Below are 55,922 nucleotides of genomic sequence, written 5' to 3' on the forward strand. Positions count from 1 at the left end.
AAACCAGAGGACAAACGCTGCATCGAGGTCGCCAAGGAGGACTGCGAGTTGGTCAGGTTCCTCTGGGCCGTCAGCGAGTTCACATTGGTGTTGATGGTTGCTGTCATTTTGCTAACTCCTTAATAAGCTCACAAGTTCCGGCGACATGCCGATCTCAAAAAGCTGGCATGGCTGCCAACCCGTTTTGACCGGTGCGCCACCGTGACGCTTGCCGGACGACGAACCCACCTAAGAGCCCGTTGGGTTTGTTTTCGGGAGATGCCGTGAAAACTTTAATTTGATCTTCGCCACCAGGCTGACCACTTGATGCATGCAGCCCATCGGCGATCAACACCGATATTTCCCGGCAATTCGCAAAATTAAGGGTTAACCCTTATTAAGTTTTGCCGTACCCAGCAAAAATGGCTGTGATTTCGGCCGCTTATTGTTTTTTTGTCTCCAGCAGGCCTCTCCACAATTTGCCCATCGTTACTGATTGCCTGCAACACATGAATTTGCAATCGGCGGCGACGCCGGTTTCAAGTTTTCACTAGGAGTCTCGCAATGGCCTCAACTATCAATACCAATATCCAGTCGCTGAATGCCCAGCGCAATCTGGCGACGTCGCAAGGATCCTTGAGCACATCCATGCAACGCCTCTCCAGTGGCCTGCGCATCAACAGCGCCAAGGATGATGCAGCAGGGCTGGCCATTGCCGAACGAATGACCTCTCAGGTGCGTGGACTCAACCAAGCAGCACGCAATGCCAATGACGGCATTTCGTTGGCCCAAGTGGCCGAAGGTGCTTTGGGCAGTGCCTCTTCCACGCTGCAGCGGATTCGCGAACTCGCGGTGCAATCGGCCAACGCCACCAACAGCGCCTCGGATCGCGCGGCGCTCAATGCTGAAGTGAGCCAGCTGACCTCCGAACTGGATCGCATTGCCAAAACCGCCCAGTTCAACGGACAGAATATTCTGGACGGCAGTTTCACCTCGGCCACGTTCCAGGTCGGCGCCAACGCCAACCAGACGATCATTGCCACCACCGGTAATTTCAGCACCACCAAGTACGGGAACTTCCGCATCGGCGCGGAGGTCGCCTCCACTGCAGCAGGTCCCGGTGACCTGGTCATCGGCTCTACCGCAGGAGCCAACCTTACGACCGTCACGGGGACTACCGGCTCCGGTGCGGCAAGCCTGATCGTGTCCGATACCCTGGTTGTCAATGGTTCCTCCGGAAGCGCTAACGTTTCCGTCGCCACCGGTGACAGCGCAGCAACGGTGGCATCGAAGATCAATGCTCAGTCGGGAACGACGGGGGTGACAGCGACCGCACGAACGTCGACAGACCTGGTACCGACCGCAGGACAAAGCTACACGCTGTCGATCACGTCCAACAACACGACCCCAGTCAGTATTGCTTTCACCGTAGGTTCACCGATCAACAACGACACGCTATCCGCTGCGGTGACTGCATTCAATGACAAGTCGGCCACCACGGGGATCACCGCGAAAATCAATTCCGGGGGCACCGGAATCACGCTGACCAATGAGAGTGGCGCCGATATCAAGGTCTTCAACACAGCGGCTTCCGGTGGCTCGATCACGATGGGATTAGGGTCCAGTACCGTGAGTGCAGCTGCCGGTGACTCACTCTATGTTTCTGGCGCATTGACATTGGACTCCGACAAATCTTTCAGTGTTGACGCTCCCAATGGGGCTTCGGGAACTGGGGCATCCTATTTCCTGGCGACAGCAGCGACCAGTCAAATGCAGGCCGTCGCCAATCTCGATGTGTCCACTTTCGACGCAGCATCGCGCTCATTGAGCATCGTGGACTCGGCGATCCAGGTGATCGCGGGGCAACGAGCCAAATTCGGCGCCTTGCAGTCGCGCTTCGAAAACACCATCGCCAGCCTGAACACGATGTCCGAGAATCTCAGCGCTTCCCGTTCACGCATTCAGGATGCGGACTTTGCGATGGAAACGGCCAATTTGGCCCGGACGCAGATCTTGCAGCAGGCAGGTACGGCGATGGTGGCGCAAGCAAACCAGTTGCCCCAGGGGGTTTTGACCCTGTTGCGCCAATGAGGCATGACGTCAATCTGCCATGGATGCATTAACCATAGAAAACGAAACCGACGCATTCAAAACGCTGTGGCATGCAAAAGCGTGGCCAGAGCTGGAGCGTCTGTGCCGGGACACAATACTCAGCGACCCCCGGAACATCAAGGCGCATCGATTTCTTGGATTTTCGATTCATCAGCAAGACCGTACCAATGAAGCTCTTCAGACATATGCCAAGTCAGCTTCGTTGATTCCTGATGACCCAGAGCTATTGGTGAACTACTGCAAGCTATTGCTTGCCCAGGGTCGCTCCGACGAAGCGCTCCCCCACGCTGAAAGAGCAACGCAGCTTTGCGCGGACAACTCGCTTCTATGGAGCACTTTAGCTGCCACGTGCTATGAAACAAGCCACCACAAGCGGGGCTATGCCGCAGCAGACAAAGCACTAGAGTTGGCGCGCACGCCAGAAGAGCGCTTCTTGGCCTTCAATCAACGAGCCATCCATGGCCGCGAATTGGGGTATATCAAGCAGGCGGTAGAAGACTCAATTCGGGGCATCGAGATTGCCCCTGACAACGTTGTCAACCACACCAATCGGATGCTGTTTATGTTGGCAGATCCGGACACCACGGCACACGACATTCGTCAAGCGGCCGAAGCTTTCTCCGTCGCCATCGAAGCGCCATTGCGAGCCAAATGGGCGTCATTTGCCGATCGCAATCGCGACCCATGGCGCAGACTCAAGGTGGGCTTCCTCTCACCTGACCTGCGGATGCATTCTGTCATGGTCTTCGCGGAGGGCCTGTTTGCCAATCTGGACCGGCGTCAGTTCGAACTGTTCGGGTTTTATCTACACCCAAAGCAAGACTACGTCACGGAACGCGTCAAAAAACACCTTGACCATTTCATCGATGTTCATCATCTTTCCAGTGAAAGTCGTTGGCGGTGTATACAGAATCACGAGATCGACATCCTGATTGACTTGGCGGGCCATACTGCGCACCACGGCTTGGTGAGCATGGCGCACAAGGCGGCCCCCATCCAGGCGTCCTTTATCGGCTTCCCCGGAACCACAGGTCTGCAGTCCGTGGACTACTTCATTTCCGACCAGGTTACCGACCCGGACAATGCGCAAGCTGATTACGTTGAAACGCTGTTGCGCATGCCCATGCGGCCCTGCACCTATCGCCCCCTGAGCAGAAATCCGCTGTGGCGCTACCAGCCGGCGTACCAGGTACAACCAGCACCCGCCCTGCGCAATGGATATGTCACCTTTGGATCGTGCAACAACCTGGGCAAGGTCACGGATCAGGTCTTGAGGACATGGGGCGCCATACTGAACACGGTGCCAGGCTCCAAATTTCTGATCGAAGGCAAGGGGTTCGAACTGCCCGAATTCACACAACGATACATCGAGCGCTGCAGGACGCTGGGCATTGCGGAGGACCGCCTGATTCTGGTCCCCCGCGAATACAAGAACCAATACCTGACCTACCACGACGTAGACATTGCCTTGGACACCTTCCCGATGACGGGCGGTGCAACCTCGCTCGATGTCGTCTGGATGGGCCTCCCTGTGGTATCCATGCTGGGACGCAGCCACATGGGCCGCATTACGGCTGGCGTGCTGCAATGCCTGAACCGCACCGAGTGGCTCGCTCAGGACGAGGCGTCGTATGTAGCCATTGCGAGTTCACTTGCCAGTGACATCAGGGCTCTCAATGAGTTGCGCCTCGGACTGAGGGACGCGGTTGAGCAGTCCTCGCTCCTGCGCGATGAACTGGTCTGCCCCATGTTCGGCGTTGCGCTTCGCTCCATGTGGCACCGTTGGGTATCCGCCATGGAGGCCCCCAATGACCACGCAACCCAGGATTCCCTGTGCGAACATTGGGCTCAGAACCCACCAGAATCACTGATGGATCGCGGCACGGAAACCGTTGGCATCGCCCCGGGTATTCGCGTGACGAAGACGCAGGCCCGAAGCCAGCTGCTGGAGATGCTTGAACTCGCAAAACGCTCGCCCCCCCCGGTCGCAGGACAACCGTTGACCGGCGCATGGAAGGCTGCAACGGAATTTGCGGAGCACCTCCTGTGCGCACACCCACATGACCCGATTGCATTGACAGTGCTCAGTGAAATTGAAGAGCACTGCGGCAACTTGGCTTTCGCCGTGACCTACATGCAATTCGCAACCAAAGCCTTGATGCAAGGCCATCAGCCGGCATAACCACGTGCTACCACTGAGTGAGTGGAGCCCATCAGCACAAGGGGCATTCGCGCCCCTGACCCGGTCAGTCGATGCGCCGCAGGAACCCCGATGGTGCCACGGTGACCATGAGCTTGGATTGCATAGTGAAATCAATCTCAAACTCGGGATGGTCTTGGAGCCACTGCTGCACCGCCGTCATCGGGTTGTCGCCTACATCCCATGGTCGGTCAGGAAAGAAGTGCGGTGGCATGTCTTCGACAAACGTGTCAAAGACGACGCAATAGCTGCCAACGGAAACCAGTGAAGCATAGGCCTGGAGTTCCTGAAGAACATGTGCATGGGTATGCATCGAGTCCAGAAACACCATGACTTTCGCACCGGATGGGACTAGTGCCCGCACCTGGTCAATGGTGGAGGCGTCTACCGACGATCCCTGAAGCAGGTGGATCCGGCTGGCCATGGGATGCGCCTCAATGGCCTCTCGGTTGTGCTTGCGAATGTCGATGTCTACACCGATCACACGCCGCGACGAGGCGGCAGGATCCAGGGTGCGCTTTTCAGCAATGGCATCAGCCATGTCGAGCAAGGCCAGCAAGGATGCAGAAAGGACCAGAGAACCACCGTGAGCGATCCCGGTTTCAATGATCACATCCGGACGCACGCGCCAAACCAACTCCTGAACGGCGACCATGTCCTGCGGATACTGGATGATCGGGCGCCCCATCCAGTCGAAGTTGTAGACATACTTGCGCTCCATCGACGCCTGCAACCAATGGCGAGACAGCGCTGCAAATGAATCATCCTCCCGGTAGCTTTGAAGGCGATGTTCCCGCTCTTGCTCGAATTCAACGTTTCGCATGGTCATATCTCCTCAATCAGGTAGGGCCAGGGGCACGACGCTTGGTACAGATGGTGATGGAACGGCTGGCAAAGCATTTTTCGAAAGCCCGCAGCCCTTTGTCCTTGGTCCCGTTGCCAGAGTCGCCAAGTCCCCCGAAGGGCACAGAAATATCATCCATCCCCCAGCCATTGATATACACGTTTCCCGCGTACACCCCACGCTGGAATGCCAATGCATCGCCAAGGTGGTCTGTATAGATGCCCGCAGCCAGCGCATACCGACTGTCGTTCGCCAGCGCGATGGCATCGTCCAGATGATCAACGGTAAAGACGGACAGTACGGGGCCAAACACTTCTTGTTGTGCCAAAGCTCCATGGGGCGCGACGTTCCCCAGCACCGTGGGCAAGTAGTAGGCACCTCCCGGAACGACATCTGCAGGCGATCCACCGACCCACAATTCGGCACCCTCGTCGGTGGCAGTACGTACCAGAGCATCGATGCGCTCCACATCAAAGTGGCTGCATAGGGCGCCGTGCTGTGGTCGGCCCACTCGCGGATCACATGGAACGTGAGTGCCGGAAATCCCCACAATGATCTGACGAACTTGGTCCAGCAATGGACGGGCGACGATCAACCTCGACGGTGCATTACAGGTTTGACCCGCGTTGCCGAACACCCTCCCACAGACCTCCTCTACAGCCTCTTGAAGATTGCTGCAACCATGCCAGATGAGCGCCGGGCTCTTGCCGCCACACTCAACACTGACAGGCTTGATGCGATGACGTGAAGCCGAATTGCAGACCGTCCGCCCCGTTCGACTGGAACCGGTGAAAAACACGGCACTGACGTCCGGGTGTTCCACGAGATACTGCCCAACCGTTTCGCCCGAACCAACCACAACGTTCAGCACATGGGCGGGCAGCCCCGCTTGCGCGGCAAGCTGCGCAAACCGCAGGGCACTGTAGCTACTCTGCTCTGCAGGTTTCAATACCACGCAGTTCCCCGCGGCCAATGCGGGTGCCAGCTTCCAGGCGATGTTTTCCAGTGGATAGTTCCAGGGTGTAATCGCTGCAACGACGCCCAAAGGGGTTTTTTCAACCCATCCGATCCGTTCCCCATTGGCGGGGACATACTCGCCTTGGACCTTATCAATCCATTCGGCGAACCAGCGGAAACATTCGGCCGCCTTGACAGCATCCTGCTGCACCAGCCGCGCGTAGGGTTTGCCCATGCTCAGACAATCCATAACGCAAAGCTCGGTCGCATGGGCCTCGAGCAACACCGCCATCTGCAGTAGCACTTGCTTGCGTGAAGCAGGGGACAGGTGTGCCCAGTCACCGCGGTGAAATGCACTGCGCGCCTGACTCACGGCGTCATCCACCAGGGCCATATCTCCCTCGAACAGCGCAGGCAAGATGCGCCCATCCACGGGGCTACGCCGAAGCGGCATCGTTTGCTGTGTTCCGCAATCGACCCAGGCATTTCCCACCCAGGAAGTCTGGGGCCAGACCAATTGCTCGGCAATGGCCTCGAACTGTGCGACATCGTCGAACGAATCTATCGCCTGAGATTCCTCTTTGCGAGCCAAGGTCTGGTTCCTCATACGTTGATCATGGCTCGCAGACTGGGCTTATCGAGCTTGCCGTTGTACAGTCGCGGAAGTTCGGCGAGTACGATCACTTTGTCAGCCTGCTCCACACTCTGCAACTCCGCCGCCAGGTAGAGCTGCAATGCGCTGCGCGCCGCCGCTGTGTCGTCCCACAGGCTTACAAATAACGCCATCCGCTCACCCGCCAAGCCAGCGTCATACCCTACCACAGCGGACTCCCGTACCCCCGCGCATTGGCTGACGACGGATTCAACATATTGCGGTGAAATGTTATACCCCCCACGGATGATCAGATCCTTGATGCGCCCAATGATGCGAATCCGTCCAAATTCGGATTCGGCCAGATCACCCGTCGGGAAAGGCTGCGCAACGGAAGCGGCCAGAGACCCGGCCTCAAGGTATCCCATCATCGAAAATGGCGACCCGACCATCAGCTCGCTACCTTCGTTGTCATCTCGAGCGGCCAGACCAATGGTGTACGCCTCGGCAGGCACCGAGAAATCATTCATAGCACGAGCATCTTCTTCTGTCTGAAGACTCACCGGCCCCCCGACTTCCGTGATCCCGTAGCAATCCCGTAGCGGAGCCTGGAACTTCGCAAGGAACTGCTCACGCAATCCCTTTGGTATGGGCGCCGAAGTGCATTGCACCTGCTGGATTTGCAGCGGAAACTGCTTCAGCACATCTGCGTTGCGAGTGAGGAAGACCATGCTGGAAGCCATGGTAGGAACCAAACTGAGTGTGTTGGCGCTGCGCCGCAAGGCCGACAGTGCCAACGTAGCTCCCCCCATGGCCTGAAAAGGCTCCCCCTCGATGACCGTGCCACCACATGACAACACAGCTAGACAGGCATTCAAAATCCCTGCCATATACACCCAGGGCAACACATGGTAGAGCCGCGTGTGTGTTCCGAACTGGGACAGGTTTCCGAAAGCTACGGCACTGGCCAGATAGTGTTGCAGCGAGTGTTGTATCGCCTTTGGCTGGCCGGTGGAGCCGGAACTGAGTGCGATCAAGAACCCCCCAAGGTGTTCTGCCACGTCACGGTTCGATGGCTCGTGCACCACAGCGTCATTGAGCAAACTGAGCTTCGGCCGCACCAGGTCGCTGGCAGCTTGGATGTAGCGCGACGGAGCCGTTGAACTGATAGGACACACGCGCCATCCGCCGTGCATCGCACCAAACAGATGAAGCAAGGCCTGCCGGGCCCCGCGATACTGGACAAGCACTGCATCCCCTGGGACCAATCCATGGCGTGCGCGCAAGTCATTCGCGAATTGCTGAGCGTTTGCCCAGAGTTGTCCATAGGTCCACTGCTCGCCGTCGAGAAATTCGATGGCAGAGCGCTCTGCATGCTTGGCGATCACCGCCTCCCACAACACCAGCGATGCAACCACCGTCTACTCCTGCGAGGTCACCACGCTGCCGCCTCGCGCAGCCACTATGGCCGCCAGCCCACGCAATGTACGGAATGCGGGGTCGACGAAATCCGCATCCTCGAACGTCACAGCATACCTAGCCTCACAAAAAGCGATCAGCTCAACCAGCCCAAACGAATCGAGGTATCCGCTCCGATAAAGGTCTTCATCGTCCGCTGGTACAGCCAGTGCTCCGCGTAATTGCAACCAATCCGCAACATCTTTGACAACCGTCATGTCAGCGCCCCTCGGCCAATACGTTCAGATAAACAAATCGAAGTCATCGGTCGGCAAGACCTTCACGCCATCAGCGATCATGGATTCGAGGAACAGGTTTGAATCATGCCGAATGCAATGCATTTTGCAATCGTGCGATGGGTTCAGCTGATTCATTACGTCCTTACGCTGCTGTCCGTTCCAGATGGACTGGAAATCGGTTTCAGTAACATCGCCAATGCGCTTGTCGTCTCGCCCGCGGAAGTACGGGCAGACATAGACCCCCGACGGTGTAACGAGCGTACGTAGCTGCGCCACTGCGCAACGTGAATAGGATTTCTTTTCTATATCACTCACGCCAGCGAAATAGTCTTTCATCTTGGTAGCCATCAGGACCTTGAATTGATCGCTCTCCAACGACTTTGCTTGCAGTGACAACGCCTGAGCCCGACTCGACAGGCTGGGATTCATCAACACAAGAAAGTGGTGTTCGTCGTACATGGGCTTGATTTCGAAATAATCGCACCCGATCTCCTTGGCCAACTCCGCGGCCTGATAGATCTCATCAATATTGTTGTATGGCTGCGCGGGTGCACGCCCATTGAAGGCAGGCTGAAGGGGGATGACCACACGCCCCTGCGTTGATTGACGATCAAAATGCCCCTCTGCATACAGCATGAATGAATAGCCCAGTTTTCCGGTCTTCACTTTCGCCAGGGCACGCATGTTGTCCACAACATCATCGAACAGTGATTTGCCAGAGGCCGAAGGTCGGATTTTCTGGAATGTCTCTGCGGTGCCTGCATCCATGGACACACGGATCCAGTCAAATTTGGTGGGTAGAACATCCATGAACTTGTGCATGAGCGTACCGTTGGTAGTCAAGCCCAACTTCACGCCGTGTTCATGCAGGTAGTTGATCACCCAGCGAATTTCAGGGTGAGCAAGAGGTTCTCCTCCTCCAATCAGCACTACGGCCTTGACCCCTGCAGATACCATTTCACGGGTTAGTTCGCGGATTCGGTCGCGAGTGAAATAGCCTTGATTCAAGAGATCGCGGCTAATGCAGTCCGGGCAGGCCAGATTGCAGGCGGTGGTCGGATCGAACTCCACGACAAAGGGAGCCGGAGAAGACTTGCTCCAATCGGTCGCCCGAACGCGCTCGAGAACCGAGCGCTGCGTCAACTTGTCTTGCAGGGCAAGAGTCTTCCCTACTTTGGGAACGATGGGGGAGTCTGTTGGGGAAAGAAGTGGCGATGCCGACATAAGGTTCTCCTTCGTGAATCAGGGTGTAACGAGCGCGCAATAGCGCATGCTGTCCATGTCAATGGGTTTGGCGCTCTGGGAATGAACCTGAACTGCACCGTCAGGCAGGTTCTTGGTGACAAGGGCTGTGGCGCCCACATAGACTCGCTGTCCCAACTGGACATGCTGGGTCACGGTGGCACGCAAACCAAAAAAACAGCGTGCACCGGACTGCACGCACCCCGCAAACACTGCAGCGGAGCCAATCCAGTTGTAGTCGCCAATGATGCAATCATGACCGATAACTGCTCCGCTGCTGATGAAACTGCCCTGTCCTACACGGGTCCCTGAATGAATGGACACGCCGTCCAGGATCAGGGTATTGCTCTCGATGACAGTATCTTGTGCTACCCAGGCACGCGGCGACACGAAGCTTGCGGGACGGTACCCCAGCGCCCACAGGTCTTCACTGCGCCTGACGCGCATGCCATTCATTTCTCGGTAGGAAGCGGCTACGAGCACGCCGCAGGTCAGCGGCGGGACCCGCTCTTGAATTTCACTCAGGGGATACACCGGCCTGCCGCACAGCATTGAGCCAGGGACAAACACTTCGTCGGCAACCACAAACCCAAGGACGTCGGCATGCGGCATGATGGCAGTGGCTGCTACGCGCGCTTGGCCACTGGTTCCGTAAATGAGGAAGGGTTGAGCGTGACTCACTGCCCCCCCCTCCGGTCCGCCAGGGATCGGACCACAGCAACGACCCGTTCGATCTCATCCTCTCGCATATCAACAAAACTGGGAAGATTGACGGACAGCTGCTGGATCTTCCAGGCATGCGATTCAAAGTTCGCAGCTCCGCCAAACAATCCGAGATGGCTCAGCGGCCAAAAGAATGGCCGTGCATCAATGTTTGCGGCGCGAAAGGCATCAAATATCTGCCCGTGCTTCAGTCCCAGGGCAGCATCGAACACGACATTAGGCATCCATGCGCCATGTCGCACCAATGGAGGTTCCGGATTCAGGCGAACAGTTTCCAGCCCCGCCAGCAGTTCGCGGTACCGCGCGAGTATGGCTCGTTTCTTCTGCAAGATGAATTCAATTCGCTCAAGCTGAGCGCAACCCATGGCCGCCTGCAGATCGCTCATGCGGTATTTCAGGCCAATGCGCTCAGGCCAAAACTGCCTGCTGTCCCCGATGGCGCGGCCATGGTTATTGATCTGACGAACCGTAGCGTGCAGGTCCGCATCATTGCTGACCCACATGCCCCCCTCTCCTGTCGTGATGGTCTTGGAGCCGTGAAAGGAAAAAATACCAAAGGCGCCCATGGACCCAACCATTTGCCCATTCCAAGTCGTACCCAATGCCTCGGCGGCATCCTCGATCAACGCGACCTTGGCCTTCTGGCACAGCATGCGCAATGCATCCATGTCACAGGCGTTCCCATACAGATGGGTCGCAATGACTGCACGGGTGCGGGGGCTCAGGGCGTTGCGAACTTGCTCAACATCCAGACACCAGGTATCAGGATCTATATCGACGAACACCGGCACGGCCCCAACGTAGGTGATGGGTGCAACAGTTGCAATCCAATTTGTATCTGCCAGGATGACTTCATCGCCCGCCGTCAAACCCAACGCCAACAGCCCCAAATGCAGTGCGCCCGTGCCACTGGACGTCGCCACTGCGTACTTCACTCCGATGTAACGCGCAAAATCCGCTTCGAAACGGTGGATCCATTGATAGCAGGACTCGCCCCAGGCATCCCGGGCCGCCTCGGCCACATACCGCAGCTCGAGATCAGTGATTGAGGGTTTGCTCAGTACAACCCGCGCACCATGCGCCTCTACGACAGAGGAGTCGGCCGCCATAGTGCTCATGGCAACACCTCGCCCACCTTGACTGTGGTAATCAGCTTTCCACCCCAATCCTCGACGTATGCAAGTTGTTCCCTCAGCTCTGTTTCCAGATTCCATGGCAGGAGTAGCACCCAATCAGGACGGTCCGCGCGCAAATGGTCTTCGTTGACGATGGGAATACGGCTACCCGGCAAGTATTTGCCTTGTTTTGCCGGGTTGCGATCCACCACGTAAGGAAGCAGATCAGGACGCACGCCAGCAAAATTCAGCAAAGTGTTGCCCTTCGCGGCTGCACCGTAGGCGCCCACGCGTTGTCCTGCACTGCGTGCCTGCAGCAGAAAGGTCAGCAATTGGCATTTGAGCTCAATCGCCCTGGCCTGGAAGTCCGCGTAGAAGGCCTGGGAATCGATGCCTGCGGCACGCTCCTGCGCAATAAGCGATGGCACAGCCGACGCGACCGGGCGCCTGCCTGCATCGCTGCGTTGCGTGTGCAAGCGCAAGCTCCCACCATGGGTCGTGAGTTGCTCGACATCAAACACTTGCAATCCATTGCGAAGAAATATCTGCTCAAGGCAATGCAATGAGAGATAAGAGTAGTGTTCATGGTAGACCGTATCAAACTGGGACTCCTGAACCATGCGCAACAGATGCGGAAATTCGAACGTCGCGACACCATCTGGTTTGAGCAATAGTGCAAACCCTCGCAGGAAATCGTTGATATCGGGAACGTGTGCCAGCACGTTGTTGGCAACCATGAGATCGGCCGTCAAGCCGTTCAGGGCCAGCGAGGTGGCCAACTCGACACCAAAGAACGACTCGTAGATGGAAAGACCACGGCTCCTGGCCGCTTCTGCCGTACTGTGGGTGGGTTCGATTCCGTAGCACGGTATCCCCCGTTCCTGAACGTACTGAAGCAGGTAGCCATCATTGGCAGCCACTTCCACGACGCGACTGCAAGCATCCAGCGCGTAACGCTCCACCATTGCATCGACATAGCCTTTGGCATGCGCAAGCCAGGACGATGAATACGAGCTGAAATAGGCATAGTCCGGACTGAAGAGATCTTCCCTGCTGGCATAGTCTTCGGTCTGGACCAGCCAGCAGGACTCACATACCAGCAGGCGCAGTGGGTGCCACATCTCGGAACTGCGCAGATTCGATTCATCCAAGTAGGCGTTGGATGCAGGCGCGGTTCCAAGATCAAGGAAGCTGCGCGTCAATTCATGACCACAATGTCGGCACTTCATAGTTCGACTCCGGAAAAATCCGGCCCTATCATTTCGAACGACTGATCTCGCTCAGACTGGCTGTGCAGAGGCAACGGCCAGGAGATTGACAATGCCGGGTCAGCGACATGCAAGCCTCCCTCTGCGCTACGGGAATACGGTCGCGAATGTACGTAGAGCAATTCCGCGTCATTCGTCAGCGCCTGAAAGCCATGGGCGAACCCTTCTGGAACCAGCAGCGCAAATCCTCCTGCGTGCAATGTGCAGCCATGCCATTTCAAAAAGGTATTCGATCCCTTTCGTACGTCCACGACCACATCCCAAACCGCCCCACGCAAGCAAGTGATCAACTTCATTTCCTGGTGGGGTGGGTACTGAAAATGCAACCCGCGGACGGTTCCCGCAGTGCGCGTGAAGCTCCGATTGACTTGGGCGATAGGCATGCGCCATCCGGCACTGCGCAATTCATCGGCACAGTACAGGCGCTCAAACCACCCACGCTCGTCTTCCCTCGGTATACGAACCACCTCGTACAGACCGGACAGGGGCAAGGGTGAAAGCCGCAAAGTCACGCTGCGGCTCCCCAGGCGTCAATATCGGCATCGCACAGGACGCGGGCACTGGTTGGCTGTCTGTAATAGGCCCGATACCATGAAATGCTGCGGCGCACACCCTCGTGTGTACCCCAGTGCGGCTGGTACCCCAGCGCTCGCTGCGCTTTGGAAGCGTCCAGCAGCAAGGTTCCGGCCTCATGGAAGCGCTGATCGGCCCGCACCTCGATCCGCGCACGACCACCCCATGCCAACGCCGCGATTTCCAGCAATTCGCCAACGGTGTTGCAGTCTCGACCCAACGGGCCAAAGTTCCATGCCTGCGCCTGGTCAGGAGAATTCCACAGTGACTGAGCCAGGCACAAGTACCCCCCCAGCGGCTCCAGCACATGCTGCCAAGGCCGCAATGCGCTGGGATTGCGAACCTCAACCGGCTGTCCTGCATGCCATGCGCGCACGGCATCGGGCAACAAACGGTCCTCAGCCCAGTCCCCCCCACCGATTACGTTCCCTGCGCGCGCAGTGGCAGTAGCGATACCAGCTTGCTGCAAAAAGCTCTGGCGGTACGAGGCCACTGCGATTTCACATGCAGCCTTGCTCGCACTATAAGGATCGTACCCCCCCAGGTGGTCCGTTTCCCCATAGGGGTGAGCCCCCTCCTCATTGCGATACACCTTGTCAGTCGTCACGATCACCGCCACTTTGGTGGCATCGCAATGGCGAAGCGCTTCCAGCACATGGACAGTGCCCATGACGTTTACATCAAAGGTTTCTACCGGGGCCCGATAACTCGGTCGCACCAGGGCCTGGGCCGCGAGATGCAATACGATTTCAGGGTTAGCCCGCGCGACCGCCGGCCCTACCTGCGCGCGGTTGCGAATATCAATTCGAAAGTCGTGCGCCAGTCGATCCGACAAGGCGAGCAAGTCATACAGCGCCGGAGTACTGGATGGATCCAAGGCCAATCCGCTGACCTGAGCGCCCAGACGAAGCAGCCAGTGGCACAACCATGCACCCTTGAACCCCGTGTGCCCTGTGACGAGGACTCGCTTGCCGCTCCAGAACTCGGACCTCGGAGACGTCATGACCATACTTTCCAGGGCGCACGCCCGCTAGCCCAAAGAGACTCCAGGTTGTTCTTGTCACGCAACGTGTCCATAGGTTGCCAGAATCCAAGATGGGGGTATGCCATCAATTGCCCTTCAGATGCGAGTCCGGTCAAGGGCTCGCCCTCCCAACTATCCTCATCGCCGTTCAGTCGCTCCAAACATCGGGGCGACAGGACGAAGAACCCCCCATTGATAAAGCCGCCATCCCCTCGCGGCTTTTCGGTAAACCCGCGCACCGATTCACCCTGAAGATCCAAGGCGCCGTAGCGACCTGGGGGTTGAACCGCTGTCACAGTGGCCATGCGCCCGTGCGCTTGATGGAACCGGATCGACGCAGCGACATCGACGTCTGCGACACCATCACCGTACGTGAAACAGAATGCCTCCTCTTCCTTGACGTACTCCGCCACGCGACGCAGCCGCCCTCCGGTCATGGTGTGCTCACCCGTATCCACCAACGTGACGCGCCAAGGCTCCGCATGGCGATGATGCACTTCCATGCGGTTGTTGGTCATGTCGAACGTCACGTCAGACATATGGAGGAAGTAGTTCGCAAAGTACTCCTTGATGACATAACCGCGGTAGCCGCAACACACCACGAAATCATGGACGCCATGGGCGCTGTAGATTTTCATGATGTGCCAAAGAATGGGCTTCCCGCCGATCTCGATCATCGGCTTTGGTTTGAGTTGGGTCTCTTCCGAAATCCGGGTTCCCAACCCGCCCGCAAGAATGACAGCTTTCATGGCATTTCCACGCTAAAGATTGGACACATTCTGCCGACAAGCGATACACGGGTGCGAACGAAAAGCACCCCGATTGCTGCGTTATTCATGTCCTTGGGTCTGCTCGCCACGACCACAATTGCAAACAAGCATCACTGGGTTTGTAGGTTTTTTCCCTACAAACCATTTCGCGTCATCCGACCCGCAACGCAGACTTCTTCCGATTCAAGTTCGCGCCCGTAAATTGAACAATTCGCTCCATGGTGTTGACACGCAGCACCACCCAACCCAAGGAGCCGAACATGACCAACGAACAGATGCTGACCGAGATCCGGGAAGCCAACCTCACCTACCTGATGCTGGCCCAGAACCTGATTCGCCAGGACAAGGCCGAAGCGCTGTTTCGCCTGGGGCTGTCGGAAGAAGCCGCCGATCTTATCGGCGCCATGTCCCCAGCCCAGATTCTCAAGATTGCCTCCGGCAACATGCTACTGTGCCGCTTCCGGGTTGACGATGACATTGTGTGGAACCTGCTGACCAACCACAACATCGCCAAAGTCGACAACGACGCCACCACCAAGCTGCACGCCAGCATCCTCATGTCCGGCAAGTTTGCCGAGGCCATGTAAATAGCGCCCCCTTACACCACAGGAGCAACCACCATGGCCACCAAAAGCGTACTCCAGGACTCCAAGCAGGTCGAACGTGCCGTCGCGCTGATCCAGCTGGGCGCCCGCCTTCAGGTACTCGAAAGTGAAACCAGCCTGTCCTACGAGCGCTTGCTGCGGCTGTATAAGGAAGTCGCCGGCCGTTCCCCGTCAAAAGGTCAGCTGCCCTTCTCTACCGAATGGTTTCTTACCTGGCAACCCAACATCCACGCCTCGCTGTTCCAGAACACCTACCAGTACCTGACCAAAGTGTCGGCCATGGAGGACATCGACGCCATCATGAAGGCTTACAAGCTGTATCTGGAGCAAATCACCGCCTGCGGCGTCGAGCCCTTGCTGTCAATCACCCGCGCCTGGCGCCTGGTGAAGTTCATCGACAACAACATGCTGTCCATGACCAAATGTTCGAAGTGCGGCGGCCATTTCGTCAGCGAAGCGTATGAAAACTCGCGCCACTTCGAATGTGGCCTGTGCTCGCCTCCGGCACGCGCTGGCAAAGGATCCAACGCCGGTGGGATTCTGCTGCACTGAATCAAGCCGGGTTTCACCTCCATTTCTCAAGTTCCCCTGCTGAAGGCCGATAGCTTCCCTGAAGCAGCAAATCCGGCCCGATAGCGCCGTCGCTGCGCTAAGGAGGCGTAGGCACGGTCATGGGAATGACGATCAGTACCAATGTGGTTTCGCTGAACGTTCAACGGCAGTTGAACAGTTCGCTGGGCACACTGAACTCGTCAATCCAGCGCCTGTCGAGCGGCCTGCGAATCAATTCAGCGCGCGATGATGCAGCAGGCCTGGCAATTGCAGAGCGCATGTCCAGTCAGATACGGGGACAGAACCAGGCCGTTCGCAATGCAAACGATGGCATTTCGTTGCTTCAGACTGCCGAAGGCTCCATTGGTGGAATTGCTGCCAACTTGCAGCGCATCCGTGAGCTAGCGGTGCAATCGGCCAACGCCACCAACTCTGCCAGCGATCGGCAAGCGCTCCAGATGGAAGCCGCCCAACTCGCCAAGGAGGTCGAGCGCTCGGGGCTCACTGCGGAGTTCAATGGACAAAAGATATTTGACCAAGCCCGAAACAAGCAAACCGGCTATGCCGATGCCACCAAGGATCCCGTCATGGAGGGCCTTGAAGGCGGTTGGCTGGAAAACGCGGAAGATATGGTGCGCACCGCCTATGGTATTTCCGCCGATGGCGCCGCGCTGCAGATCAAACTCTCTGGGTTTTCCGATGGAGCCGGCAACGTCGCTGCCTATGTACAAGCCACCGGATTTGACGGCAACGGACGCGGCACAGGCCTGACCCTGCAGGTAGACCTTGCGGATTTCAATCCGCCCAATTTGCCCAACGGGGGGGGCGCTCCGTTCTATGCGGACCGCATCATTGCGCACGAAATGGTTCATGCGGTCATGGCCCGCACCACCAATTGGCAGGATCTAACCAGCAACCACCTCTGGTTTGTGGAAGGCTCAGCCGAATTCATTCACGGCGGTGAGGATTACCTGAAACTGTCGCTGGGCTCGCAGACCGCCGCCCAAATCGTGACTGCCGGCATGACCGGAAACTCGTCCACAGCCGGGTTCTATCCCGGCGCTTATGCCGCCGTTCGGTACGTACACGAGAAGATCCAGGCCGCCGGCGGACAGGGGGTGCAAGACCTCATGCAGTACATGGCCGCCCATGCCGGTGCAGGTCTTGACGCCGCCTTCGCAAATGCATCACACGGTGCATTTGCAGATGCGGCGGCCGCCAAGACTGCCTTTACCGCCGACGGTGCAGCTTTCATTGCTTCGTTCGACCTCAACAACGCTGACGTGGGTGCCATTGGCGGACTCGACGTTGATGGAGGGATTTCGCAAACCATGGAATCGGTCGTGGACGATTTCGGTGGTCGATCAGGGCCCGACGTATTGTCAGGATTCGCCGAGAACTGGGAAAAAGTATCCAAGGGCGGCGGCTCTGGCCAGGTATTGCGCTTCCAAGTGGGAGCCAATGCGGGTGAAACCATTGACACCTCCGTGGGTGCCATGAATTTGGCGGCGCTAGGACTTTCTGACATGGACATCAGTACGGTCGATGGCTCGCGCCTAGCGCTGCGCCGCATCGACAAGGCGTTGGACTACGTGAGCGGGACGCGCGCGCGCATCGGCGCACAAATGTCGCGACTTGAATCGACCATCAGCAACCTGCAAACCGGATCAGATAGTCTGTCAGCCAGTCGTTCGCGGGTGATGGATGCCGACTTCGCAGTGGAGACGGCCAACCTGTCGCGCAGCCAGATACTGCAACAGGCTGCCAATGCCATGATCGCCCAGGCGAATCAGTTGCCCCGGGAAGTGCTGGCGTTGCTGCGTTGACGCCGGCACAGCAGTTCCGAACAACTCATAAAGTGATAGCAAAAAGTCAAGAAACCATGAGGATCAATGACAACTAGAACCACAAATTCCAACCAACTCGGCATCCGACGATATGATAGAGAAGCGCCCCAAAAGGCCGCTACATCCAGTTCTGGGGGCTTTTGCTCCTTTGTCACAATGCGCCTATGTTTGTAATTGTCGGTTGGCTCATTTGCCTCGGATGCGTGTTCGGGGTGTTCATTGCGCACGGTGGCAACATCAGCGTGGTGCTGCATGCCCTTCCATTCGAACTGATCACCATCGGTGGTGCCACCGTCGGCGCCTTCGTGGCGAACAACCAGATGAAGGTCATCAAGAAGACCGTCGCTGGTTTGGGGGCCTGCTTCAAGGGCAGCAAATACACCCGAGATCGCTACATGGAACTCCTGGCCCTGCTGTACGACATCCTGCAGAAGGCGCGCAAGGAAGGTCTGATGGCGATCGAAAAGGATGTCGAGGAGCCACAGAATTCCGAGATCTTCAAGAAGTACGCGAACGTTGGCAGCGACCACCATGTGGTGGAGTTCATCACCGACTACCTGCGCATGATGGTGTCGGGCAACCTCAATGCCCACGAAATCGAATCGCTGATGGACAGTGAAATCGAGACCCACCACCATGAAGAGCATGCTGCCGTTGCAGCACTGCAACGGGTGGCAGGTGGTTTGCCTGCTTTCGGTATCGTCGCGGCGGTGCTGGGCGTGGTGAACACCATGGGCTCGGTGGGGCAGCCACCCGCCGTGCTGGGTGGCATGATCGGTTCCGCCCTGGTGGGTACCTTCTTGGGCATCTTGCTGGCCTACGCTTTTGCCGAGCCGCTGGCGGGTTTGCTGGAGCAGAAAGTGGAAGAAGGCTCCAAGGAATTCCAGTGCATCAAGACCACTCTGCTGGCCAGCATGCAAGGCTACAACCCCTCCACTGCGATCGAGTTCGGTCGCAAGGTCTTGTATTCCACCGAGCGCCCCACCTTCCAGGAGCTCGAAGCGCATGTCAAGAAGAAATAAGAGTCGCTGACCATGGCGGGAGACGCAAAGAAACTCCAGCCGATCATCATCAAGCGTGTCAAGAAAGGCGGGCACGCAGCGCATGGTGGTGCCTGGAAGATCGCCTACGCCGACTTCGTGACCGCCATGATGGCCTTCTTCCTGCTGATGTGGCTGCTGGGCAGCACGACAGAAGGCGACAAGAAAGGCCTGTCCGACTACTTCCAATCGCCGTTGAAGGTTGCCATGCAGGGAGGCGCGGGCTCAGGTTCCAGCAATAGCATCTTGCCCGGAGGGGGGAGCGACCTGACCCAGACCGCCGGACAGGTAAAGAGTGGCGATGGCAAGGACAAGACCGCAAAACGGATGTCCGGTGACAACCCGAAAGGCGAAGTCGCCAAGAAGGATGCCCAGGCCTTGGCGGAACTGAGCGCAAAAATCGCGGCGACCATTTCTAACAATGCCAAGATGGCCGAGTTCGCGTCGCAAATCAAGTTGGAGATCACGCCCGACGGTCTGCTCATCCAGATTGTTGATGACCAGCGCCGCCCCATGTTTGACAGCGGCAGTGCCCAGGTGAAGCCCTACATGCGGGCCATCCTGCAGGAAATCGGTGCGGCCCTGACCGAAATTGACAACAAGATTAGCCTGGACGGCCACACCGACCAGTCTTCCTATGCGAATGCGGCACGCGGGTACAGCAATTGGGAGTTGTCGGCAGATCGCGCGAATGCATCCCGCCGAGAACTCCAGGCGGCGGGCATGCCTGAAAGCAAGCTGGCCCGTGTGGTTGGCATGGCCTCCAGCCTCCTCCTGACACCTGAAGACCCCTACAACCCGGCCAACCGCCGTATCAGCATTCTGGTGATGACCCACGAGGCGGAAGAGCGCCTGCTGGGCAAGAAGTCAACGGAGCTTGACGGCGAAGAATCCGAAACACCCCCGAAACCGGCCATAGCTGGGGTTAAACCCAGCCCCTAAACCCGGAAAAATTCGGTCATACTAATTACTGTAAAAAATTCGCCCTTCGAAGGGGTTCGCCCATGTCCAAAGAACTGCGTTTTCTCGTTGTTGATGATTTCTCGACCATGCGCCGCATCGTGCGCAATCTGCTCAAGGAAAGCGGTTATGCGGAGGCAGACGAGGCTGAAGATGGCGTGGTAGCGCTGCAAAAACTGCGTACAAGCAGTTTTGATTTCGTGGTCAGCGACATCAACATGCCCAACATGAACGGCTTCCAGTTGCTGGCGGAAATCAAGAAGGACGACAAGCTCAAGCACATTCCGGTGCTGATGGTGACGGCAGAAGCGCGCAAGGAAGACATCGTCCTGGCCGCCCAACAGGGTGCCGCTGGTTACATCGTCAAGCCCTTCACCAAGGCCACACTGGAAGACAAGGTCAACCACATCCTCACCAAAAACGGCCTGAAATGAGTGCCCCCGAGAAATCTGCACCGGTTGCATTGAGCACGGACCTGGCCACCGCCCTGGAAATCCACCAACAGCTTGGAAGCCTGACCCGCCAACTGCACGACTCGCTCAATGGCCTGGGTCTGGCTGACAAGGTCAAGGACTGGGCTGGAGAACTGCCCGACGCCAAAAGCCGTCTGTCCTACATTGCCAAACTGACCGGGCAAGCCGCAGAAAAGGTGCTCAACCAGGTCGACCAGGCCAAGGCTCACCACGACCACATCGCCGAGGAAACACGCCGCATCGGACAATTGATCGTGCAGGACCCGGTGGCTGCCGTCGCCAAGGGCCATGTGATGAATTTCGTACAGGACGTCGAAGAGTCGACTCGCAAGATCGATCAGAACCTGACCGAAATCATGATGGCGCAAGACTTCCATGACCTGACCGGTCAAGTCATCGCCAAGGTCGTGAATCTCGCGGCCACCATCGAAGAACAGCTGATCCTCCTGCTGGTAAAGACTGCGCCACCCGATACCGTGGTGAAGGCGCCTACACCCCATGCGCCCTATGAGCCCACCCTTGCCGGTCCGGTGGTGGACGGACAGGCTAACAAGGAAGTCGTGACCAACCAGTCCGAAGTGGACGACCTGCTGGCCAGCCTCGGCTTCTGAGATCGGCTGAATCGATTTGCAAAAAGGCGGGTATTTCCCGCCTTTTTGCACTTTAGTTCCCAAGGCCTCTCGCGACAATGGTGACAACTACCCCGCAGTGTCACCATGGATTCAGGAAGTCAAGATCGCAATTTACCGGCTTCGGAGCGAAAGCTCAAGAAGGCGCGGGACGACGGTCAGGTCAGCCGATCCCAGGACCTGACGCACCTGGCCTTGCTGGGCGTGGGTTGCTTCGTGCTGCTCACCTTGTCACCCATCATGTATGAGCACCTGCAGCGCACGATGCAGCAGCAGCTGCGCTTCGATGCCACGGCCATCCGCTATCCCCTGGTAGTGTTCGAGCGCCTGCAGAATGCCACGGCGGTGGGCCTGGCGGCCAGCGCCGTATTCGGCGTGCTGGTGAGCGCGGCAGTCGTGGTTGCATCCATCGCCGCCGGCGGCTGGGTCCTGAGCCTGAAGCCTTTGCTACCCGATTTCTCGCGCGTCAACCCGCTGTCGGGGTTTGGCAACCTGTTTTCCAAGAAGCAGATGCTGACCGTCTCCAAGACCGTGGTCATGATGCTGATTCTCCTGAGCATTGCTGCGGTGTTCCTGAAGAGCGGCCTGGTGCCACTGTCCATGCTGCTGCTGCAGCCCTCACCCGACTCGATCGGCTACCTGGTGCAGTGGATGACCGGTGGTCTCGGTCTCATGTTGCTGGTGGTGCTTGGCGCAGCCATGATTGACGTGCCCCTGCAGAGCTTCCTGCACAAGGATCAGATGAAGATGTCGCATCAGGAGGTCAAGCAGGAGAGCAAGGAATCGGACGGCAACCCCCAACTCAAGGGAAAGATTCGCCAGCGCCAGCGCGAATTGGCGCAGAAGGCCAGCGTCAACGCGGTGCCGAAAGCCGACTTTGTCGTGATGAACCCGACACACTTTGCCGTGGCAATCCGCTACGACGAAAAAACCATGGCGGCACCTCAGGTGATCTCCAAGGGCGCCGACCTGCTGGCCTTGCGCATCCGCGACCTGGCCAAGCAAAACGCAGTACCGGTATTGCAGTCCCCCATGCTGGCCCGTGCGCTCTATGCCAATGCCGAACTCAATGAGGACATTCCAGCCACTCTGTACACCGCAGTGGCACAGGTGCTGGCCTATGTCTACCGCCTGCGCGCAGCGCTCAAGGGCATGGGCCCGATGCCACAGGAAGTCCCGCAACCCTTCGTCCCGCCTGAGCTGGATCCATTGAGCAACACCGTGAAGGCAGCCACCGCATGAACGCCTACCTGAAACCGCTTCAAAGCTGGCTCGGAACCAACCGCCACATGCTGCAAGGCTTGGCCGCGCCACTGCTGGTCGTCGCCATCCTGGCCATGATGGTTCTGCCGCTTCCCCCATTCCTGCTGGACGCGTTCTTCACCATCAACATCGCCGTCGCGCTGATGGTGATGATGGTGGCAGCGTACATGATCAAGCCGCTCGACTTTGCAGCCTTCCCGAGCGTGTTGCTGCTGACCACCCTGATGCGCCTGTCGCTGAACGTCGCCTCTACCCGCGTGGTGCTGCTCGAAGGCCATACCGGCCCCGGGGCAGCAGGCAAGGTCATCGAGGCATTCGGTCACTTCCTGATCGGTGGCAACTTCGCCGTCGGTCTGATCGTGTTCGCCATTCTGGTGGTGATCAACTTTGTCGTGGTCACCAAGGGGTCCGAGCGCATCGCCGAGGTGTCTGCCCGGTTCACCCTGGATGCCATGCCCGGCAAGCAGATGGCCGTCGATGCGGATCTGAACGCAGGTCTGATCGACGAAAAGGAGGCCAAGCGCCGTCGCGCCGAGATTGGCGATGAAGCCGAGTTCTTCGGCTCCATGGACGGTGCTTCGAAGTTCGTTCGCGGCGACGCCATCGCAGGTATTCTGATCCTCCTCATCAACATCTTCGGCGGCTTCACCGTGGGTGTTCTGCAGCACGATCTTTCGGCCTCGCAGGCAGCAAACTCCTACATTCTCTTGGCGGTCGGTGATGCGCTGGTCGCACAGATCCCGGGGCTGCTGATCTCCGTCGCTGCGGCCATGGTGGTCTCCCGCGTCGGCAAGGAAAGCGACATCGGCAAGCAGATCGTCGGTCAGATGTTCGTGTCGCCACGGGTGCTGGGGATCACCGGTGGCATCATGGTCACCCTGGGTGTCATTCCGGGCATGCCCCATCTGGTTTTCCTCGGCATCGGCGGCGCACTGGGCTATGCGGCCTGGGTACTGGCCAACCGGCCTCCTCCGGCAGAGCCTGCGGCAGCGGCCCCAACCACGCCCCAGGATGGAGAAGCATCGTGGGACGACCTGCAACCGGTTGACCAACTCGGCCTGGAACTCGGCTATCGCTTGATCGCGTTGGTAGACAAGAATCGCCAAGGTGATCTGCTCAACCGGATCAAGGGCGTACGGCGCAAGTTTGCCCAGGAGGTCGGATTCCTTCCCCCAGCCGTGCATGTGCGCGACAACCTCGAACTCAAACCCAGCGCCTACCGAATCACCCTGCGTGGCGTAGTGGTAGGCGAAGGCGAGGCCTTCCCGGGCATGCACCTGGCCATTAATCCGGGCGGCATCAGCACGCCGCTGATTGGCACACCGACCACGGACCCGGCCTTTGGCCTGCCGGCCCACTGGATTGACGACAAGCAGAAGGAAACGGCGCAAATGGCCGGGTTTACGGTGGTTGATTCCGAGACTGTCATGGCCACCCATTTGTCACACTTGATGCAAACACAAGCGGCCAAATTGCTCAGCCGGACAGAGACCCAGCAGCTGGTCGAGCATGTGGCACGCCAAGCGCCCAAGTTGATTGAAGAAGTAGTACCCAAAATGGTTTCGATCGCCGTATTCCAGAAAGTACTGCAACTCCTGTTGGAGGAGTCTGTGCACATACGCGACATCCGCACCATCATCGAATCGATTGCAGAACATGCCACCAGCACCACGGACCCGACCGAGCTGGCCAAGCGCATCCGTGTAGCCCTGGCTCCTGCCATCGTCCAGCAGATCTACGGCCCCACCAAGGAACTCAACGTGATCGCCATCGATCCCGCGCTCGAGCGCCTGCTTGTCCAGGCCCTGGGCAGTGCGCAAGGACCGGCATTGGATCCTGGTGTGGCCGATCTGATCAGCCGCACCGCTGCAGACACTGCCATGAAGCAGGAAGAAATGGGAATACCGGCCTGCCTGTTGGTTCCGGACCCCATTCGCTCGTCCATCGCCCGCCTGGTGCGGCGCGTGGCGCCGCGCCTGCAAGTGTTGGCACATAGCGAGATACCTGAGACCCATACGATCCGGATCGGACCGATCCTGCAAGGAGCATTGACATGAACATCCAACGCTTTACCGCGCCGACCTCCCGGGAAGCGCTGTCGAAGGCCCGGGCCGTTTTTGGGGAAAGCACCTTGATCCTCTCGAACCGCCAGACAGAGCACGGCGTGGAAGTCATGGCCACGGCCGAAGAGTCATTGGCCGACCTTGAAGGAGGTGCCTCCGGCGGCAAGAAGCGCCCATCCGAGGCGCCCAACTATCGTGAAGTCGCATCCCAGGTGGAAGAGGACGCGGACCGTCTGGCCATGAGCACCCTGTCGTTCCAGGACTACGTACGCGAGCGCATGGCCAAGCGCCGCCAGGAAGAGGCTCCTGCCAGCAAGCCAACCCCCGTGGCACCTCGCGCTGCCAGCACGCAGTCCGACAGCCGCCCTCCCCGCCCGGCAGCGACACTCGATCCGATCCGACTGGAGGACAGCGTCAAGTCCGTGCGCGCCACACCATCCGCCCCGCCTCGCAGGGTAATGGCGCCCATGCCTGCGCAATCGCAGGAGGCCAGCCCCGCCATCGCCGAGGAGCTGCAGGCGATGAAGGAGATGATCGAGGAACGCTTCAACACCCTGGCCTGGCTGGGTCAGGCCAAACAAAGTCCGGTGCAGTCCGGCATGATGATGAAGATGATCCGTGCCGGCTATTCACCGGCGCTGTCGCGCGCCATCCTCGAACGCCTTCCAGCCGGTCTGGATGCGCAAGAGGCCCTGCGCTGGACTGTGGATGTGCTGGAGCGCAACCTGCGCACTGACGCAGGCCACCCCGCCCTCCATGAGCATGGTGGCATTTACGCGCTGGTGGGCGCCACGGGCGTCGGCAAAACCACCACGGCGGCCAAGCTCGCCGGCCTGTGCGCGCAGGCCTATGGCCCCGCATCGGTGGGGCTGATCACCCTGGACACCTACCGCGTGGGTGCGCACGAACAACTGCGTGCCTACGGAAAGATGATGGGCGTTGTCGCCCACCTGGCCCACGACAAGGCTGCCCTGCAGGACCTGCTGGGTCTGCTGGCAGGAAAAAAGCTGGTGCTGATCGACACCACGGGCATCGCACCGCGCGACCCGCGCAAGCGCGAGATGCTGGAGCTGCTGGACCTTCCCGACGTGCAGCGCATCCTGGTACTGAATGCCGGCGGACACGGTGACACCCTCGACGAAGCCATCAGTTGCTTCAAGACCACCGCCAGCCAGGATGCCATCCTGTCCAAGACGGACGAGGCGGTGAAGATGGGGCCCGTAGTCGACGCATCCATTCGTCACCAATTGCGGCTTCGGGGCATCACCACGGGTCAGCGTGTACCCGAAGACTGGGAAGCTGCCCAGGCCCACCAACTGGTGCGCATGTCCATGCGGACCACGCCAAGCTCGGCGTTTGACCCCAAGATCGGCGACCTGCCGCTGTTTTTCAACCAAGCGCCCAGCGCTGTTCCAGCCCACCGGAGTTCCGCCCATGCCTGAAGCTCGCAGCAGCCAGGCCGCTGGCCTGATGGACGCCGGTGGTGGTCGACCAGCGCGCTTGCTGGCGATGGTGTGCCATGGGGATGCGGACGCAGAATTGCCGCTGATGTGGCAGCTGTGCGATGCATTGGCACAGAGAAACTATGGCGTCACGGTATTGGACGGAACCAAGGCTGAAACACCGGAAAACCATGGCCTGGCCCAGGCTTTGGAGCACGGTTGGCTACCAAAACCGTCCAGCGCGGCACATCACTCCTGGCAAGTCGCCCCGGCGCGCTGGGGCCTGCAGTCTCTCGCAACCGAGAGTTTTGAAACCATCGTGTCGGAGTTGCAATGGTGTCGGCTCGCCGTCACGGACAGCGTTCTGCTGGTGTACGCGACGGCGGAGACACTCGCACCCTGGGTAGCCAGCACGGGCGTTCGCCCCCTGTTGGCCATGTCGGCCGCCAAGTCGTCGCTGATGACCAGCTACCTGGCGCTCAAACGCCTGTGGTTGCATGCGGGCGTGGTTCCCGCCGTGGTTCAGCGACTCGACACCAGCGTTGTCGACCTGGAGCACGCCCATGCGATCTCCCGAAGCCTGAGCGATTGCGCAGGGCATTTCCTCGGGCTCAGTGTCCATGTGCGACGCATTTCTGACCTTGGAAACGGCCAGGATCTGGCCGTCCAGGCACTGGTGCAGACACTGTTGGAAGAATCGGTTACGCTAGAGCCATCCTGGACCGACGGCCGGCCCGGACATGGGCGCGAAACACACAATTTCGCCACGAGGATGAATTGACGATGTACACCGCCAAGGGACAGCTGGACCGCACGGCACTGATCAAGCAGTACCAGCCACTGGTGCGCCGACTGGCCCACCACATGATGGCGAAGTTGCCGCCCAGCATCGAAGTGGACGACCTGATCCAGGTGGGCCTGATCGGGCTGTCCGAGGCGTTGTCGCGCTACGAGGCGTCCCAAGGCGTGCAGTTCGAGACCTTTGCCACCCAACGCATCCGGGGCGCCATGCTCGACGAGTTGCGCGAGAACGACTGGATGTCGCGTGGTTCGCGCAAGAGCCAGAAGGAAATCGAGGAGGCGCTGCGTCGACTCGAACACCGACTGGGTCGTACCCCGCTGGAGTCCGAGATCGCGAGCGAACTGGGCATGTCGCTGCCGGAATACCAGAGCCTGCTGAGCAAGGTGCGCGGCACCCAGTTGGTGTATCTGGAGGACATGTCTGGCAGCCATGACGATGACGACTCCTACCTGGATCGGCATGTGGCCGACAATGACGCCGACCCATTGCACATGCTGCGCGACCAGCGCCTGCGCCAGGCCCTGGTGGATGCCATCAAGCAACTGCCTGAACGTGAGCAGTACATCATGAGCATGTACTACGAGCAGGACATGAATCTGAAGGAAATTGCTGCGGTACTTGACGTCACGGAATCCCGTGTATGCCAGTTGCACAGCCAGTCCATCGCCAGACTTCGCGCCAAGATGCGTTCCCACTGAAACCGCGGACCCGCTCACGAGGCTATCCGCGGTTGGCAAAAATGGGGAATGCGTTCGCGTTCCCCGTGAACTGAATACACCCCACGCGGCGGTCGACTCCGCTCTGGAAGCCCCCCGACTGTCAACAGGAAAAAAGCACTCCGCGCGAAGGGGCAGGCTCGGCCCGCTCAGGCGCGCAGCACCTGCTCCATTCGACCGGAGGCGCGCGGAACGCCACTGAAGGACACCACAGGGCGTGCGCCTGCCACGGCTGCTCCACCGTACGTGGGCTGTTGGAACGCCGGCACCAAATGGTGCAGCATCATTTCATTCTGAATCTGGCAGCGCGCCAGGGCCTCCCGCAGTATTTGCACACGTTGTGCACAAGCCCGCCAGGCCGGGTTGGGAGCAGTATCCTGCGCAGCTGCGAGCGACTGGCTGCCAGCCAGCACCGCTTCGGTGTGGGCGAGCAGGGCCTGGGTGTCACCGGCCAACAAAGCGCCAAAAGCCAGGTCGAGCGAACACTCGACCTGGCTGAGTTTTTCTTCCAATTCCATGATCACACCTCTGCACCGTTGCCAGCGCACGGGGCGCGACCTACCGCATGGTGCGGTTGAGCATTTCCTGCGCGTTGGAAAGAAGTTTGTCCGCAATCGCTTCCGCGTTCACGGTGTATGTGCCTTGCTGGATGGCGGTCTTGACCGCCTCCACCTTGGCGGAATCCACGTCCGCAGCATCGCCCGCCTCGCCCTTGTCGAGGGTGCGCGCCAATGTGGACACCGACACGGCCACTCCCGCCGATCGGGCGCTCTTGGTGGCCGTGGCGTTGGGCGTCGACGGGGCTTGCGCCCCCGTTTTCTGGGCACCAGACGTCTGCGTCTGGGTGACCAGCGCAGGCAATTCGGAAGGTTGACCTATTTTCATCGCGTTCTCCAAAACCGCTTTCAGAGCGGCCTCGTACGAGAGGTATCGACCACTTGAGCGACAACTTGAGGCCTATTTTCGACGAATTCGGCATCACAGATCAATCCGTACCGTCCGGGTGTCCACCACGACGCCGGACGACACCCGTCCATTGTCCATGCGCACCCGGGCATTTTGTCCCACGACACCGGCGGTCAGCGCCTGCCCCTCGGCCGAAACCTGGAAGCCCGCACCCTGGGCCACAACCCGGACCACTGCCCCTGGCTGGAACACCTGGGCAGGCTTGACCATGGTCCGGCGCAGCGGCTGCCCCGCCACCAGGGATCGGGACGCTATCTGGTCCAGCCACTGGCTGCGCTGGTCCAGGATCGGGTCGGACTCTGCCGCCCAATCCACTTCGGCCTGCACCACATCCTTATCGGAAATCGGAGCGCCGACTGAAACCGGGTTGCGCAGCACCCACGCCAGCCCCGTGGCGCGAACGGTGGCCGGCACCGACACATTCCAGCGCGCCATGCCATCCACGCAACGGACACCGACACGCGTGCGCCCCCACAAACGCGCACCGGGGGGCTGGTAAAACTCCAGATTGCCGCACGGGGCCAGCTTCAGGCGCGCATCGAGCTCGCCAACGCTGACCTCCATCCGCAGCGCGCCATCACGGGCCATGCCGGATTCTCGTACGGCCGACTGCAGCCACTGCAGGGCCTGTCCCTGCAGGTCGGCCGCGCCCTGGGCCACAGCCGAACTGGCGGCCAGGCCCAGCATGGTCGCCAAGGCGGAACGACACACCAGACCAGCAATGAATGAATGCATGGATACCCCCGAAACCATTTGACCTTTGCGCAATTGCTATCCACTATAGGAAAACACACCGGTGTACAGCGCACGAAATGCAGGGGGAATGGCGGGCTATTCCCGCTTTAGAAATTCAGCGCGGTTTCCATAATTGGCGAACATCCTGCTCCCGCGTCCGAAGACAGGGAGCGCTCACGAATCGAGGTGCCACATGTTTGCTCAGCTCACCCAGGGATTGGACTTCCAGTCGAAGGCCTTGGTCGTGCGCGCCGAACGCCAGCGCCTGATCGCCAGCAATATCGCCAACGTTGACACCCCTGGATTCAAGGGGCACGACATTGACTTCAAGGCCGCCATGGCCGACGCGCTGGGCGAAGGCCGCGGCATCCGCCCCACACCGACGGAAACGGCCAACACCAGCGGCAAGACCCATGCCGCCCACCTGCCACTGCAAAGCCGCACGGGCAGCACAGACACCACCCTGGCCTACACCGTCCAGTCGCAGCCAGCGATGGATGGCAACAGTGTGGACCTGGACCGCGAGCGCGCCAGTTTTGTCGACAACGCGGTGCGCTACGAAGCCACACTGCGTTTCATCAACGGGACATCGCGCACCATGTTGAGCGCCATCCAGGGCCAATAGGCGCTGAAAGGAACACCCCATGTCCATGTTTTCCATCTTCAACGTGTCGGGCAGTGCGATCAGCTCGCAGTCCCAGCGCCTCAACGTGGTGGCCTCAAACCTGGCCAACGTGGATGCGGTGGCCGGTCCGGACGGACAGGCCTACAAGGCCCGCCAGGTGGTGTTCGAAACCACCCTCATGGGGGCGGAGTCCGCCGCCGGTGTACGCGTCAGCGGCATTACCGAAAGCAACGAACCCTTCAAGCGCGTGCACAACCCGTCGCACCCGGCGGCCGATGAGGCGGGCTATGTCACCCAGTCCAACGTCAACCCGGTCGAGGAAATGGTGAACATGATCTCGGCATCGCGCTCGTACCAGAACAACGTCGAGGTGATGAACACGGCCAAGTCGCTGCTGCTCAAGACGCTGCAGATGGGCCAATAAATTCAAGGGGATCGCCACCATGTTCATGAGCAACGTCACCGCTACCGTCAACAACAACCAGACCGCCACGGGAAGCGCCGGGGCCAATGCATCCGACGCTGCCGCCTCGCAGGACCGGTTCCTCAAGCTGTTCGTGGCGCAGCTCAAGAACCAGGACCCCATGAACCCCATGGACAATGCCCAGATGACGACCCAGATGGCACAGATCAACACCGTGGCCGGCATCGAGAAGCTCAACACCACCATCACCAGCATGGCCTCCCAGTTCTCCTCCATGCAGGTGCTGCAGGCGACGCCCCTGGTAGGCCACGACGTGCTGCTGCAGTCCAACACCTTGTCGGTCAACAACGGCGTTGCCCGCGGCGCGATCGACCTGGAATCCAGTGCAGAGAAGGTATCGGTGCAGATTCTCGACGGCGCCGGACAGGTGGTCGACACCCTGTCCCTGGGCAGCCAGAACGCCGGCCGCGTTAATTTCGAGTGGAATGCCGCAGCACACCCCGGCATCACCCGCCCCACATTCAAGGTCACCGCAACCCAGGGCAAGCTGGCGGTCAACGCCACTGCCCTGGCCCGCGACACCATCGCCTCCATCGGCGTGGATTCGAGCGGTACCTTGCTGGCGCAGCTCCAGGGCCGCCAAGCCGTACCCTACAGCGCCATCAAAGCTTTCTTCTGATCAATACGACCCGCCAAGGAAACCACCATGAGCTTTCAAACCGGACTCTCTGGACTCAATGCATCAGGCAAAAGCCTGGACGTGATCGGGCACAACATCGCCAATGCCAACACGGTGGGCATGAAAGCCTCCCGCACCGAATTCTCCGACGTGGTGGCTTCGGCCATCGGCCCCAGTGGCGGTGGCGGGGCCGGGGGCTCCGGCATTGGTGTGGCCATTTCCGCCGTATCGCAGCAGTTCTCCCAGGGCAACATCTCGCTCACCGGCAATACCCTGGACCTGGCGGTCAACGGCGGCGGGTTCTTCATGCTGGAAAAGAAAGACGGTACGTTTGCCTACACCCGCGACGGCCAGTTCAAGCTGGACGCGAACGGCGGCATCATCACCAACTCCGGCGCCAAGTTGCGCGGCTACCCCACCGACGTACTGGGCAACCCCACCTCGACCCAGGCAGTCCCGCTGACCCTGCCCACGGGTGCACCTATTCCGGCCCAGGCCACCGCCAACATCACGGCCGAACTCAACCTCGATGCCCGCGCCCAGACGGCGATCAGCACCGTACCCCCGACCCCCATTGCCACCTACGGCACCGCACTGACGGCCTACGACTCGCAGGGCGTGGGTATTCCGGTGAGCCTGTATTTCGTCAAGACCGGCGCCGACACCTGGGACGTGTTCGATTCCAACACCGTCGCTGCCGGCACCACGGCGCTGACCACCAACGCGGCCACCACCGCCACCAGCGTCGCTAACGCGGCCTGGAATGCCATTCCGGCCAATACCGCCGGCGGTGACCTGAAACCCACCCTGACCAGTGCCGGTGCCGGTGCCTACGCCGGCCCCGCGCTTTCACTGGTGGCCTCCGGTGCGTCCTTCAGCATGACCTTCGACACCACCGGCAAGCTCACCAGCCCGCTGACGTCGCCAACCATCAACCTGACCTCGCCCAACCCCAACATCGGCACCTTTGCTGCAACGCTGGATGTCTCCAACGTCAGCCAGTACGGCACCTCCTTCGCGGTGTCGTCGCTGGACCAGGACGGCTACACCGCCGGCAACCTGACCGGTATCTCGATCAACGACAAGGGCGTCATCACCACCCGTTACTCCAACGGCGAAAGCCAGGCCAAGGGCATGGTGGCGCTGGCCGACTTCCGCAATGTGCAGGGTCTGCAGCCCGATGGCGATGGCTGGGTCGAAACCGTCACCTCCGGCATGGCGATCTCGGGCCAACCCGGCAACGGCAACATGGGCGGCATCCGCTCCGGCGCCCTGGAAGACTCCAATGTGGACCTGACCGCCGAACTGGTCAACATGATGACCGCGCAACGCAACTACCAGGCCAACGCCCAGACCATCAAGACCCAGGACCAGGTGATGTCGACCCTGGTGAACCTGCGCTGATCGACGCTAGGAGACCGCAATGGACCGACTGATCTACACCGCAATGACCGGTGCCACGGCGGCAGCCAACCGCCAGTCGGTCATCGCCAACAACCTGGCCAACGTCTCGACCAACGGCTTTCGCCAGCAACTGGCAACCTACCGCGCCGTACCGCTGCGCGGCGAGGGCGCCACCACCCGCGTGTTTGCGCTGGAAGCCAATTCCGGCTACAGCGACCGCCCTGGCGCGGCCATGCGCACCGACCGCAGCATGGACGCCATGGCCATGGGCAATGCCTGGTTCGGCGTACAAGGGCTCGACGGCAACGAGGCCTATACGCGCAACGGCCATTTCGAGGTCAGCACCGATGGCACCATCACCACCGGCAACGGCCTGCCGGTACTCTCCAGCGACGGCGCCACGCTGGTCGCCCCCCCCGGTGCCGCCATCTCGATCGGCCAGGATGGCGTGCTGACCGCGAAGGTCGGCAACCAGCCCGCCAACCCGATCGGCAAGCTCAAGCTGGTGACGCAGGACCCCGAAGATCCGTTCCGCCGCGGTGACGACGGGCTGTTCCGCACCCTCTCCGGCGAACCCGCTGTCAACGATGACAACGCCCGCGTCCAGGTGGGCGTGCTCGAAGGATCGAACGTGAACGCCATCGAGCAGATGGTGGGCATGATCCAGACCGCGCGCCAGTTCGAAGCGCAGATGCGCCTGCTGCAGACCGCCGAATCCAACGACCGCTCCGCCGGGCAGCTGCTCGGCCTGCAAGGCTGACCCTGAAAGGAAACAGCTGTGAACCCCCACGCTCATATCCATTCGCTGCCCCCCGAGGGGGCGCATGCCTCCCTTGAGGCGGCTCTCCAGGAGGCATGACATGATCAATTCCCTGTGGATCTCCAAGACCGGCATGGAAGCCCAGCAGATGCAGCTGGACGTCATCTCGAACAACCTCGCCAACGTCTCGACCAACGGCTTCAAGCGTTCGCAGGCGGTGTTCGAGGACCTGATGTACCAGAACCTGCGCCAGGTCGGCTCCTCCGTGACCGAGCAATCCACCCTGCCCACAGGCCTGCAGATCGGTCTGGGCGTGCGCACCGTGGCCACCAGCCGCACCTTCTCCCAGGGCAACGTGCAGCAATCCACCCGCACGCTGGACGTGGCGATCCAGGGCAACGGCTTCTTCCAGGTCACCATGCCCGACGGCACCATCGGCTACACGCGTGACGGTTCGTTCCAGCTCGACAACCAGGGCCGCATCGTCACCAACAGCGGTCTGGTGGTGGCCGGCGGCATCACCGTGCCGGCCAACGCCACCAGCATCAGCATCGGGCAGGACGGCATCGTCACCGCCCAGGTGCCGGGCACTGTGGCGCCACAAAACATCGGCACCATCACCACGGCCAGCTTCATCAACCCGGCCGGTCTGGAGCCCAAGGGCCAGAACATCTACCAGGAAAGCGCTGCCTCCGGCCAGCCCACCGTGGGCACACCCAACAGCAACGGCCTGGGCATGCTGATGCAGGGCTATGTGGAGACCTCGAACGTCAACGTGGTGCAGGAGCTGGTGTCCATGATCCAGACCCAGCGCGCCTATGAGATGAACTCCAAGGCCGTACAGACTTCGGACCAGATGCTGCAGAAACTCGGCCAGCTCTGAGTGTCGCTATGGAAACGCTAGCTATGTACGCACATTCCACCTGGGCTACAGCCCGATTTGGCCTCTTTCTGTCGGCCGCAGCATTGCTCGGTGCCTGCAGCTCCATGCCGCCGCCGGCCAAGGTCGACTTCGCCGAAGTGCGCCCCCAGCCGGTGATACCGGTGGCCGCACAGCCCCGTCCGGCCACCGGAAGCATCTACAGCAACGCCACCTACCGGCCGGCCTTCGAAGACCGCCGCGCACGGCTGGTGGGTGACACCGTCACCATCAACATCGTCGAGGCCGTGACCGCCAGCCAGGTGACCAGCTCCACCGTGAACCGCAACACCTCGGCCGCCAACACCATCACCACGCCGCCGGTGCCGGGCATCCTGGGGCCAGACCTGAACAACCTGAACATGGCGGTCAAGACCGACAACAACTTCTCGGGCAAGGGTGGCACCGCCGCCACCAACACCTTCACCGGCTCGATCACCGCCACGGTGATGGAAGTGCTGCCCAACGGACACCTGCTGGTAGCCGGCGAGAAGCAGATCGGCGTGAACCAGAATGTGGACGTGATGCGCTTCACCGGCACGGTGGACCCGCGCCAGCTGCAGCCGGGTTCGGTCATCAGCTCGACCCAGGTCGCCAACGTGCGCGTCGAATCCAAAGGCCGGGGTGCCCAGAACGAGGCCCAGACAGTTGGCTGGCTTTCCCGTTTCTTTTTGAGCTTTAACCCGTTCTAAAGTTCTCCAGAATTGTGCCGAGGGGTAGAGGATCCGGTCGGGTCCGCCCCGCTACCGACTCTGCACATGAACACTCGAACCGCTTTCTCCAAGACCCTGGCCCTGGTGCTGGGGTTGGCGGTTTTTGCCGCCATCTCGGGACCGGCCCACGCCGCGCGCATCAAGGAAATCGCCGCCATTGAAGGCGTGCGCTCCAACCAGCTCACCGGCTTTGGCCTGGTGGTCGGCCTGGACGGCACCGGGGACCAGACCACCCAGCTGCCCTACACCTCCCAGGGCCTCGCCAACTACCTGCAGCAACTGGGCATCACCCTCTCGGCCCAGGCGCTGAGCCAGTTGCAGATGAAGAACGTCGCAGCCGTGCTGGTCACCACCCAGTTGCCGGCCTTTGCACGCCCCGGGCAAACCCTGGACGTGAACGTCTCCTCGATGGGCAATGCCAAGTCGCTCAAGGGCGGCACCCTCATCGCCACGCCCCTCAAGGGTGCCGATGGCGAGGTCTACGCGCTGGCCCAGGGCAACCTGATCGTGGCTGGTGCCGGCGCTGCCGCTGGCGGCAGCAAGGTCACCGTGAACCACCTCAGCGTCGGCCGCATCCCGCAGGGGGCGCAGGTTGAGCGATCGGTGCCCACCGCCCTGCAGGAAGGCAATACCGTCAACCTGAGCCTCAATGCCTCGGACTTCCAGATGGCCCGGCGCGTGGCCGAAGCGATCAACCGCAAGTTCGGTCCGGGCTTGGCGCGCGCGCTCGATGGCCGTTCGGTCGAAGTCAAGGCGCCGATGAGCCCCAACGAGCGCGTGGCCTTCATCGCCGAGATGGAAGAGCTGCCGGTGGAGTCGTCCATCGGTGCCGCCAAGGTCATCATCAACTCGCGCACCGGCTCCATCGTGCTCAACCAGGCCGTAACCCTGGGGCCGTGCGCCGTCGCCCACGGCAACCTGTCGATCAGCATTTCGTCCACGCCGGTCGTCAGCCAGCCGGGGCCCCTTTCCGGTGGCCAGACCGTGGTGAGTGAGAAGGCATCCATCGACATCAAGCAGGACAAGGGCAAGCTGATCCAGCTGCCCGCCGCCGCGCAGCTGACCGACGTGGTCAATGCGCTCAATGCACTGGGGGCCAGCCCGCAGGACCTGCTGGCAATCCTTCAGGCCATCAAGTCGGCCGGCGCCCTGAACGCCGAGTTGGAGGTAATCTGACATGGCCCTCGATCCGATCTACGGTCCGATGAACTCCACGGTCAGCACCTATGGTGGTCTGGCTGTCGATGGACGCAACCTCAGCGCCCTGAAGGCCGATGCCAGCAAGGCCACGCCCGAGTCGATCCGCGAAACCGCCAAGCAGTTCGAGTCGCTGTTCATGCGCGAGCTCATCAAGAGCATGCGCGACGCCACGCAGCAGACCGGCATGCTGGAAAACGAGGGCACCAAGCTGGGCACCGACATGTACGACCAGCAGCTGTCCATCGCCATGTCGGGCCAGAAGGGCGGCTTGGGCGAGCTGATCGCCAAGCAGTTGGCGCAGCAGATGGGCGTGGACATGAATGCGGCGGGTGCCGATGGCATTCCCGACACCCTGGCGCTGGGTGCCAGCAACAGCCTCTCCAGCCTGGAGCGCAACGCCAGCGACATCGCCGCCAAGGCACGCAAGCTCAGCTCGGCACTCGATGGTGTGGCGCCCAAGCTCAAGAAGGCGCCGACCGAAACCCAGGCCGACTTCGTGCGCAAGCACTCCGAAATCGCCAACAAGGTCGAGGCCGCCACCGGCATCCCCGCCAGCTTCATGATCGGCCAGGCCGGGCACGAGTCGGGCTGGGGCAAGCACGAGATCAAGCTCAAGAACGGCCAGTCGGCGCACAACCTGTTCGGCATCAAGGCCGGCGCCAGCTGGAAGGGCAAGGTGGCCGAGGTCACGACCACCGAGTATGTGGACGGCGTGGCGCAGAAGAAGGTTGCCAAGTTCCGTGCCTACGGCTCCTATGACGAAGCCTTTGCCGACTACGCCAAGCTCATTTCCGAAAGCCCTCGCTACGAGAAGGTGCGCAGCCAGGGCAAGACAGCCCAGGCCTTCGCCTCGGGTCTGCAGAAGGCCGGCTACGCCACCGACCCCGAGTACGCGGCCAAGCTCAGCCGTGCCATCAACACCACCCTGCACCTGCGCAGGGTGCAGACCTGAGCGGGGTAGGCCATGAGCGTCCTCAATATCGGTACCCGCGCACTGCAGGCCAACCAGGTGGCGCTGCAGACCACCGGCAACAACATTGCCAACGTCAACACGCCCGGCTACTCGCGCCAGAGTGTGGTCATGCGCCAGGTGGAAGGGCAGTACACCGGCGGCGGCTACCTCGGCAAGGGCGTCGACATCCAGACCATCCAGCGCAATTTCAGCGCCTTCCTGACCCGCCAGGCTGCCATGACGACCGCCGTGAGCGCGGGCGACACGGCACGCGCCGACAAGCTGACCCAGCTCGAAGGCATCTTTCCCGGCGGCAAGGACGGGCTGGGCGCGTCGATCACCGACATGCTCAATGCCTTCTCGGACGTGGCCAGCGCACCGACCGACCTGACGGCGCGTACCGTGGCACTGACGCGCATTGACGAGACTGCCTCGCGCATGCGCTCGGCCGCGCAAAGCCTGGACGAACTGCAAAGCGCCGTCAAGCAGGAGCTCAGCCAGAAGGTGGATGCCGTCAACACCCTGGCCCAGGGCATTGCCGAAGTGAATGACGAGATTGCCCGCGCCCTGGGCACCGGCCAGTCTCCCAATGACCTGCTGGACCGGCGCGACCAGCTGGTGCGCGAACTCAACCAGTACGTGCAGACCACATCCATCGCCGCCGACGACGGCACGGTCGGCATCTTCCTGGCCGGCAGCCAGGCCTTGGTGCTGGGCAACACGGCATCCCCGGTATCGCTGGTGGATGACGAATTCGGCGACACCCTCAAGAGCAAGCTGGCCATCACCCAGGGCAACCAGACCATCACGCTGGACGAGAATGCCCTCGGTGGCGGCGAAGTCTCGGGCCTGCTGCGCTTCCAGAACAGCGACCTGATCGAAGGCCGCAACCTGCTCGGGCGCCTGACCCTGGCGATCAGCACCGAGATGAATGCCCAGCACCGCCTGGGGCTGGACCTCGACGGCAATTTCGGTGGCGACCTGTTCACCCCGATCAACATCAATACGCCGCAGAACGTATTGAACGCCGCGGGAAACCAGACCACCGGTTCGCTCACGCTGGCCATCACCGATCCGACCCAGTTCGCGGCATCCGACTACGAAGTCACCTTCAGTTCCACCACCGACGGCACCATCACGCGCAAGTCGGACGGCAAGGTCTACACCTTCCCGCAATCGCCTGCGCCCGCCTCGGGTGCGCTGGCCAATGTCGACGGACTGGACATCTTCGTCTCGGCGGGAGCCACGGCACCCACCACGCCACAACCTGGCGACCGCTTCCTGATCAAGCCGTTTGCCACCTCGGCCAGCAACATCGACAGCGTGTTCTCCACGCCGCGCAACCTGGCCGTGGCCAGCCCCGTGGCCGGACTCATGGGCACTACCAACAAGGGAAGCCTCAAGCTGGTGAGCCTCACGGCATTGACTTCGCCGATGTCGCTGCCCACACCGGTCACCTTCACGTTCACCAGCGCCACCACCTACACCCGCAGCGACACCGGCGCCACCAGCTACACCTACACGCCGGGCCAAGCGATCAACGCCAACGGCACCGGCACCGGCTGGACCTTCACCTTGCAGGGCGCGGCACAGACCGGTGACACCTTCCAGATCATCGACATCAAGGACCCGCTGCAGAACAAGGGCGTGGACTTCCGCCTCAACGCCGGCAACGCCACGGCGCTCACCGCCCTGCGCGACAAGGCCCTGTTCGACCAGGCGCCGTTGACCGATGGTTTCGCCAGCATGATCTCGCAGATCGGCATCCGCACCCAGAGCGCCACCTATGCCTCGCAGGTATCGGGCTCCATTGCCGCCAACGTGGAAAAGGAACGCACCGCGGTCTCGGGTGTGAACCTGGACGAAGAGGCCGCGCGGCTGATCCAGTACCAGCAGGCCTACCAGGCTTCGGCCAAGGTGATCCAGATCGCGCAGAACATCTTCGACACCCTGATCCAAGGCATGACACGCTGAAAGTGAGGTGAACCATGCCCGTGAACAACGCCCGGATGGGCTTCTCCAACGCCTACGACAACGTCGTGCGCACCCTCACCACGCGCCAGAGCCAGCTCGCCACGCTGCAGGAAAACCTGACATCCGGCAAGCGCGTGCTCAAGGCCAGCGACGACCCCACCGCGGCGGCGCAAGCCGAACGCTCGCTCACGCGCCTGGCCCGCATCGCGGCCGACCAGCGTGCACTCGAAGCCCAGAAGAACACCATCTCGGTGGCCGAGAGCACCCTCGGTGACGTGACCGATGCGCTGCAGCGTTTCCGTGAACTGACGGTGAACGCTGGCAGTGCCACCCTCACGGCCTCGGAGCGCAAGACCATCGCCGTGGAACTCACCGGGCTGCGCGAACAGATCCTGTCCTACGCCAACCGCAAGGACAACAACGGCCAACCCTTGTTTGCAGCCCTGGGCAGCGCGCAGAGCCCCTTCTCGGGCCCGCAACCCACCGTACCGGGGCCCGACTACCAATTCCAGGGTTTGCCCGGCGCACCGGCTTCGAGCGAGACCGCCATTCCGGCTGCACTCGATGGCGAAAGCGCCTTCATGCTGCAGACCCAGCGTGACGGCGCCTACAACGTCTCCGTGACCAACTCGCCGGCGGGCTACATCGACCCCAGCCGCACGCTGCAGACCAGCCCGGTCTCGGTCACCAACAACAGCCTGCTCACCGGCCTAGGCTACACGTTGCAGGTGCAGTCGGTGGACACTACCACCACCCCCGGCACCACCGTCGTGAACTACAGCCTCACCGACAGCCTGGGCAATCCGCTGGCCACCACCCCCGCCAGCTACCCCACGGCCAAGTCGCCGGCGACCTTCACCGTGACCGACATCCCCGGCATGAGCCTGGACGTGACGGTGACAGGTACCCCGCTGGTCGGCGACACCATCACCCTCAAGACCAGCCCCAGCATCTTCAGCGTGCTCGACGATGCCATCCGGGACATCGGCGGTGCCGTCAACGGCAATGCCGCTGCCCAGGCCGTGGGCCAGGCGCTGAACAACATCGACATCGGCATGGGCCGCATCAACGCCGTGCGCGGCATCGCTGGCGACCTGCTCAACCGCGCCGACCGCATCGGCAGCAACCAGGAGCTGCGCAGCGTACAGCTCGAAGCCGACCGCTCGCGTGCCGAGGACCTGGACATGATCAAGGGCGTGTCCGACTTCCAGAACCAGCAGACCGGCTACCAGGCGGCGCTGCAGTCGTATGCCCAGGTGCAGAAGCTCTCGCTGTTCAACTTCCTGAGCTGAGAACGCAGGGCAGACCATGCCGTCGACGCCATCCGTGCTGGGCAATGTGACCCTGGGGTTCGAGCCCCAGTGGAACCGGCTGCGCCGCATCAGCGGCTACCGGCTCTGGGTCGACGCCCCCCAGCACAGCGCAGTGGACGCGACCCACCTGCTGCAGGCCCTGGGCGACAACTACCCCTTCAGTGGCCAACGCCCGCTGTGGCTTCACGTGCGCAACGAGCCCCTGCTGCTGTCACTGCTCGACCATGCGGCTGTTCCCGGCATCGGACTCATCATCCACCCCGAACTGTTGGCCGACGCGCTGCTGGCCGGCCGCGTGCGCGCGGCCCACGGACGCGGCACCGCACTGGTGTGGCATGGCCAGCCCGGGGCCCGCATGCCCGCCCAGCACGCGTCTTGGTTCAGCCAGGAGCTGCGGGCGCTTTCGCCCCAGGAATCGCTGCAGGCCTTGCGTTGTGCCCTGCGCCAGCACCACGACCCCGGGTTCGCTCCCGATGGCGGCGCAGGCAGTCCGCTGCAGCGTGGCGTAGTCTACGAAGGCTTGGCCACACCCTCCCTGGTGGAGCACGCCCTGGACCAGCAAGGCGCCGCCGCCGTGGTGGGCTGGCCCGCCGAAGAGGTGCTGCACCAGTACCGCTACCGCCAGATCCTGCCCGCGCAGGACGCCATCCTTGCCCTGATGCGGGCCCTGGACGACGATGCCTCGCTGGAACGGATCGAGCAGCTGCTCGGGCAGGAACCCCTGCTGACCTACCGCTTCCTGCGATGGATGAACTCGGCCGCCATGGGCCTGCAACGCGGCATCGACAGCGTGCGCCCGGGTCTCATGGCCGTGGGCCTGAGCCGCCTGCGCGAATGGCTGCTGGCCCAGCTGCCGCACGCCAACAGCGACCCGAACCTGGTTCCGGTGCGCTTTTCCATGGTGCTGCGTGCCCGCACCATGGAATTCCTGTGCGAAGCCGGTGCCGAGGAAGAGTTGCGCCGCGAGGTCTTCCTGTGCGGACTGTTCTCGCAGATGGACCTGCTGCTGGGCGAACCCCTGGGCAACGCCATGGCCCGCTTGCCGCTCAGCGGCCGCGTCGAATCCGCCATCCTGGGCCAGACCGGGCCCTACGCGCCTTGGCTCGAAGTGGCCACGGCACTCGAATCCAGCCACACCGGCATGATCCGCGAGGTCTGCCGCGCCCACGACGTGGCCCTGGAAGCCGCCAACCGGGCCTTGCTGCGGGCCCTGGCTGGAGCCGCGCACTGACGTGCGCGACGGGCAGGCTTCAGGCCTGACTCAACGGCAGGTTTCCTGCGCCGAATCGATCATCCGCTCCAAGGCAGGGCAGTAGACGTAGTCGATCGAGGTATTGGGTGTTTTGCCGTAGCGCACAGCGGCAACGCCAACCGGAGCTGTCAGGGGCTTGAATACCGTCTCGATATCCGGAACCGCGCCAAACGCTTGGGCAGGTTTGCTGTAGTCAATGGCACTGTCGACGCCACTCTGCAAAGCCCTGGCCCATTTTTCCATGTTGTCGACGAACTGTCGCCGTGCAGGGTCCTTTTCGACACCACCCGAGTTCCACTCTTCAGGGGTTGAATTGGGGAAGCCCACCAAAGCCAGGTTGATAAACAAACGCACTTCATAGAGCCGCCAGTTGGACTTGGAGTTCCGGACAATTACCTGCAGTCCGGGAACCGGCTGGTTGTAGATGCTGCGTGTCTGGTGGCTGACGATGAGACAGTTGTCGTTATGTCCGGAAACCTTGTTGACCCGCAGCGCATGCGGGATGGCCGGATTGCAGACGTTGGCGGAGAAATAACCATCCTCCGAACCACTGGACATCGACGAGGTGATGGCCATTTCAAGGAAGTACTCGCCATTGTGGGGGCTGACGAGGATCACTCGCCCGATCATCACATTCATGTTGTTGACGAAGTCCGCCAGGTCGGCAATCTGCCAGTTACGCCCACCCTTGTAGATGGCGCGCCCACCGATGGTGGCAGCGGGACCCAGCGCCTCATAGGTCTGGTAAGCCCGGAACTTGTTGTTCGGAAACAGTTCGTCTGCACCAGCCGCAAATGCACTGACACACAGGGCGGCCATGGAGAAGGCCGCAAGAAGTTTTTTCATATGAATCGATGTCGGACGTCCCGACCGTTTGAAGTTCACTCGGATTGAGCATCCTCAACCCCCCTTTCCAGCGACCGCTCCGGCCGGTGCACCGGCTCTCTCCGACAGCATCAGGCCGTCAGATGGCGCAGGCAGTGTAACGACGCCGGAGACCACTCCCAGCGCTACTGTTGCCCCCAACCTACATTTCGTCCCGTCGCCGCGCCAGCGTGTCCCAGAACTGTGCGTCCTGGGTGGTGGCGAAGTTGATGCGCATCAGGCTGCTGGGTGTGCGGTGGGCATGGAACAGCGCGCCGGGGGCCAGCAGGTAGCCCTCGTCGAGCATGCGCTGGCTCAAGGCTTCGGTGTCGACCCCGGTTTCGACCCAGCCGAACAGGCCGGCCGGTTCGGCCACGAACTGGCAGCCGTGGCTGCGGGCCAGCGTGGCGCTGCGTTGCCTGGCCGCATCCAGCCGCACGCGGATGCGCTCGGAATGGCGGCGCAGCTGGCCCTGTTCGATGCACCAGGCCAGTGACTTTTCCAGCAGGGCGGGCGTGGTCAGCGTGCACAACATCTTGGTGTCCACCAGCCGCTCCACCAGGGCGGTGGGCGCGGCCAGGTAGCCCACGCGCCAGTTCGGCGCCAGGATCTTGGCAAAGCCGCTGACGTAGATGGTGCGCTGCAGGCCGTCAAGCGCGCTCAGGCGCGGCGCATGGTCCGGCGCGAAGTGGCAGTAGGTGTCGTCCTCGACGATGTGGAAGTCGTACTGCTGGGCCAGCTGCAGCACGCGGTAGGCGCTCGAGGGCTGCAGGCAGTAGCCGGTCGGGTTGTGCAGCACGCTCACGCTCACGAACAGCTTCGGGGCGTGTTCCTGGGCATAGCGCGCCATCACCTCCAGGTCGGGGCCGTCGGCACGCCGCGGCACCGGCAGGATGCGCATGCCCAGGGCCTGCAGTCGCGCGAACTCCACCGCCCAGCCGGGTTCTTCCACCATCACGTAGTCGCCGGCGCGCAGCAGGGTACGGCTGACCACGTCGAGCGCATGGGTGGCACCCACGGTGGTGATGATCTGCTGCGGCGCTGCCTGCACCGACAGCGCCGCCAGCTTGGTCGACAGTGCGCGGCGCAGGCCCAGGTCGCCCGCGGGTTCGCCGTACTGCAGCGAGAACGCATTGAGCGCCTCCACGCTGCAGCTGCGGCGCACGGCGGTGGACAGGAAGCTGGTCTCCAGCCAGTCTTGCGGCAGCACCCCCAGCCCCGGCTGCGGCTTGCCGCTGACGCCATGGAACATGCCCCGGATCAAGGCGGTAGCACTCAGCGGCGGGCGGTTCGGCGCCCGCACCGGCGCGCCAGTCGCTATGGAATGCATAGCTGCCTGCGCAGGTTCTACCTGGGCCACACCCGATTCACGCACATAAAAGCCACGATTCTTGCGCGCTTCCACCAGGCCCTGGGCCAGCAGCTGGTCGTAGGCCCCCACCACGGTGGACGGGCTCACGCCCTGCTGGCGCGCACACTGGCGCACCGAAGGCAGGCGCGCCCCCGGCGCCAGCAGGCGGTCGCGGATGCGCTGGGCAAAGCGCCCCGCCAGCTGCTCGGTCAGCGTCTGGGTCGATGTCTTGAGCAACGCGGCCAGGGTCTCGGGCGGGGTCTGTGCTACCGGCATAAGCGATACAGTTTCAAAAATGTCTCCACGAACTGTACTGCAACTGTGCTGCCAATACCACTACAGTGTGTGCCATGAGCTTTGCTGCCCTGTCCTCCCAGGAGTGGGGTGCGCTGCTGGTGCTGGCCACGGCCACCAGCTTCACACCCGGCCCCAACACCACGCTGTCGACCGCCCTGGCGGCCAACCGTGGGCTGCGCGCCGCCCTGCCCTTCGTGCTGGCGGTGCCGGTGGGCTGGGGCCTGATGCTGGCCCTGTGCTACGCCGGCCTGGGTGCACTGGTGCAGGCGCAGCCGCTGCTGCGCAGCACCATCCAGTGGGGTGGCATCGCCTACCTGCTGTGGCTGGCCTCCTCGCTGGCCCGTAGCCGCACCCTGGCCCAGGCCGATGGCGCGCGATTGCAAGTAGGCTTCGGCCAGGGCGTGGCGCTGCAGTTCCTCAACATCAAGGCCTGGACCCTGGCGCTGACCCTGGTTGCCCAGTGGCTGGCCGGGCAGCCGAACAGTGCCGCCCGTTTTGCCGCCGTGCTGCCGGTCATGCTGGCCTACGCCTTCAGCAGCAACCTCGCCTACGCCCTGCTGGGCAGCGGCCTGCGCCACTGGCTCAGCGGCCCGCTGCGCCAGGGCCAGCCCAGCTACGCCCGGCTGCGCGGCTTCAACCGCAGCATGGCCGCACTGCTGCTGTTCACTGCCCTGTGGATGGCCGCCCTATGACAAGCCGCGCCATCGCACCCGACGACCGCCAGCGCCTGTGGGGCCTGTGGCTGGGTCTGCTGGGCATCTGTGTCTTTGCCGTCACCCTGCCCATGACCCGCCTCGCCACCGGCACCGTGGCTGCGCCCCAGCTGTCGCCCTGGTTCATCACCTTCGCCCGCGCCGTCATTGCGGCCGGCCTGTCGGCCGTGTTCCTGCTGGCCACGCGCTCGCGCTGGCCCAAGCCCGAAGAGCGCGGCCCGCTGTTCCTGGCCATGCTGGGCAACGCCCTGGGCTTTCCCGTCCTGCTGGGCTGGGCGCTGCGCCACGTGCCCTCGGGCCACGCCGCCGTGTTCACGGCGCTGCTGCCGCTGGCCACCGCCGCACTGGCGGCCTGGGTACTGCACCAGCGCGCACGCTGGGGCTTCTGGGTCTGTGCCGTGCTGGGCGCGGTGCTGGTGCTGGGCTTTTCGCTCTGGCGGGCCGCGCAGCAGGGCCACGGCTTTGCGCTGGAATGGGCCGACGCCTTGCTGGTAGGGGCGGTGCTATCGGCCGCGGTGGGCTACGTGTTCGGCGCCAAGGTGACCCCGGCGCTGGGGGCCGAGCGCGTCATCTGCTGGGTCTGCCTGATGGCGCTGCCGGTGTCCTTGCCCGGGGCCTTGCTGACCTGGCCACAGCAGCCTGTGGCACCCATCAGTTGGCTCGGGCTGGCCTACGTGGGCGTGTTTTCCATGTGGGCCGGGTTCTTTGCCTGGTACCGCGGCCTGGCCTGGGGCGGCACGCTGCGCGTGAGCCAGCTGCAGCTTCTGCAACCCTTCGTGAGCATGCTGGCCGCCGTGCCGCTGCTGGGTGAGGCACTGGAGGCCAGCACCATCCTGTTTGCCCTGGCCGTGGTCGCCACGGTACTGGTGGGCAAGCGCCTGGCCCAATAGGAACCACGTACCGATGAACACCGACACCCTGATCGCAGCCAGCCTGTTCGCGCTGGCCAGCTACATCACCCCGGGCCCCAACAACACCATGATCCTGAGCTCGGGCGTGCGCTTTGGCCTGCGCCGCTCCATTCCCCACCTGCTGGGCATCTGCCTGGGCTTTGCCTTCATGCTGGTAGCCGTGGGCCTGGGTCTGCACACGCTCCTGCACGACCACCCGGCGGTGCTGACCGCCATGCGCTGGGTCGGCGCGGCCTGGATGCTCTACCTGGCCTGGCAGCTCGCCACCTCCACCGGCGGCCTCTCTGCGGCAGGCGAAACCGAGAAGCCCATGACCTTCCTCGGTGCCAGCGCCTTCCAGTGGGTCAACCCCAAGGCCTGGGTCATGGCAGTCACGGCCATGAGCACCTACCTGCCGCCTGACGCCGGGTGGCTGGGCACCCTGCAACTGGCTGCGGTGCAGACCGTGGTGGGCTCGCCCTGCGTGCTGGTGTGGGCCGGCTTCGGCAGCGCCATGCGCCAGTGGCTGCAGGACCCGCTGCGCCTGCGCATCTTCAACATCGCCATGGCCCTGGCCCTGGTGGCCTCGCTCTACCCCCTGTTCACCTGAAACACCATGCAACTGCGCGACATTCCGTTTGGCACCACCGATTGGTCCGAGGTACCGGTCGAAGAAAAGTCGGCCCTGGCGGGCCGCGCCCTGTGGCGCACGCGCCAGTTCGGCGAGGTGCGGGTGCGCATGGTGGAATACACCCCGGGCTACGTGTCCGACCACTGGTGCGTCAAGGGCCATATCCTGCTGTGCCTGCAGGGAGAATTGCACACCGAACTTGAAGACGGCCGCCAGTTCGTGCTGCGCCCCGGCATGAGCTACCAGGTGGCGGACAATGCCGAACCGCACCGCTCGACGGCCCCCCAGGGTGCGACCCTGTTCATCGTTGACTGACCCTTTGCCCAACCCTTGTTTTCCCAGGAGCCCTGCATGACACCCCACTGGACCCTCGCCGAACGCGCTGCCAAGATGAACCCTTCCGTGATCCGCGAGATCCTGAAAGTGACGGAGCGCCCCGGCATCATCAGCTTTGCCGGTGGCCTGCCCTCGAGCAAGACCTTCCCCGTGGCCGAGTTCGAAGCCGCCTGCGCCAAGGTACTGTCCAAGGACCCCAGCGGCGCCCTGCAGTACGCCGCCAGCGAGGGCTATGGTCCGCTGCGCGAACTGGTGGCCGAGCAGCTGGGCCGCCAGAGCGCGGCCGCCGGCGTGCCCTGGAAGGTAGACCCGGCGCAGGTGCTCATCACCACCGGCTCGCAGCAGGGCCTGGACCTGGTGGCCAAGATCCTGATCGATGCGGGAAGCCGCGTACTGGTCGAGTCGCCCACCTACCTCGGTGCCGTGATGGCCTTCACGCCCATGGAGCCCACCGTGGTCAGCGTGGCCAGCGACGACGAGGGCCTGGACATGGCAGACCTTGCTTCGAAAACGCCAGACGCGCGCTTCCTGTACGTGCTACCCAACTTCCAGAACCCCACCGGCCGCACCATGAACGAAGCACGCCGCGCCGCGCTGGCCGCCCATGCCCAGGCCACGGGGCTGCCCATCATGGAAGACAACCCCTATGGCGACCTGTGGTTCGAGCAGGCGCCTGCCGCACCGCTGACCGCACGCAACCCCGAGGGAGGCATCTACCTCGGATCGTTCTCCAAGGTGTTGGCCCCGGGCCTGCGCATGGGCTTCATCGTGGCGCCCAAGGCGGTGTACCCCAAGCTGCTGCAGGCCAAGCAGGCCGCCGACCTGCACAGCCCCAGCTTCAACCAGCGCCTGATTTTCGAGGTGATGCAGGACGGTTTCCTCGACCGCCACGTGCCCACCATCCGCGCCCTGTACAAGGGCCAGCGCGACGCCATGCTGGCCAGCCTGGCGCAGCACTTCCCGCAAGGGGGCAACCCCGACGACACCCTAACCTGGAACACCCCGGCCGGTGGCATGTTCCTGTGGGCCCGCCTGCCCGCCGGCATGAACGCCGTGGACCTGCTGCCCCACGCGGTGGACAAGGGTGTGGCCTTTGTGCCCGGCGCACCGTTCTACGCCGGCCAGGGCGACGCCCGTGCCATGCGCCTCTCGTTCGTGACCCCCAGCGTGGAAGAGATCCAGCGCGGTGTGGCGGCATTGGCCCAGGCGATTGCCGAACAGCGCGGCCGCTGACAAGGACATCACCATGCTGCACCTGTGGGGACGCATCACGTCCATCAACGTACGCAAGGTGGTCTGGGCGGTGCAGGAGTGCGGCGTGCCGTTCGAGCGCACCGACGCCGGGCGCCAGTTCGGCATCGTCGACACCCCGGCCTACCAGGCCCTGAACCCCAACGCCCTGGTGCCCACGCTGCAGGACGGCGACCTGGTGCTGTGGGAGAGCAACGTCATCGTGCGCTACCTCTGCGCCAAATATGGTGCCGAGGGGCTGTACCCCGCCGACCTGGCTGCGCGCTTCGATGCCGAGCGCTGGATGGACTGGCAGCAGACCACGCTCAACCGCGCCGGTGGCCAGGCCTTCTACCAGTGGATACGCACCGCGCCCGAACAGCGCGACATGGCCGCCATTGCGGCCTCGGTGGCGGCCACCGTGCCGCTCTTGCGCCAGTTGGATGCCCACCTGCAGCGCCAGCCCTTCATGGCCGGCCAGCACTTCACCATGGCCGACATTCCCATCGCCTGTGAGGTGCACCGCTGGGTGAACCTGCCCCAGCCCACTCCCCACCTGCCGGCGCTGGAACGCTGGTACCAGCAGGTATCGACGCGCCCCGCCACCCGCGGCGTGCTTGACATTCCCCTGGCGTGACCGCCAGTCGCTACACATTTCATAGCTGCCTGCGCAATTCCCACGCGGGCCAGAGGCCAAAATGACCACCAAAACCCTTCGCAAGCGGCCGCTTTCGCAGGTCGACGTGTTCACCGACACCCCCTACTACGGCAACGCGCTGGCCGTGATGCACGACGGCACCGACCTGTCGGAAGCCGATCTGCAGCGCTTTGCCGCCTGGACCAACCTGGCCGAAACCACCTTCCTGCTGCCACCCACCCCCGAAGGCGCGGCAGCCGGGGCCGACTACCGCGTGCGCATCTTCACCACGGCCTACGAGATGCCCTTTGCCGGCCACCCCACGCTGGGCTCCTGCCATGCCTGGCTGCAGGCCGGTGGCCAGCCCAAGGCAGGCGACACCATCGTGCAGGAATGCGCCGTGGGCCTGGTGCGCATCCGCCGCACGGCAGGCCAAGGAGGCGAGCGCCTGGCCTTTGCGGCCCCGACCCTCAGCCGCAGCACGCCCGAGCCCGCCGTGGTGGCGCAGCTGGCGCAGGCGCTGGGCATCACCACCGACCAGATCGTGGCAGCGCAGGCGCTGAACAACGGTCCGCGCCATTTCGGTCTGCTGCTCGATGACCCGCAGACCGTGCTCGCGATCGAGCCGGACCGCGAGGCCCTGCGCGCCTGGTGCCAGGCCACCGGCAACACCGGCGTGGGCTTTGCCGCACCCTATGTGCAGGACTCGGGCAGCGCCCTGATCAAACGCTCCAACCGCGAGGCGCGGGCCTTCGGCACGCCGTCTGCACCCGACAGCACCGGAGTGGACCTGGAGGTGCGCTTCTTCGCCAACGACCTGGTGGTGAACGAAGACCCGATCACCGGCAGCTTCAACGCCAGCCTGTCGCAGTGGCTCATTGCCGATGGCCACATGCCCAGCCGCTACACCGCCGCCCAGGGCCGCTGCATTGGCCGCGAGGGCCGCGTGTTCATCGAGCGCGACGCGCAGGGGCAGGTCTGGGTGGGCGGCCAATCGGTCACCTGCATCTCGGGTATCGTGTCGGCATGAGCGACACCCCCCAGGCACAGACTCCCCCCGCATCCAGCGCATCGGCCACAGCCGCGGCCGTGCCGCCGCGCTTCGTCACCGGCTCGCTGTTGCGTCACATTGCCGTCATGGCCGGCACCGGCGCCATCGGGCTGGTGGCCATCTTTGCGGTGGACCTGATCAACCTGCTCTACCTCTCGCTGCTGGGCGACCAGGACATCACGGCGGCCGTGGGCTTTGCCGGGGTGGTGGGCTTCTTTCATCTGTCGCTGTACATCGGGGTGATGATCGGCATGGTGGCCACGCTGTCCCGGCGCATCGGTGCCCGCCAGCACGACGAAGCCCGCGCGCTGGCGAGCTCAGCACTGGCCTGGGTCGTCATCGTTTCGCTGGCGCTGACGGTGCTGAACCTGGTGTTCCTGGACCCGTTGCTGCGCCTGCTCGGAGCCCAAGGGCGGGCGCTGGAGCTGGCCCATGGCGTGCTGGTCATCGTGCTGCCGTCCACCGTGCTGCTCGGTGTGGGCATGGCTTGCACCGCCGTGCTGCGCTCGGTGGGCGATGCGCGCCGCTCCATGCTCGTGACCCTGCTGCCAGCGCTCGCCACCACCTTGCTCGACCCGCTGTTCATCTTTGTCTTCGATCTCGGGCTGACCGGTGCCGCACTGGTGCTGCTGATTGCGCGCTGTGTGCTCGCCGGGGTAGGCCTGCATGGCGCCTGGAAGGTGCACCACATGCTGCACCGCCCCGACCCTTCGCGCCTGCTGGCCGACGCGCGCACCCTGGGGAGTGTGACCGGCCCGGCCGTGCTGACCAACCTGGCCACCCCCGTGGGCGCGGCCTACGTCACACACAGCATCGCTGCCTTCGGTGCCTCGGCCGTGGCCGGACAGGCCACCATCGAGCGCCTCACGCCCGTGGCCTTCGGCGTGATCTACTCGCTCAGCGGTGCCGTCGGGCCGGTGCTGGGGCAGAACCTGGGCGCCAAGCAGTTCGAGCGCGTGCGCCAGGGCCTGCGTGCGAGCCTGGGCTTCATGGTGCTGGCGGTGCTGGCTGGCTGGCTGGCGCTGGCGCTGCTGCAGGGCCCGCTGGTGCGCCTGTTCGGCCTGGAAGGCACGGCCGCCGCCATGGTGTACGCCTTCTGCAGCTGGATCGCGGGCAGCTTCCTGTTCATGGGCGCGCTGTTCGTGGCCAACGCCGCCTTCAACAACCTGGGCAAGCCGCTGTGGTCCACCGGCTTCAACTGGGCCCGCGCCACCCTGGGCACCATCCCCTTTGCCTGGTGGGGCGCCCAGTACGGTGCTGTGGAAGTGCTCTGGGGCCAGGCAGCAGGCGCGGTAGTGTTCGGCAGCCTGGCCATGGGCGCGGCGTTCTACCTCGTGGCGCGGCTGGGGCCCAAGCCGGCGCCGGGTCAAAACTGAATTGCTACTGATTTTCTAGCGACCTACGCAATATCCACGGGGGCTAAGGGCTAAAAATGCAAAGTTTCAGGCGAGCCAGCCGCTGCGAAACGACAAGCCCGCCACCACGAAGGCCACCGACAGTACGGTGACGAAGCCCACGCGCCGCGCCATGGCCGGCAGCGTGGCCGCGCGCAGGGTGGGGATGATGCGCAGCCGGGCGTCCAGCGCCGTGAGCACGGTCGCTGCCAGCAGCACCAGCTTCAGGCGAACGAGCGCCTCCACCGGGTTGGTGGGTGCCAACCAGTGCGCCCACTGCGGCGCCTGCTGGCTGGCCAGCCACAGCCCGCTGGCCACCTGCAGCAGCAGCGCGGGCATGCCGATCTTCTCGAAACCCTGCTCGAAATCGAGCAGGATGCGCGGGTCGCGCGCACGCAGGGCGCGCGGCAATACGGTGCTGGCCAGCACCAGGTGCCCGCCGGTCCAGACCGTGGCGGCCAACAGGTGCGCCAGCAGGACAACGTGGTACATCGGCAACTTCTCCCTCCATTCCGCTGCACAGTGTAGGAGCGCTGTCGCAGCCTTGACATGACAAATGTCATGCCCCGCCTACATTGGCGCCATGGGAACACTCTATTTGGTACGCCACGCCCAGGCTTCGTTTGGTGCCGACAACTATGACCAGCTCAGTGCCTTGGGCGAGCGCCAGAGCGTGCGCCTCGGCGAATACTTTGCGCAGCAGGGCATCACCTTTGACGCAGCCCTGTGCGGCACCCTGCAGCGCCACGTGCAGACGTTTGCGGGCATCGCCCAGGGTGCAGGTCTGGCGCTGGAGCCGCTGGCCTGGCCTGGCCTGAACGAGTTCGACAGCGAGGCGCTGATCCACGCCATCCACCCCCACCCGCTGGAGCGCCCCACCGACCCGAAGGACGCCAAGCAGCACTTTCGCCTGCTGCGCGACGGCCTGGCGGCGTGGATGGCCGGGGTGGTGAGCCCGCAGGGCATGCCGAGCTACGACGCCTTCGTGGAAGGCGTGATGTCGGCCCTGGCGCATGTGCGCGCCAACTGCAGCGGCAATGTTCTGCTGGTAAGCAGCGGCGGGCCCATCTCCACCGCGGTCACCCACATCCTCGGGGCGCCTCCCGAGACCAGCATCACGCTGAACCTGCGCATCCGCAACATCGCCGTCACCGAGATGGCCTTCAACCCCAAGCGCTGCGAGCTGTTCACCTTCAACACCCTGCCGCACCTGGACACCGCGCCCTACCGCGACTGGATCACCTACGCCTGAGCGGGACACGGGCGGCTCGAAGACTGGGCGGCAGAAGGCGCTGCCTACAATGCGCCGATGAAGAAAATCCCCCTGTGCTGCGCCGCAGCGCTCCTGGCCACTGGCGCGCATGCGGCCCCCCTGCTGCGCTGCGAGGTCACCTACGCCGGAACCACCCACACCGTGCAGGCCAATGTGGTTTCCGACCCCTACCCCGTGCCCTCGGTCGATATCGGCGGGCGCTTCCACTTCAAGCCCGTCATGGTGGGGCAGGGTCAACGCGTGGAGTACATCAAGCTCTACAGCTACCTCGACACGCGCAAGGGGCCGCTGCTGATCCAGGCCGTGCGCTACTTGCCGCCCTTTCCTGCGCCAGCCAGCGGCAGCGAAGCCGTGAACCTGACGGGCACGCAGTTCCTCTACGCCGGGCCGGTGGAGCGCGAGCTGCAGTACCAGTGCTTTCTGCAGGGGGTGCAACCATGAAGCGCCATGCTGTGCTGTGCGCACTGGCGCTCTGCTGCGCCGCCTTCGGCGCCCACGCCGCCGAAACCGTGAAACTGCTGTTCGCGGGCGACGTGGTGCTGGACGACACCGCCGGGGCCATGATCGCGCGCGGCGACGACCCGTTCCAGGGTTTCGCCCCGCTGTTTGCCCAAGCCGACATCCGCCTGGCCAACCTGGAATGCGTGATCGCCACCACCGGCAGTGCCGGGGACAAGAACTACACCTTCCGCGCCCACCCGCGCGTGCTGCCGGTGCTCAAGAAACACTTCGACGCGCTGGCCCTGGCCAACAACCACTCGGGCGACTACGGACGTGAGGCCTTTGCCGAAATGCTGGGCTTGTTGAAGGACGCGGGCATCGGCCAGTTCGGCGGCGGGCACAACCTGCGCGAAGCCCATACCCCGCTCATCATCGAGCGCAAAGGCATTCGCATTGCGCTGCTGGGCTACAACGAGTTCATGCCACGCAGCTTCGAGGCCGACTACAACGCCCCCGGCAGTGCCTGGAGCGAAGACGAACGGGTGGTGGCGGACATTCGCGCGGCACGCACGGTGCACCGCGCCGACCTCGTCATCCCCGTGATGCATTGGGGCTGGGAGAACGAACTGGTGGCCAACGCCCGCCAGCGCCAACTGGCCCGCACCATGGTCGCCGCGGGTGCCGACGCCGTGATCGGCGGCCACCCCCATGTGCGCCAGGACATCGAGATCATCAACGGCAAACCCGTGGTCTACAGCGTGGGCAACTTCGTGATGAAGGAAACCGACAACGCCAACCAGCGTATCGGCTGGGTGCTGGAGCTGAATCTCGACCGGAGTGGGGTGGCGTCGTGGCGCACGCATACGGCGGCGATTGACATGGAGGGGATTTCGACACCTGCTTCCGTTCCCAGCAGTCCGTGTGGGGAGCGGGGGCAGACGCAGCCTGGCGTTTGTAGCACTGCGCCCTGAGTTCGTTCGGGCTGCGCTTGTCCTAGCTCCATCTGTTGACGCGCGCTGCGCTGTAGGCCGGGGCGCGCCCCGGCAGCCGCCTTCATTTCTTTTGCTTCGCCAAAAGAAACGAAGCAAAGAAAAGGCGAGCCGGATGCGTCGGCCCTTCGGGCTCACTGCGTTGCTCGTGCGGGGCGGGAGGCGCGCAAACTCGCCCTGCGGGCTCAAACAGCGCGCGCCTCTTCATCCGCCCCACCCTGCGCTACTCGACTCCGCATGACGGCGGGGGACCGCACGCGCCATCGCTTCGCTCGGCGCGGATCGGGGGGGGGCGGGGGGGGGCGAATTTGGCGGTAGCCCTCGTACGCATTGCGCAAGTCGCTATAAATTCAAAAGCGTTTGAGCATCAACTTCAGGCTGGATAGCAGTCAATCAGGCTTTGGCTGGCATTCATTTGGACTCTCCGTAAGTCAAATTGGTTTGGGCTGCGAGGGCGTCAAATTTCTCGCTGTCAATATGTGAGCGTCCGTGCGCCGAGCAAGTAAACCTGCCACCGAGTTCGGGCAAGCTGCCTACAACTCCACCAGATGTGCTGAAGTATTTGTACTGTGCAATCTGTTCGCCTGTATCCAAATCGATAATCCGGCGAACTTGCCGATCGATAGGTATGGCATAGCCTTTCAGCGTTTCAGACTGCGCATCCAGTTCGCGTGCCCGCTTCGTGTTCGCCGCCGCGGGACTGATTTCCAGCCGCCCGTCCTCCGCACAAATTTTTTCGAACTGCCACATGCCAATGAGGTGGTCGGCAAGCGGGCCCACCAACAACAGAGGAAGAAGCAACGACCGCAGCAGCCTTGCTTTGGGCCGCTGCAATCCCAACCAGCGCGGGACGTTGACCGTCAGGTATATCGCTAGCAACAGCCACAACACGACCGCGCCTAAGAACATCAATCCAATCAACTTGTAGCCCTCGACATCCGCATGAAACTGGAATCCAAATTGCGCTTACCAATGGCAGCTTTCGCCCAAAGGCGAAGTTTCAAAAGTCAAACAATACCACCCGCGCCGAGCACAGCGATGACGCGTGACTGCCCCCTTCCCCTCTGGCTGCGCCGAGGAGCGCAGCAGACGCTGGAAAAAGGGGCGCGCGCTGTTTGAGCGAAGCGAGTTTGCGCGCCCCCCAGCGGCTGCGAGCACCGCAGGTTGCCCGAAGCGCAGCGGAGGGACGCAGACAGCGGGGTCGCCTTCTTTTGCATCCTTTTCTTGGCGAGCAAGAAAAGGATGTCGCCCGCCGGGGCGAGACCCGGCCTGCAGCGCAACAAGCACAAAAAACTTAGGTGCGAGCGGCACCGCATTCGCTACCAAATAAATAGCTGCTTACGCAATACCCACGGTGACTAGAGCCAATTTTGAAGCGTAGACAAAGGCAACCGATGCACTTCCCCCAGCATCGTAGCCAACGCCCTTCCTGCCGCCTCCACCAAGGCAACTCCCTTCGCCGCAGTAGCCACCGAAGCATTCCCCACAGCACCGGCAGCGTTGTAGTCCTGCATGGCCCAGGACAGCTTGGCCGAGCGGCCATTGCCCAGCACCGGAAACTGCCTTGAGCGGTCTTCCGACGTGGACGCAAAGTTCTGCGCCTGGGCCATGTCCACCTGCTGCGGGCACAGCGCCAGCATCATGCTGGTCTCGATGTCCCCGGCGTGGATACCGAAGCGGTGCTCATGGGCATCGAACAGGGCGTTCACGTCATCGCCCCGCGCATCCAGCAGCGGCAGGCCATACCAGTTGACGCTGTAGACCAGCATGCCGAAGCGCTGGCGCAGGTCGCGCCCCACCACGTCCATCAAGCCCACCTGGCCGCCATGGGCGTTGAACAGCACCAGCTTCTTCACGCCGCTGGCGGCCACGCATTCGCCGAGCTCGGTCCACAAGCGAATCACGGTCTCGGCCTTGAGCGTGAGCGTGCCGCCAAACGCCGCATGTTCGGGCGAAAAGCCCACGGCCTGGGTGGGCAGGAACAGGGTGCGCTGGGTGGTGTCGAGGTGCGCCAGGCTGGCCGCCACCACGCCGTCCACCAGGGTGGTGTCCACGTTCAGGGGCAGGTGGGGCCCGTGCTGTTCGGTGGCACCGAGCGGCAGCACGGCCACGGTGTCGGCCACGGTGCCGTCGGCGCGCCAGCGGTCAAAGTCGGCGGTGCTGCAGTCGGCCCAGCGGTGCGTGCGCTCAATGGAAGAGAAAGTCATGCAGGTAGACGCAAGGCAGGCAGCGGTAGCAGTCAGGCGGTAGTGGGGTCCACCACCGGTGCCTGCAGGGGCAGCACCAGGGTAAAGCAGGCCCCTTGGCCGGGCGCGCTGGCCACCATGATGGTGCCGCCCAGGGCGTCGCGCACCAGGTTGTAGACGATGTTCAGGCCCAGCCCGCTGCCACCGCGCCCGAGCTTGGTGGTGAAGAAGGGGT

Annotated in this window: 57 protein-coding genes (1 of these 57 running past the window's edge); 37 read left to right on the forward strand and 20 right to left on the reverse strand. The window is 62.4% G+C overall.

Annotated elements, in window-relative coordinates:
• Positions 1 to 543: 543 nt before the first annotated feature.
• Complete coding sequence (locus tag RQP54_RS19215) at positions 544 to 2,070, forward strand: flagellin (protein ID WP_315680151.1); 1,527 nt, start codon at positions 544 to 546, stop codon at positions 2,068 to 2,070.
• Positions 2,071 to 2,089: 19 nt separating this feature from the next.
• The gene (locus RQP54_RS19220) at positions 2,090 to 4,273 is read left to right on the forward strand and encodes a tetratricopeptide repeat protein (RefSeq protein WP_315680152.1); all 2,184 of its coding nucleotides are present in this window, start codon (positions 2,090 to 2,092) and stop codon (positions 4,271 to 4,273) included.
• A 64-nt stretch (positions 4,274 to 4,337) separates the two neighbouring features.
• Here the strand turns inward: RQP54_RS19220 and RQP54_RS19225 are convergent, their stop codons facing one another.
• From RQP54_RS19225 to rfbF, 11 genes are all read right to left on the reverse strand, one after another.
• Positions 4,338 to 5,114: a cephalosporin hydroxylase family protein gene (locus tag RQP54_RS19225; protein WP_315680153.1), complete on the reverse strand. Its 777-nt coding sequence runs from the start codon at positions 5,112 to 5,114 to the stop codon at positions 4,338 to 4,340.
• 16 nt (positions 5,115 to 5,130) lie between these two features.
• Positions 5,131 to 6,699, reverse strand: coding sequence for an aldehyde dehydrogenase family protein (locus RQP54_RS19230; protein WP_315680155.1), 1,569 nt, complete (start codon positions 6,697 to 6,699; stop codon positions 5,131 to 5,133).
• A complete protein-coding gene (locus RQP54_RS19235) occupies positions 6,696 to 8,102 on the reverse strand; it encodes a class I adenylate-forming enzyme family protein (RefSeq protein WP_315680157.1) in 1,407 nt (468 codons plus the stop codon). The genes RQP54_RS19230 and RQP54_RS19235 overlap by 4 nt, the downstream gene beginning before the upstream one ends.
• Positions 8,103 to 8,105: 3 nt before the next feature.
• Complete coding sequence (locus RQP54_RS19240; RefSeq protein WP_315680159.1) at positions 8,106 to 8,360, reverse strand: acyl carrier protein; 255 nt, start codon at positions 8,358 to 8,360, stop codon at positions 8,106 to 8,108.
• Between the two features lie 24 nt (positions 8,361 to 8,384).
• On the reverse strand, positions 8,385 to 9,605 hold the full coding sequence (locus RQP54_RS19245; protein ID WP_315680161.1) for a radical SAM protein: 1,221 nt from the start codon (positions 9,603 to 9,605) through the stop codon (positions 8,385 to 8,387).
• 18 nt (positions 9,606 to 9,623) lie between these two features.
• Positions 9,624 to 10,235 (reverse strand): acetyltransferase, encoded by a 612-nt coding sequence (locus tag RQP54_RS19250; RefSeq protein WP_315680163.1) that lies wholly within the window; start codon positions 10,233 to 10,235, stop codon positions 9,624 to 9,626.
• Positions 10,236 to 10,300: 65 nt separating this feature from the next.
• Positions 10,301 to 11,464: a DegT/DnrJ/EryC1/StrS family aminotransferase gene (locus RQP54_RS19255; RefSeq protein WP_315680164.1), complete on the reverse strand. Its 1,164-nt coding sequence runs from the start codon at positions 11,462 to 11,464 to the stop codon at positions 10,301 to 10,303.
• Positions 11,461 to 12,690, reverse strand: a complete 1,230-nt coding sequence (locus RQP54_RS19260) for a class I SAM-dependent methyltransferase (protein WP_315680166.1) — start codon at positions 12,688 to 12,690, stop codon at positions 11,461 to 11,463. Before RQP54_RS19260 ends, RQP54_RS19255 begins: the two co-directional genes overlap by 4 nt.
• On the reverse strand, positions 12,687 to 13,241 hold the full coding sequence (locus tag RQP54_RS19265; protein WP_315680168.1) for a dTDP-4-dehydrorhamnose 3,5-epimerase family protein: 555 nt from the start codon (positions 13,239 to 13,241) through the stop codon (positions 12,687 to 12,689). Before RQP54_RS19265 ends, RQP54_RS19260 begins: the two co-directional genes overlap by 4 nt.
• Positions 13,238 to 14,311, reverse strand: coding sequence for a CDP-glucose 4,6-dehydratase (rfbG, locus tag RQP54_RS19270; protein WP_315680169.1), 1,074 nt, complete (start codon positions 14,309 to 14,311; stop codon positions 13,238 to 13,240). Before rfbG ends, RQP54_RS19265 begins: the two co-directional genes overlap by 4 nt.
• A complete protein-coding gene (gene rfbF / locus RQP54_RS19275; protein WP_315680170.1) occupies positions 14,302 to 15,075 on the reverse strand; it encodes a glucose-1-phosphate cytidylyltransferase in 774 nt (257 codons plus the stop codon). Before rfbF ends, rfbG begins: the two co-directional genes overlap by 10 nt.
• 281 nt (positions 15,076 to 15,356) lie before the next feature.
• On the opposite strand from rfbF, the gene flhD reads away from it, so the two are divergent.
• The 12 genes from flhD to RQP54_RS19335 all read left to right on the forward strand — a co-directional run bounded on the left by flhD (position 15,357) and on the right by RQP54_RS19335 (position 27,470).
• Positions 15,357 to 15,683, forward strand: coding sequence for a flagellar transcriptional regulator FlhD (gene flhD / locus RQP54_RS19280; protein WP_315680302.1), 327 nt, complete (start codon positions 15,357 to 15,359; stop codon positions 15,681 to 15,683).
• Between the two features lie 33 nt (positions 15,684 to 15,716).
• Positions 15,717 to 16,253: a flagellar transcriptional regulator FlhC gene (gene flhC / locus RQP54_RS19285; RefSeq protein WP_315680171.1), complete on the forward strand. Its 537-nt coding sequence runs from the start codon at positions 15,717 to 15,719 to the stop codon at positions 16,251 to 16,253.
• Positions 16,254 to 16,372: 119 nt separating this feature from the next.
• Entirely contained in the window at positions 16,373 to 18,079 is a 1,707-nt protein-coding gene (locus RQP54_RS19290; protein WP_315680172.1) for a flagellinolysin, read from the forward strand.
• Positions 18,080 to 18,264: 185 nt separating this feature from the next.
• Positions 18,265 to 19,122, forward strand: coding sequence for a flagellar motor stator protein MotA (motA, locus tag RQP54_RS19295; protein WP_315680173.1), 858 nt, complete (start codon positions 18,265 to 18,267; stop codon positions 19,120 to 19,122).
• Between the two features lie 12 nt (positions 19,123 to 19,134).
• A complete protein-coding gene (gene motB, locus RQP54_RS19300; RefSeq protein ID WP_315680175.1) occupies positions 19,135 to 20,082 on the forward strand; it encodes a flagellar motor protein MotB in 948 nt (315 codons plus the stop codon).
• A gap of 62 nt (positions 20,083 to 20,144) precedes the next feature.
• Positions 20,145 to 20,534 carry a chemotaxis response regulator CheY gene (cheY, locus tag RQP54_RS19305; protein WP_315680177.1) on the forward strand — a complete coding sequence of 130 codons (390 nt, stop codon included), beginning with the start codon at positions 20,145 to 20,147 and terminating at the stop codon, positions 20,532 to 20,534.
• Positions 20,531 to 21,184, forward strand: a complete 654-nt coding sequence (locus tag RQP54_RS19310; protein ID WP_315680178.1) for a protein phosphatase CheZ — start codon at positions 20,531 to 20,533, stop codon at positions 21,182 to 21,184. Before cheY ends, RQP54_RS19310 begins: the two co-directional genes overlap by 4 nt.
• Before the next feature lie 105 nt (positions 21,185 to 21,289).
• Complete coding sequence (locus RQP54_RS19315; RefSeq protein WP_315680180.1) at positions 21,290 to 22,444, forward strand: EscU/YscU/HrcU family type III secretion system export apparatus switch protein; 1,155 nt, start codon at positions 21,290 to 21,292, stop codon at positions 22,442 to 22,444.
• The gene (flhA, locus tag RQP54_RS19320) at positions 22,441 to 24,522 is read left to right on the forward strand and encodes a flagellar biosynthesis protein FlhA (protein ID WP_315680181.1); all 2,082 of its coding nucleotides are present in this window, start codon (positions 22,441 to 22,443) and stop codon (positions 24,520 to 24,522) included. The genes RQP54_RS19315 and flhA overlap by 4 nt, the downstream gene beginning before the upstream one ends.
• On the forward strand, positions 24,519 to 25,970 hold the full coding sequence (gene flhF, locus RQP54_RS19325) for a flagellar biosynthesis protein FlhF (RefSeq protein WP_315680182.1): 1,452 nt from the start codon (positions 24,519 to 24,521) through the stop codon (positions 25,968 to 25,970). Before flhA ends, flhF begins: the two co-directional genes overlap by 4 nt.
• Entirely contained in the window at positions 25,963 to 26,751 is a 789-nt protein-coding gene (locus tag RQP54_RS19330; RefSeq protein WP_315680183.1) for a hypothetical protein, read from the forward strand. Before flhF ends, RQP54_RS19330 begins: the two co-directional genes overlap by 8 nt.
• Positions 26,752 to 26,753: 2 nt before the next feature.
• The gene (locus tag RQP54_RS19335; protein ID WP_315680184.1) at positions 26,754 to 27,470 is read left to right on the forward strand and encodes an RNA polymerase sigma factor FliA; all 717 of its coding nucleotides are present in this window, start codon (positions 26,754 to 26,756) and stop codon (positions 27,468 to 27,470) included.
• Between the two features lie 167 nt (positions 27,471 to 27,637).
• On the opposite strand, the gene RQP54_RS19340 is transcribed toward RQP54_RS19335, so the two are convergent.
• From RQP54_RS19340 to flgA, 3 genes are all read right to left on the reverse strand, one after another.
• A complete protein-coding gene (locus RQP54_RS19340) occupies positions 27,638 to 28,006 on the reverse strand; it encodes a hypothetical protein (protein WP_315680186.1) in 369 nt (122 codons plus the stop codon).
• A gap of 40 nt (positions 28,007 to 28,046) precedes the next feature.
• Positions 28,047 to 28,373, reverse strand: coding sequence for a flagellar biosynthesis anti-sigma factor FlgM (flgM, locus tag RQP54_RS19345; RefSeq protein ID WP_315680188.1), 327 nt, complete (start codon positions 28,371 to 28,373; stop codon positions 28,047 to 28,049).
• A 93-nt stretch (positions 28,374 to 28,466) separates the two neighbouring features.
• Complete coding sequence (gene flgA, locus RQP54_RS19350; RefSeq protein ID WP_315680189.1) at positions 28,467 to 29,189, reverse strand: flagellar basal body P-ring formation chaperone FlgA; 723 nt, start codon at positions 29,187 to 29,189, stop codon at positions 28,467 to 28,469.
• A gap of 193 nt (positions 29,190 to 29,382) precedes the next feature.
• On the opposite strand from flgA, the gene flgB reads away from it, so the two are divergent.
• The 12 genes from flgB to RQP54_RS19410 all read left to right on the forward strand — a co-directional run bounded on the left by flgB (position 29,383) and on the right by RQP54_RS19410 (position 41,383).
• Positions 29,383 to 29,814, forward strand: a complete 432-nt coding sequence (flgB, locus tag RQP54_RS19355) for a flagellar basal body rod protein FlgB (RefSeq protein WP_315680191.1) — start codon at positions 29,383 to 29,385, stop codon at positions 29,812 to 29,814.
• Positions 29,815 to 29,833: 19 nt separating this feature from the next.
• Positions 29,834 to 30,238 carry a flagellar basal body rod protein FlgC gene (flgC, locus tag RQP54_RS19360; RefSeq protein WP_315680193.1) on the forward strand — a complete coding sequence of 135 codons (405 nt, stop codon included), beginning with the start codon at positions 29,834 to 29,836 and terminating at the stop codon, positions 30,236 to 30,238.
• 25 nt (positions 30,239 to 30,263) lie between these two features.
• On the forward strand, positions 30,264 to 30,917 hold the full coding sequence (locus RQP54_RS19365) for a flagellar hook assembly protein FlgD (protein WP_315680195.1): 654 nt from the start codon (positions 30,264 to 30,266) through the stop codon (positions 30,915 to 30,917).
• A gap of 27 nt (positions 30,918 to 30,944) precedes the next feature.
• Positions 30,945 to 32,321, forward strand: a complete 1,377-nt coding sequence (locus tag RQP54_RS19370) for a flagellar hook protein FlgE (RefSeq protein WP_315680196.1) — start codon at positions 30,945 to 30,947, stop codon at positions 32,319 to 32,321.
• Positions 32,322 to 32,340: 19 nt separating this feature from the next.
• The gene (locus RQP54_RS19375; protein WP_315680197.1) at positions 32,341 to 33,081 is read left to right on the forward strand and encodes a flagellar basal body rod protein FlgF; all 741 of its coding nucleotides are present in this window, start codon (positions 32,341 to 32,343) and stop codon (positions 33,079 to 33,081) included.
• A gap of 100 nt (positions 33,082 to 33,181) precedes the next feature.
• Positions 33,182 to 33,964, forward strand: a complete 783-nt coding sequence (gene flgG / locus RQP54_RS19380; protein ID WP_315680198.1) for a flagellar basal-body rod protein FlgG — start codon at positions 33,182 to 33,184, stop codon at positions 33,962 to 33,964.
• Between the two features lie 23 nt (positions 33,965 to 33,987).
• Positions 33,988 to 34,692, forward strand: a complete 705-nt coding sequence (locus RQP54_RS19385) for a flagellar basal body L-ring protein FlgH (RefSeq protein WP_315680200.1) — start codon at positions 33,988 to 33,990, stop codon at positions 34,690 to 34,692.
• 66 nt (positions 34,693 to 34,758) lie between these two features.
• Entirely contained in the window at positions 34,759 to 35,889 is a 1,131-nt protein-coding gene (locus tag RQP54_RS19390) for a flagellar basal body P-ring protein FlgI (protein ID WP_315680202.1), read from the forward strand.
• Between the two features lies 1 nt (position 35,890).
• Entirely contained in the window at positions 35,891 to 36,865 is a 975-nt protein-coding gene (gene flgJ, locus RQP54_RS19395; RefSeq protein WP_315680203.1) for a flagellar assembly peptidoglycan hydrolase FlgJ, read from the forward strand.
• Positions 36,866 to 36,877: 12 nt separating this feature from the next.
• On the forward strand, positions 36,878 to 38,839 hold the full coding sequence (flgK, locus tag RQP54_RS19400) for a flagellar hook-associated protein FlgK (RefSeq protein ID WP_315680204.1): 1,962 nt from the start codon (positions 36,878 to 36,880) through the stop codon (positions 38,837 to 38,839).
• Positions 38,840 to 38,853: 14 nt separating this feature from the next.
• Positions 38,854 to 40,131, forward strand: a complete 1,278-nt coding sequence (flgL, locus tag RQP54_RS19405; RefSeq protein ID WP_315680205.1) for a flagellar hook-associated protein FlgL — start codon at positions 38,854 to 38,856, stop codon at positions 40,129 to 40,131.
• A gap of 16 nt (positions 40,132 to 40,147) precedes the next feature.
• Positions 40,148 to 41,383, forward strand: coding sequence for an HDOD domain-containing protein (locus RQP54_RS19410; protein ID WP_315680206.1), 1,236 nt, complete (start codon positions 40,148 to 40,150; stop codon positions 41,381 to 41,383).
• A 30-nt stretch (positions 41,384 to 41,413) separates the two neighbouring features.
• Here the strand turns inward: RQP54_RS19410 and RQP54_RS19415 are convergent, their stop codons facing one another.
• Together RQP54_RS19415 and RQP54_RS19420 are read right to left on the reverse strand one after the other, a co-directional pair.
• Positions 41,414 to 42,289 (reverse strand): hypothetical protein, encoded by an 876-nt coding sequence (locus tag RQP54_RS19415; RefSeq protein ID WP_315680208.1) that lies wholly within the window; start codon positions 42,287 to 42,289, stop codon positions 41,414 to 41,416.
• A gap of 142 nt (positions 42,290 to 42,431) precedes the next feature.
• Positions 42,432 to 43,895 carry a PLP-dependent aminotransferase family protein gene (locus tag RQP54_RS19420; protein ID WP_315680210.1) on the reverse strand — a complete coding sequence of 488 codons (1,464 nt, stop codon included), beginning with the start codon at positions 43,893 to 43,895 and terminating at the stop codon, positions 42,432 to 42,434.
• 74 nt (positions 43,896 to 43,969) lie between these two features.
• Here RQP54_RS19420 and RQP54_RS19425 point away from each other — a divergent pair, with 74 nt between their 5' ends.
• From RQP54_RS19425 to RQP54_RS19460, 8 genes are all read left to right on the forward strand, one after another.
• Positions 43,970 to 44,608 carry a LysE family translocator gene (locus RQP54_RS19425; RefSeq protein WP_409997592.1) on the forward strand — a complete coding sequence of 213 codons (639 nt, stop codon included), beginning with the start codon at positions 43,970 to 43,972 and terminating at the stop codon, positions 44,606 to 44,608.
• On the forward strand, positions 44,605 to 45,519 hold the full coding sequence (locus tag RQP54_RS19430) for a DMT family transporter (RefSeq protein ID WP_315680211.1): 915 nt from the start codon (positions 44,605 to 44,607) through the stop codon (positions 45,517 to 45,519). The genes RQP54_RS19425 and RQP54_RS19430 overlap by 4 nt, the downstream gene beginning before the upstream one ends.
• A gap of 13 nt (positions 45,520 to 45,532) precedes the next feature.
• Positions 45,533 to 46,129 (forward strand): LysE family translocator, encoded by a 597-nt coding sequence (locus RQP54_RS19435; protein ID WP_315680213.1) that lies wholly within the window; start codon positions 45,533 to 45,535, stop codon positions 46,127 to 46,129.
• A 6-nt stretch (positions 46,130 to 46,135) separates the two neighbouring features.
• Positions 46,136 to 46,465 (forward strand): DHCW motif cupin fold protein, encoded by a 330-nt coding sequence (locus RQP54_RS19440; protein WP_315680215.1) that lies wholly within the window; start codon positions 46,136 to 46,138, stop codon positions 46,463 to 46,465.
• Positions 46,466 to 46,501: 36 nt separating this feature from the next.
• Positions 46,502 to 47,719: a PLP-dependent aminotransferase family protein gene (locus RQP54_RS19445; RefSeq protein WP_315680216.1), complete on the forward strand. Its 1,218-nt coding sequence runs from the start codon at positions 46,502 to 46,504 to the stop codon at positions 47,717 to 47,719.
• Positions 47,720 to 47,732: 13 nt separating this feature from the next.
• Complete coding sequence (locus tag RQP54_RS19450) at positions 47,733 to 48,353, forward strand: glutathione S-transferase (protein ID WP_315680218.1); 621 nt, start codon at positions 47,733 to 47,735, stop codon at positions 48,351 to 48,353.
• 61 nt (positions 48,354 to 48,414) lie between these two features.
• The gene (locus RQP54_RS19455; RefSeq protein ID WP_315680220.1) at positions 48,415 to 49,383 is read left to right on the forward strand and encodes a PhzF family phenazine biosynthesis protein; all 969 of its coding nucleotides are present in this window, start codon (positions 48,415 to 48,417) and stop codon (positions 49,381 to 49,383) included.
• Positions 49,380 to 50,780 carry an MATE family efflux transporter gene (locus RQP54_RS19460; protein WP_315680221.1) on the forward strand — a complete coding sequence of 467 codons (1,401 nt, stop codon included), beginning with the start codon at positions 49,380 to 49,382 and terminating at the stop codon, positions 50,778 to 50,780. The genes RQP54_RS19455 and RQP54_RS19460 overlap by 4 nt, the downstream gene beginning before the upstream one ends.
• Positions 50,781 to 50,846: 66 nt before the next feature.
• On the opposite strand, the gene RQP54_RS19465 is transcribed toward RQP54_RS19460, so the two are convergent.
• Positions 50,847 to 51,290, reverse strand: coding sequence for a CopD family protein (locus tag RQP54_RS19465; RefSeq protein ID WP_315680222.1), 444 nt, complete (start codon positions 51,288 to 51,290; stop codon positions 50,847 to 50,849).
• A 91-nt stretch (positions 51,291 to 51,381) separates the two neighbouring features.
• Between RQP54_RS19465 and RQP54_RS19470 the strand changes: the two genes are divergently transcribed.
• From RQP54_RS19470 to RQP54_RS19480, 3 genes are read left to right on the forward strand one after another with little or no spacing between them, the layout of a single operon-like run.
• A complete protein-coding gene (locus tag RQP54_RS19470; RefSeq protein ID WP_315680223.1) occupies positions 51,382 to 52,050 on the forward strand; it encodes a histidine phosphatase family protein in 669 nt (222 codons plus the stop codon).
• A 57-nt stretch (positions 52,051 to 52,107) separates the two neighbouring features.
• Complete coding sequence (locus RQP54_RS19475; protein ID WP_315680224.1) at positions 52,108 to 52,512, forward strand: hypothetical protein; 405 nt, start codon at positions 52,108 to 52,110, stop codon at positions 52,510 to 52,512.
• On the forward strand, positions 52,509 to 53,483 hold the full coding sequence (locus RQP54_RS19480) for a CapA family protein (RefSeq protein ID WP_315680225.1): 975 nt from the start codon (positions 52,509 to 52,511) through the stop codon (positions 53,481 to 53,483). The genes RQP54_RS19475 and RQP54_RS19480 overlap by 4 nt, the downstream gene beginning before the upstream one ends.
• A gap of 429 nt (positions 53,484 to 53,912) precedes the next feature.
• On the opposite strand, the gene RQP54_RS19485 is transcribed toward RQP54_RS19480, so the two are convergent.
• The 3 genes from RQP54_RS19485 to RQP54_RS19495 all read right to left on the reverse strand — a co-directional run.
• Positions 53,913 to 54,410: a hypothetical protein gene (locus RQP54_RS19485; protein ID WP_315680227.1), complete on the reverse strand. Its 498-nt coding sequence runs from the start codon at positions 54,408 to 54,410 to the stop codon at positions 53,913 to 53,915.
• Between the two features lie 449 nt (positions 54,411 to 54,859).
• On the reverse strand, positions 54,860 to 55,708 hold the full coding sequence (locus tag RQP54_RS19490) for a creatininase family protein (RefSeq protein ID WP_315680228.1): 849 nt from the start codon (positions 55,706 to 55,708) through the stop codon (positions 54,860 to 54,862).
• 32 nt (positions 55,709 to 55,740) lie between these two features.
• Positions 55,741 to 55,922, reverse strand: the 3' portion of a protein-coding gene (locus RQP54_RS19495) for an ATP-binding protein (RefSeq protein ID WP_315680229.1). Its footprint extends 1,810 nt past the window's final position; only the last 182 of its 1,992 coding nucleotides appear in the window; its start codon lies off the right edge, out of view; its stop codon occupies positions 55,741 to 55,743.

The organism is Curvibacter sp. APW13, assembly GCF_032337135.1.
In the GTDB taxonomy this organism is placed as follows: Bacteria; Pseudomonadota; Gammaproteobacteria; order Burkholderiales; family Burkholderiaceae_C; genus Allorhodoferax.

What these genes read in the sequence shown, in the direction of transcription:
- flgM (WP_315680188.1), bottom strand. Translation starts at nt 28,373, where the DNA reads ATGAAAATAGGTCAACCTTCCGAATTGCCTGCGCTGGTCACCCAGACG.
- RQP54_RS19225 (WP_315680153.1), bottom strand. Translation starts at nt 5,114, where the DNA reads ATGCGAAACGTTGAATTCGAGCAAGAGCGGGAACATCGCCTTCAAAGC.
- RQP54_RS19460 (WP_315680221.1), top strand. Translation starts at nt 49,380, where the DNA reads ATGAGCGACACCCCCCAGGCACAGACTCCCCCCGCATCCAGCGCATCG.
- RQP54_RS19260 (WP_315680166.1), bottom strand. Translation starts at nt 12,690, where the DNA reads ATGAAGTGCCGACATTGTGGTCATGAATTGACGCGCAGCTTCCTTGAT.
- RQP54_RS19450 (WP_315680218.1), top strand. Translation starts at nt 47,733, where the DNA reads ATGCTGCACCTGTGGGGACGCATCACGTCCATCAACGTACGCAAGGTG.
- flhF (WP_315680182.1), top strand. Translation starts at nt 24,519, where the DNA reads ATGAACATCCAACGCTTTACCGCGCCGACCTCCCGGGAAGCGCTGTCG.
- flgC (WP_315680193.1), top strand. Translation starts at nt 29,834, where the DNA reads ATGTCCATGTTTTCCATCTTCAACGTGTCGGGCAGTGCGATCAGCTCG.
- flgG (WP_315680198.1), top strand. Translation starts at nt 33,182, where the DNA reads ATGATCAATTCCCTGTGGATCTCCAAGACCGGCATGGAAGCCCAGCAG.
- flhA (WP_315680181.1), top strand. Translation starts at nt 22,441, where the DNA reads ATGAACGCCTACCTGAAACCGCTTCAAAGCTGGCTCGGAACCAACCGC.
- RQP54_RS19465 (WP_315680222.1), bottom strand. Translation starts at nt 51,290, where the DNA reads ATGTACCACGTTGTCCTGCTGGCGCACCTGTTGGCCGCCACGGTCTGG.
- RQP54_RS19425 (WP_409997592.1), top strand. Translation starts at nt 43,970, where the DNA reads ATGAGCTTTGCTGCCCTGTCCTCCCAGGAGTGGGGTGCGCTGCTGGTG.
- flgB (WP_315680191.1), top strand. Translation starts at nt 29,383, where the DNA reads ATGTTTGCTCAGCTCACCCAGGGATTGGACTTCCAGTCGAAGGCCTTG.
- RQP54_RS19215 (WP_315680151.1), top strand. Translation starts at nt 544, where the DNA reads ATGGCCTCAACTATCAATACCAATATCCAGTCGCTGAATGCCCAGCGC.
- RQP54_RS19410 (WP_315680206.1), top strand. Translation starts at nt 40,148, where the DNA reads ATGCCGTCGACGCCATCCGTGCTGGGCAATGTGACCCTGGGGTTCGAG.
- RQP54_RS19290 (WP_315680172.1), top strand. Translation starts at nt 16,373, where the DNA reads ATGGGAATGACGATCAGTACCAATGTGGTTTCGCTGAACGTTCAACGG.
- RQP54_RS19370 (WP_315680196.1), top strand. Translation starts at nt 30,945, where the DNA reads ATGAGCTTTCAAACCGGACTCTCTGGACTCAATGCATCAGGCAAAAGC.
- flgL (WP_315680205.1), top strand. Translation starts at nt 38,854, where the DNA reads ATGCCCGTGAACAACGCCCGGATGGGCTTCTCCAACGCCTACGACAAC.
- RQP54_RS19375 (WP_315680197.1), top strand. Translation starts at nt 32,341, where the DNA reads ATGGACCGACTGATCTACACCGCAATGACCGGTGCCACGGCGGCAGCC.
- motA (WP_315680173.1), top strand. Translation starts at nt 18,265, where the DNA reads ATGTTTGTAATTGTCGGTTGGCTCATTTGCCTCGGATGCGTGTTCGGG.
- RQP54_RS19250 (WP_315680163.1), bottom strand. Translation starts at nt 10,235, where the DNA reads ATGCCGCATGCCGACGTCCTTGGGTTTGTGGTTGCCGACGAAGTGTTT.
- flhD (WP_315680302.1), top strand. Translation starts at nt 15,357, where the DNA reads ATGACCAACGAACAGATGCTGACCGAGATCCGGGAAGCCAACCTCACC.
- RQP54_RS19385 (WP_315680200.1), top strand. Translation starts at nt 33,988, where the DNA reads ATGTACGCACATTCCACCTGGGCTACAGCCCGATTTGGCCTCTTTCTG.
- RQP54_RS19430 (WP_315680211.1), top strand. Translation starts at nt 44,605, where the DNA reads ATGACAAGCCGCGCCATCGCACCCGACGACCGCCAGCGCCTGTGGGGC.
- rfbF (WP_315680170.1), bottom strand. Translation starts at nt 15,075, where the DNA reads ATGAAAGCTGTCATTCTTGCGGGCGGGTTGGGAACCCGGATTTCGGAA.
- RQP54_RS19475 (WP_315680224.1), top strand. Translation starts at nt 52,108, where the DNA reads ATGAAGAAAATCCCCCTGTGCTGCGCCGCAGCGCTCCTGGCCACTGGC.
- RQP54_RS19220 (WP_315680152.1), top strand. Translation starts at nt 2,090, where the DNA reads ATGGATGCATTAACCATAGAAAACGAAACCGACGCATTCAAAACGCTG.
- motB (WP_315680175.1), top strand. Translation starts at nt 19,135, where the DNA reads ATGGCGGGAGACGCAAAGAAACTCCAGCCGATCATCATCAAGCGTGTC.
- flgK (WP_315680204.1), top strand. Translation starts at nt 36,878, where the DNA reads ATGAGCGTCCTCAATATCGGTACCCGCGCACTGCAGGCCAACCAGGTG.
- rfbG (WP_315680169.1), bottom strand. Translation starts at nt 14,311, where the DNA reads ATGGTCATGACGTCTCCGAGGTCCGAGTTCTGGAGCGGCAAGCGAGTC.
- RQP54_RS19455 (WP_315680220.1), top strand. Translation starts at nt 48,415, where the DNA reads ATGACCACCAAAACCCTTCGCAAGCGGCCGCTTTCGCAGGTCGACGTG.
- RQP54_RS19470 (WP_315680223.1), top strand. Translation starts at nt 51,382, where the DNA reads ATGGGAACACTCTATTTGGTACGCCACGCCCAGGCTTCGTTTGGTGCC.
- RQP54_RS19240 (WP_315680159.1), bottom strand. Translation starts at nt 8,360, where the DNA reads ATGACGGTTGTCAAAGATGTTGCGGATTGGTTGCAATTACGCGGAGCA.
- flgJ (WP_315680203.1), top strand. Translation starts at nt 35,891, where the DNA reads ATGGCCCTCGATCCGATCTACGGTCCGATGAACTCCACGGTCAGCACC.
- RQP54_RS19310 (WP_315680178.1), top strand. Translation starts at nt 20,531, where the DNA reads ATGAGTGCCCCCGAGAAATCTGCACCGGTTGCATTGAGCACGGACCTG.
- RQP54_RS19230 (WP_315680155.1), bottom strand. Translation starts at nt 6,699, where the DNA reads ATGAGGAACCAGACCTTGGCTCGCAAAGAGGAATCTCAGGCGATAGAT.
- RQP54_RS19490 (WP_315680228.1), bottom strand. Translation starts at nt 55,708, where the DNA reads ATGACTTTCTCTTCCATTGAGCGCACGCACCGCTGGGCCGACTGCAGC.
- RQP54_RS19480 (WP_315680225.1), top strand. Translation starts at nt 52,509, where the DNA reads ATGAAGCGCCATGCTGTGCTGTGCGCACTGGCGCTCTGCTGCGCCGCC.
- RQP54_RS19245 (WP_315680161.1), bottom strand. Translation starts at nt 9,605, where the DNA reads ATGTCGGCATCGCCACTTCTTTCCCCAACAGACTCCCCCATCGTTCCC.
- RQP54_RS19420 (WP_315680210.1), bottom strand. Translation starts at nt 43,895, where the DNA reads ATGCCGGTAGCACAGACCCCGCCCGAGACCCTGGCCGCGTTGCTCAAG.
- cheY (WP_315680177.1), top strand. Translation starts at nt 20,145, where the DNA reads ATGTCCAAAGAACTGCGTTTTCTCGTTGTTGATGATTTCTCGACCATG.
- RQP54_RS19365 (WP_315680195.1), top strand. Translation starts at nt 30,264, where the DNA reads ATGAGCAACGTCACCGCTACCGTCAACAACAACCAGACCGCCACGGGA.
- RQP54_RS19440 (WP_315680215.1), top strand. Translation starts at nt 46,136, where the DNA reads ATGCAACTGCGCGACATTCCGTTTGGCACCACCGATTGGTCCGAGGTA.
- RQP54_RS19445 (WP_315680216.1), top strand. Translation starts at nt 46,502, where the DNA reads ATGACACCCCACTGGACCCTCGCCGAACGCGCTGCCAAGATGAACCCT.
- RQP54_RS19340 (WP_315680186.1), bottom strand. Translation starts at nt 28,006, where the DNA reads ATGGAATTGGAAGAAAAACTCAGCCAGGTCGAGTGTTCGCTCGACCTG.
- flgA (WP_315680189.1), bottom strand. Translation starts at nt 29,189, where the DNA reads ATGCATTCATTCATTGCTGGTCTGGTGTGTCGTTCCGCCTTGGCGACC.
- RQP54_RS19255 (WP_315680164.1), bottom strand. Translation starts at nt 11,464, where the DNA reads ATGAGCACTATGGCGGCCGACTCCTCTGTCGTAGAGGCGCATGGTGCG.
- RQP54_RS19435 (WP_315680213.1), top strand. Translation starts at nt 45,533, where the DNA reads ATGAACACCGACACCCTGATCGCAGCCAGCCTGTTCGCGCTGGCCAGC.
- RQP54_RS19330 (WP_315680183.1), top strand. Translation starts at nt 25,963, where the DNA reads ATGCCTGAAGCTCGCAGCAGCCAGGCCGCTGGCCTGATGGACGCCGGT.
- RQP54_RS19335 (WP_315680184.1), top strand. Translation starts at nt 26,754, where the DNA reads ATGTACACCGCCAAGGGACAGCTGGACCGCACGGCACTGATCAAGCAG.
- RQP54_RS19390 (WP_315680202.1), top strand. Translation starts at nt 34,759, where the DNA reads ATGAACACTCGAACCGCTTTCTCCAAGACCCTGGCCCTGGTGCTGGGG.
- flhC (WP_315680171.1), top strand. Translation starts at nt 15,717, where the DNA reads ATGGCCACCAAAAGCGTACTCCAGGACTCCAAGCAGGTCGAACGTGCC.
- RQP54_RS19485 (WP_315680227.1), bottom strand. Translation starts at nt 54,410, where the DNA reads ATGTTCTTAGGCGCGGTCGTGTTGTGGCTGTTGCTAGCGATATACCTG.
- RQP54_RS19315 (WP_315680180.1), top strand. Translation starts at nt 21,290, where the DNA reads ATGGATTCAGGAAGTCAAGATCGCAATTTACCGGCTTCGGAGCGAAAG.